At 67.7% G+C, this 57,671-nt stretch carries 51 protein-coding genes (1 of these 51 running past the window's edge); 26 read left to right on the top strand and 25 right to left on the bottom strand.

What is annotated here, in order from left to right; translation table 11 throughout:
• The 6 genes in view from E1263_RS09985 to E1263_RS09960 are tightly spaced (at most 42 nt apart) and all read right to left on the bottom strand, a layout consistent with a single transcriptional unit that may run on beyond the window.
• Positions 1-281, bottom strand: the beginning of a protein-coding gene (locus tag E1263_RS09985) for an ABC transporter ATP-binding protein (RefSeq protein ID WP_132166927.1). The gene continues 1,330 nt to the left of window position 1, outside the view; only the first 281 of its 1,611 coding nucleotides appear in the window; the start codon lies at positions 279-281; its stop codon lies beyond the left edge, outside the window.
• Complete coding sequence (locus E1263_RS09980; RefSeq protein WP_132166926.1) at positions 278-1,366, bottom strand: CbiQ family ECF transporter T component; 1,089 nt, start codon at positions 1,364-1,366, stop codon at positions 278-280. The genes E1263_RS09985 and E1263_RS09980 overlap by 4 nt, the downstream gene beginning before the upstream one ends.
• Complete coding sequence (locus E1263_RS09975; RefSeq protein WP_132166925.1) at positions 1,366-2,052, bottom strand: SCO2322 family protein; 687 nt, start codon at positions 2,050-2,052, stop codon at positions 1,366-1,368. Before E1263_RS09975 ends, E1263_RS09980 begins: the two co-directional genes overlap by 1 nt.
• 30 nt (positions 2,053-2,082) lie before the next feature.
• Positions 2,083-2,292, bottom strand: coding sequence for a hypothetical protein (locus E1263_RS09970; protein WP_132166924.1), 210 nt, complete (start codon positions 2,290-2,292; stop codon positions 2,083-2,085).
• A complete protein-coding gene (locus E1263_RS09965; protein WP_132166923.1) occupies positions 2,289-3,299 on the bottom strand; it encodes an aldo/keto reductase family protein in 1,011 nt (336 codons plus the stop codon). Before E1263_RS09965 ends, E1263_RS09970 begins: the two co-directional genes overlap by 4 nt.
• A 42-nt stretch (positions 3,300-3,341) precedes the next feature.
• Positions 3,342-3,932 carry a DUF3043 domain-containing protein gene (locus E1263_RS09960; protein WP_132166922.1) on the bottom strand — a complete coding sequence of 197 codons (591 nt, stop codon included), beginning with the start codon at positions 3,930-3,932 and terminating at the stop codon, positions 3,342-3,344.
• 181 nt (positions 3,933-4,113) lie between these two features.
• Here E1263_RS09960 and E1263_RS09955 point away from each other — a divergent pair, with 181 nt between their 5' ends.
• From E1263_RS09955 to E1263_RS09940, 4 genes are all read left to right on the top strand, one after another.
• Positions 4,114-4,929, top strand: a complete 816-nt coding sequence (locus tag E1263_RS09955) for a PspA/IM30 family protein (protein WP_132166921.1) — start codon at positions 4,114-4,116, stop codon at positions 4,927-4,929.
• Positions 4,926-5,201, top strand: coding sequence for a PspA-associated protein PspAA (gene pspAA / locus E1263_RS09950; protein ID WP_132166920.1), 276 nt, complete (start codon positions 4,926-4,928; stop codon positions 5,199-5,201). Before E1263_RS09955 ends, pspAA begins: the two co-directional genes overlap by 4 nt.
• Before the next feature lie 243 nt (positions 5,202-5,444).
• Positions 5,445-6,971, top strand: a complete 1,527-nt coding sequence (locus E1263_RS09945) for a sugar transferase (protein ID WP_238161151.1) — start codon at positions 5,445-5,447, stop codon at positions 6,969-6,971.
• 75 nt (positions 6,972-7,046) lie between these two features.
• On the top strand, positions 7,047-7,637 hold the full coding sequence (locus E1263_RS09940; protein WP_132166919.1) for an RNA polymerase sigma factor: 591 nt from the start codon (positions 7,047-7,049) through the stop codon (positions 7,635-7,637).
• Between the two features lie 58 nt (positions 7,638-7,695).
• Here the strand turns inward: E1263_RS09940 and E1263_RS09935 are convergent, their stop codons facing one another.
• From E1263_RS09935 to E1263_RS09880, 12 genes are all read right to left on the bottom strand, one after another.
• Entirely contained in the window at positions 7,696-8,061 is a 366-nt protein-coding gene (locus tag E1263_RS09935) for a hypothetical protein (RefSeq protein ID WP_132166918.1), read from the bottom strand.
• A gap of 6 nt (positions 8,062-8,067) precedes the next feature.
• Positions 8,068-9,684 carry a right-handed parallel beta-helix repeat-containing protein gene (locus E1263_RS09930; protein ID WP_132166917.1) on the bottom strand — a complete coding sequence of 539 codons (1,617 nt, stop codon included), beginning with the start codon at positions 9,682-9,684 and terminating at the stop codon, positions 8,068-8,070.
• A 36-nt stretch (positions 9,685-9,720) separates the two neighbouring features.
• A complete protein-coding gene (locus E1263_RS09925; RefSeq protein WP_132166916.1) occupies positions 9,721-10,917 on the bottom strand; it encodes a glycosyltransferase in 1,197 nt (398 codons plus the stop codon).
• A complete protein-coding gene (locus E1263_RS09920) occupies positions 10,917-12,149 on the bottom strand; it encodes an O-antigen ligase domain-containing protein (protein WP_132166915.1) in 1,233 nt (410 codons plus the stop codon). Before E1263_RS09920 ends, E1263_RS09925 begins: the two co-directional genes overlap by 1 nt.
• Positions 12,146-13,771 (bottom strand): YveK family protein, encoded by a 1,626-nt coding sequence (locus E1263_RS09915; protein ID WP_132166914.1) that lies wholly within the window; start codon positions 13,769-13,771, stop codon positions 12,146-12,148. Before E1263_RS09915 ends, E1263_RS09920 begins: the two co-directional genes overlap by 4 nt.
• Positions 13,768-14,982: a Wzz/FepE/Etk N-terminal domain-containing protein gene (locus tag E1263_RS09910; RefSeq protein WP_165956561.1), complete on the bottom strand. Its 1,215-nt coding sequence runs from the start codon at positions 14,980-14,982 to the stop codon at positions 13,768-13,770. The genes E1263_RS09915 and E1263_RS09910 overlap by 4 nt, the downstream gene beginning before the upstream one ends.
• 73 nt (positions 14,983-15,055) lie before the next feature.
• A complete protein-coding gene (locus E1263_RS09905; RefSeq protein ID WP_132166912.1) occupies positions 15,056-17,008 on the bottom strand; it encodes a heparinase II/III family protein in 1,953 nt (650 codons plus the stop codon).
• Positions 17,005-19,194, bottom strand: coding sequence for a bi-domain-containing oxidoreductase (locus E1263_RS09900; RefSeq protein ID WP_132166911.1), 2,190 nt, complete (start codon positions 19,192-19,194; stop codon positions 17,005-17,007). The genes E1263_RS09905 and E1263_RS09900 overlap by 4 nt, the downstream gene beginning before the upstream one ends.
• A gap of 14 nt (positions 19,195-19,208) precedes the next feature.
• On the bottom strand, positions 19,209-21,125 hold the full coding sequence (gene asnB / locus E1263_RS09895; RefSeq protein ID WP_132166910.1) for an asparagine synthase (glutamine-hydrolyzing): 1,917 nt from the start codon (positions 21,123-21,125) through the stop codon (positions 19,209-19,211).
• 1 nt (position 21,126) lies between these two features.
• Entirely contained in the window at positions 21,127-22,353 is a 1,227-nt protein-coding gene (locus tag E1263_RS09890) for a glycosyltransferase family 4 protein (RefSeq protein ID WP_132166909.1), read from the bottom strand.
• Positions 22,350-23,687 (bottom strand): nucleotide sugar dehydrogenase, encoded by a 1,338-nt coding sequence (locus tag E1263_RS09885; protein ID WP_132166908.1) that lies wholly within the window; start codon positions 23,685-23,687, stop codon positions 22,350-22,352. The genes E1263_RS09890 and E1263_RS09885 overlap by 4 nt, the downstream gene beginning before the upstream one ends.
• A gap of 99 nt (positions 23,688-23,786) precedes the next feature.
• Complete coding sequence (locus tag E1263_RS09880; RefSeq protein ID WP_132166907.1) at positions 23,787-24,254, bottom strand: Lrp/AsnC family transcriptional regulator; 468 nt, start codon at positions 24,252-24,254, stop codon at positions 23,787-23,789.
• A gap of 71 nt (positions 24,255-24,325) precedes the next feature.
• Here E1263_RS09880 and E1263_RS09875 point away from each other — a divergent pair, with 71 nt between their 5' ends.
• The 13 genes from E1263_RS09875 to E1263_RS09815 all read left to right on the top strand — a co-directional run bounded on the left by E1263_RS09875 (position 24,326) and on the right by E1263_RS09815 (position 37,071).
• The gene (locus E1263_RS09875) at positions 24,326-24,880 is read left to right on the top strand and encodes an RBBP9/YdeN family alpha/beta hydrolase (RefSeq protein ID WP_132166906.1); all 555 of its coding nucleotides are present in this window, start codon (positions 24,326-24,328) and stop codon (positions 24,878-24,880) included.
• A gap of 101 nt (positions 24,881-24,981) precedes the next feature.
• The gene (locus tag E1263_RS09870) at positions 24,982-26,058 is read left to right on the top strand and encodes an NAD-dependent epimerase/dehydratase family protein (RefSeq protein ID WP_132166905.1); all 1,077 of its coding nucleotides are present in this window, start codon (positions 24,982-24,984) and stop codon (positions 26,056-26,058) included.
• A 2-nt stretch (positions 26,059-26,060) separates the two neighbouring features.
• Positions 26,061-27,293, top strand: coding sequence for a class I SAM-dependent methyltransferase (locus tag E1263_RS09865; RefSeq protein ID WP_132166904.1), 1,233 nt, complete (start codon positions 26,061-26,063; stop codon positions 27,291-27,293).
• Positions 27,294-27,322: 29 nt separating this feature from the next.
• Positions 27,323-28,159 carry a glycosyltransferase family protein gene (locus E1263_RS09860; RefSeq protein ID WP_202868806.1) on the top strand — a complete coding sequence of 279 codons (837 nt, stop codon included), beginning with the start codon at positions 27,323-27,325 and terminating at the stop codon, positions 28,157-28,159.
• Positions 28,159-28,812: a PIG-L deacetylase family protein gene (locus E1263_RS09855; RefSeq protein WP_132166903.1), complete on the top strand. Its 654-nt coding sequence runs from the start codon at positions 28,159-28,161 to the stop codon at positions 28,810-28,812. Before E1263_RS09860 ends, E1263_RS09855 begins: the two co-directional genes overlap by 1 nt.
• Before the next feature lie 14 nt (positions 28,813-28,826).
• On the top strand, positions 28,827-29,963 hold the full coding sequence (locus E1263_RS09850) for a class I SAM-dependent methyltransferase (protein ID WP_165956560.1): 1,137 nt from the start codon (positions 28,827-28,829) through the stop codon (positions 29,961-29,963).
• Positions 29,964-29,967: 4 nt separating this feature from the next.
• On the top strand, positions 29,968-30,516 hold the full coding sequence (locus E1263_RS09845) for a dTDP-4-dehydrorhamnose 3,5-epimerase family protein (RefSeq protein WP_132166901.1): 549 nt from the start codon (positions 29,968-29,970) through the stop codon (positions 30,514-30,516).
• Entirely contained in the window at positions 30,513-31,829 is a 1,317-nt protein-coding gene (locus E1263_RS09840) for a glutamate-1-semialdehyde 2,1-aminomutase (protein WP_132166900.1), read from the top strand. Before E1263_RS09845 ends, E1263_RS09840 begins: the two co-directional genes overlap by 4 nt.
• 9 nt (positions 31,830-31,838) lie before the next feature.
• Complete coding sequence (locus E1263_RS09835; protein WP_132166899.1) at positions 31,839-32,489, top strand: phosphatase PAP2 family protein; 651 nt, start codon at positions 31,839-31,841, stop codon at positions 32,487-32,489.
• Entirely contained in the window at positions 32,486-33,448 is a 963-nt protein-coding gene (locus tag E1263_RS09830) for a glycosyltransferase family 2 protein (RefSeq protein ID WP_132166898.1), read from the top strand. Before E1263_RS09835 ends, E1263_RS09830 begins: the two co-directional genes overlap by 4 nt.
• A 1-nt stretch (position 33,449) precedes the next feature.
• Positions 33,450-34,634, top strand: coding sequence for a polysaccharide pyruvyl transferase family protein (locus E1263_RS09825; protein ID WP_165956559.1), 1,185 nt, complete (start codon positions 33,450-33,452; stop codon positions 34,632-34,634).
• Positions 34,631-35,926 (top strand): MATE family efflux transporter, encoded by a 1,296-nt coding sequence (locus tag E1263_RS09820; RefSeq protein ID WP_132166896.1) that lies wholly within the window; start codon positions 34,631-34,633, stop codon positions 35,924-35,926. The genes E1263_RS09825 and E1263_RS09820 overlap by 4 nt, the downstream gene beginning before the upstream one ends.
• Positions 35,923-37,071 carry a glycosyltransferase family 4 protein gene (locus tag E1263_RS09815; protein ID WP_132166895.1) on the top strand — a complete coding sequence of 383 codons (1,149 nt, stop codon included), beginning with the start codon at positions 35,923-35,925 and terminating at the stop codon, positions 37,069-37,071. Before E1263_RS09820 ends, E1263_RS09815 begins: the two co-directional genes overlap by 4 nt.
• Here the strand turns inward: E1263_RS09815 and E1263_RS09810 are convergent.
• Positions 37,068-37,397: an IucA/IucC family protein gene (locus E1263_RS09810; RefSeq protein WP_132166894.1), complete on the bottom strand. Its 330-nt coding sequence runs from the start codon at positions 37,395-37,397 to the stop codon at positions 37,068-37,070. The genes E1263_RS09815 and E1263_RS09810 overlap by 4 nt on opposite strands.
• Before the next feature lie 273 nt (positions 37,398-37,670).
• Here E1263_RS09810 and E1263_RS09805 point away from each other — a divergent pair, with 273 nt between their 5' ends.
• From E1263_RS09805 to E1263_RS09785, 5 genes are read left to right on the top strand one after another with little or no spacing between them, the layout of a single operon-like run.
• Positions 37,671-39,161, top strand: coding sequence for a sugar transferase (locus E1263_RS09805; protein ID WP_132166893.1), 1,491 nt, complete (start codon positions 37,671-37,673; stop codon positions 39,159-39,161).
• Position 39,162: 1 nt separating this feature from the next.
• Complete coding sequence (locus E1263_RS09800; RefSeq protein ID WP_132166892.1) at positions 39,163-40,107, top strand: GDP-L-fucose synthase family protein; 945 nt, start codon at positions 39,163-39,165, stop codon at positions 40,105-40,107.
• Complete coding sequence (gene gmd, locus E1263_RS09795; RefSeq protein ID WP_132166891.1) at positions 40,104-41,093, top strand: GDP-mannose 4,6-dehydratase; 990 nt, start codon at positions 40,104-40,106, stop codon at positions 41,091-41,093. Before E1263_RS09800 ends, gmd begins: the two co-directional genes overlap by 4 nt.
• Positions 41,090-41,866: a WecB/TagA/CpsF family glycosyltransferase gene (locus E1263_RS09790; RefSeq protein ID WP_132166890.1), complete on the top strand. Its 777-nt coding sequence runs from the start codon at positions 41,090-41,092 to the stop codon at positions 41,864-41,866. The genes gmd and E1263_RS09790 overlap by 4 nt, the downstream gene beginning before the upstream one ends.
• A gap of 9 nt (positions 41,867-41,875) precedes the next feature.
• The gene (locus E1263_RS09785; protein WP_238161150.1) at positions 41,876-43,159 is read left to right on the top strand and encodes an MATE family efflux transporter; all 1,284 of its coding nucleotides are present in this window, start codon (positions 41,876-41,878) and stop codon (positions 43,157-43,159) included.
• Here E1263_RS09785 and E1263_RS09780 read toward each other — a convergent pair.
• The 4 genes from E1263_RS09780 to E1263_RS09765 all read right to left on the bottom strand — a co-directional run bounded on the left by E1263_RS09780 (position 43,113) and on the right by E1263_RS09765 (position 48,922).
• Entirely contained in the window at positions 43,113-43,325 is a 213-nt protein-coding gene (locus E1263_RS09780; protein ID WP_132166889.1) for a hypothetical protein, read from the bottom strand. The two genes, E1263_RS09785 and E1263_RS09780, sit on opposite strands and share 47 nt — an antisense overlap.
• Before the next feature lie 140 nt (positions 43,326-43,465).
• Positions 43,466-44,989 (bottom strand): fibronectin type III domain-containing protein, encoded by a 1,524-nt coding sequence (locus tag E1263_RS09775; RefSeq protein WP_238161149.1) that lies wholly within the window; start codon positions 44,987-44,989, stop codon positions 43,466-43,468.
• Between the two features lie 137 nt (positions 44,990-45,126).
• Positions 45,127-46,647: a WD40 repeat domain-containing protein gene (locus E1263_RS09770; RefSeq protein WP_132166888.1), complete on the bottom strand. Its 1,521-nt coding sequence runs from the start codon at positions 46,645-46,647 to the stop codon at positions 45,127-45,129.
• A gap of 76 nt (positions 46,648-46,723) precedes the next feature.
• Complete coding sequence (locus E1263_RS09765) at positions 46,724-48,922, bottom strand: LamG domain-containing protein (RefSeq protein ID WP_132166887.1); 2,199 nt, start codon at positions 48,920-48,922, stop codon at positions 46,724-46,726.
• 157 nt (positions 48,923-49,079) lie between these two features.
• On the opposite strand from E1263_RS09765, the gene E1263_RS09760 reads away from it, so the two are divergent.
• Together E1263_RS09760 and E1263_RS09755 are read left to right on the top strand one after the other, a co-directional pair.
• Positions 49,080-50,705: a Wzz/FepE/Etk N-terminal domain-containing protein gene (locus E1263_RS09760; protein ID WP_132166886.1), complete on the top strand. Its 1,626-nt coding sequence runs from the start codon at positions 49,080-49,082 to the stop codon at positions 50,703-50,705.
• 2 nt (positions 50,706-50,707) lie between these two features.
• The gene (locus E1263_RS09755) at positions 50,708-52,051 is read left to right on the top strand and encodes an O-antigen ligase family protein (protein WP_238161148.1); all 1,344 of its coding nucleotides are present in this window, start codon (positions 50,708-50,710) and stop codon (positions 52,049-52,051) included.
• A gap of 19 nt (positions 52,052-52,070) precedes the next feature.
• Here E1263_RS09755 and E1263_RS09750 read toward each other — a convergent pair whose 3' ends face one another.
• Both E1263_RS09750 and uxaC read right to left on the bottom strand, forming a co-directional pair.
• Positions 52,071-53,687 (bottom strand): right-handed parallel beta-helix repeat-containing protein, encoded by a 1,617-nt coding sequence (locus E1263_RS09750; protein WP_132166885.1) that lies wholly within the window; start codon positions 53,685-53,687, stop codon positions 52,071-52,073.
• Positions 53,688-53,728: 41 nt separating this feature from the next.
• Entirely contained in the window at positions 53,729-55,135 is a 1,407-nt protein-coding gene (uxaC, locus tag E1263_RS09745) for a glucuronate isomerase (protein WP_132166884.1), read from the bottom strand.
• A 150-nt stretch (positions 55,136-55,285) separates the two neighbouring features.
• Here uxaC and E1263_RS09740 point away from each other — a divergent pair, with 150 nt between their 5' ends.
• A complete protein-coding gene (locus tag E1263_RS09740) occupies positions 55,286-56,287 on the top strand; it encodes a LacI family DNA-binding transcriptional regulator (RefSeq protein ID WP_132166883.1) in 1,002 nt (333 codons plus the stop codon).
• A 61-nt stretch (positions 56,288-56,348) separates the two neighbouring features.
• A partial coding sequence (locus E1263_RS09735; RefSeq protein WP_132166882.1) for a mannitol dehydrogenase family protein occupies positions 56,349-57,671 on the top strand: 1,323 nt, incomplete at its 3' end.

Raw genomic sequence — 57,671 nt, 5'->3', positions numbered from 1 at the left:
CCGGTCATCGGGTCCTGCCCGACGAACCCGACCACGTCGGCCAGATCACGCGGCCGATACTCGCGCGTGTCCCGCCCGTTCACCAGCACCCGTCCGGCCAGCGTCCCGCCGGTGAAGTGGGGCACCAGACCGTTGATCGCCCGCAACAAGGTGGACTTGCCGGAGCCGGTCCGCCCAATCACGAGCGCCAGCTCACCTTCCGGCACCGTGAAGCTCACATCCCGTACGGCGGGCGCCACCGCGCGGTCGTACGTGATCGTCACCCGGTCGAATTCGATCACGCTGCAGCCCCCACTCTGACCGGCGGTGCGACCAGTGCTGGCGCCAGTCCGATCAGTACGCCGACCACCGGCAGCAGTGGAATCGGCGGTACGACGAGTGGGCCGTCCAGCAGTAGTCCGTGCACCCCTCGCACCGCAGCGACCACCATGACCGCGGCTGCGACCGCACCGGCCGCAGTCACCAGCCACTCGGGCAGCGCCCACGGATCGGGCCGATAGCGCGTCCGCGTCACCCGCTGCCGGCCAATGCCGAGTGCGCTGACCGCCAGCAGGAGTCCGATCGCCAGTGCGGTCAGGGCGAACGGGAAGGCGAGTGAGTCCGTCAGCAGCGCGTAAACGCCGAGCAGAATGCCCAGCAACCCCAGAAGTACGCACAACCCGGTGAGCTGCCGCTGCCGGCGCGGGACCTGAGCAGTCCGGCCGTAGCCACGCGAATCCATCGCTGCGGCCAGCTCCACCGACCTGTCCAACGCGCCCTCCAGCACCGGCATTGCCGTGGTCCGGAACGAACCGCGTGTCCGCCCGCGCAACCGCCGGGCGGCCCGGATGCGGCGCGCGTCGGTCACCAACTGCGGTGCGAAGGTCAGAGCGACCACGCAGGCCACACCCATCTCATAGAGGGCCCCAGGCAACGACTTGAGCAGCCGCTTGGGACTGGCCAGTGCGTTGGCCGCACCGATACAACACAACATGACGGCCAGCTGCCCGCCGTCGTACAGGGCGGTGAGGACCGCCTCCAAAGTGACCTGTCCGCCGAGCTTGACCCCAGCAGCCCAGCCTGGCAAGGGGATCTGCGGCAGCGTGAACAGCACGATGTTGCCCTGCGAGCGCGTCGACAGCAGCGCCTGCAGGACGATCCGGATCCCGATCACCGCCAGACCGAGCTTGAGGAACGCAGTGAAGCTGTGCGCCCACGGAGCATCGGTACGGCGGGCTGCCACCACGAACCCGGTCACCACCAGGATCAGGACGAGCAGCACGGGATTCCGGGTCCGGCTGGCGGCGACCGCCATCCCGAGTGCCCACAACCACCAAGCCCCGGGATGCAGCGCCCGGGGGAGCGTCAAGCGGTCGACAGCACGCACTACGTGCGCCGGCGGCGCACGAGAGTCACACCGCCCGCGATCAAACCGCCGACAAGCAGCACCACCAACGCCAGCGGCCACCACATGGCACTGCCCTGGACGTCGTTCTCCAGCGATCCGGTCGGCCGCGACGAGCCGCTCGGGGCCGTGATCTGTAGCGTCACCGGAGTGTCGGTGGCCGGCACCTGGATGCTCTTCACCGGCTCACCGCAGCCCTTGACCGGGTAGCCCTTGATCCCGCAGGTCAGGCCCTTCTCGAGCCGGGTCGGCCCGACTGCGGACAGCACCTGCGCGCCGTTCGACTTGGGGTCCGTCACCACACAGGTCCCGGTGGCCTCGCCGGCGCGATCCCCGGTCGGCTCGTCGTCCGCCGTACCGGGGTCGACCACGACGGCCACCCGCTTCTTACCTGCCTCGGCCGGCACATCGCGGCAGATCGCCTCGAAGTCACCCTTGGCCCGAGGCACTCGCGGCTTCGCGCCACCGACGGCGTACCGCCAGCCTTCGACGGACCCGTCCGCCGGTACGACGCCGTCCGGGCCCTTCTGCGCGAACGCCCAACTGGGCGACGTCCACTGGTAGTAACCCCAGAAACGGAAGCCGTCCTCGGCATGCGCCTGGGTGGCGGCGGTCCCGGCGAGCAGCAGGCCCGCCACCAGACTAAGAAGCAGTCGCTTAGCAATCACCCAAGCAGCGTAATGCCTAGCAGGTGTCTGCTACTCCTGCGCCTCCAGCGACATCGGGCCGTAGACCTCGCGCTCGTCCTCGAGCAGGAAGACCTGCCCGACACCCTTCTCGACGAGCTCGCGCCAGATCTCGCCCAGCCAGCTCTCGGCGTCACCCTGAGCGGTGAACTCGGTGCCACCGACCTCGCTCGGGTCGACGACGGCGCCGGTCGGGGTCTCGAACCGCCACACCCAGCTCATGAGCCGGGCCGGGTCTGCGGGGAGTTCTGCGCGGTCTTGGCCGGATCGCGCTCGATGATGCTACCGAGCGCCTCGTCGATCCGCTTCAGCTGCGTCTCCTCGAGCTTCACCCCGGAGGCCTTCACGTTCTCGACGACCTGCTCGGGCCGGGAGGCGCCGACGATCGCGGAGGCGACGTTAGGGTTCTGCAGCACCCAGGCGACGGCCAGCTGGCCGAGCGAGAGGCCGGCCTCGTCGGCGATCGGCTTCAGTTCCTGGACGCGGGTCAGGACGTCGTCGTTCAGGAACCGCTTGATCATGTTCGCGCCGTTGGCGTCGGTGGCCCGCGAGCCCTCCGGCGCGGGCTGACCCGGCAGGTACTTGCCGGTCAGCACACCCTGCGCGATCGGGGAGAAGACGATCTGGCTGATGCCGAGCTCCTCCGAGGCCGGGACGATCTCGGCCTCGATTGTGCGCCAGAGCATGCTGTACTGCGGCTGGTTCGAGACGAACGGGATGCGCAGCTCGCGGGCCAGCCGGTGGCCCTCCTGCAGCTGCTCGGCCGTCCACTCCGAGACCCCGATGTAGAGCGCCTTGCCCTGGCGGACCACGTCGGCGAAGGCCTCCATGGTCTCCTCGAGCGGCGTCTCGGTGTCGAACCGGTGTGCCTGGTACAGGTCGACGTAGTCGGTCTGCAGGCGCTTCAGCGAGGCGTTGATCGACTCGTGGATGTGCTTGCGGGACAGGCCGGTGTCGTTCGGGCCGCCGGGGCCGGTCGGCCAGTAGACCTTGGTGAAGATCTCCAGCGACTCGCGCCGCGCACCCGCCAGCGCCTCACCGAGGACCGATTCGGCCTTGGTGTTCGCGTAGGTGTCGGCGGTGTCGAACGTGGTGATACCGGCGTCCAGAGCCGCCTGCACACACGCCTTCGCCTGATCGTTCTCCACCTGGGAACCGTGGGTCAGCCAGTTCCCGTACGAGATCTCGCTGACCTTCAAACCACTGTTGCCGAGATAGCGGAAGTCCATACCCCGACCCTACCCGGTTCCGATCAGCTCAGTTGGCCTCTCTCAATTGGGCCGTTCGCCGCGCTTCACCATCGGCTTGGGCAGCCGCCAGCGGCGCATCTGCATGGTCCGCCGGACCGCGTAGAACCCGATCCCCTTGGTCGGCTCGCCGGGGTGCCGCTTCGCGACCGCCTTCTTCAGCCCGCCCGACAGCAGGAACCAGTCGCCGAAGATGAACAGCACCATGATCAGGAAGAAGATGTTCACCAGCCCGGCCAGCCACGGGTACTGCCGCGAGAACACGACGCCGACCAGCGACACCACGAGCAGGATCGGCAGCGCGAACTCCATCACCGAGAAGCGCGCGTCCACGTAGTCGCGGGCGAAGCGCCGTACCGGGCCCTTGTCGGCGGCCGGGAGGTAACGATCGTCACCGGTCTGCAGGGCCGACTGCATCTTGGCCCGCTCGGCGGCCATCTTCTCGCGGCGCAGCGCCGAGGCCTCCTTGCGGTTGCGCGGTTTCTTGTACGCCGCCTTGCGGGCCGCCTCGGCTTCCTTGCGCGACGGCGTCGGCCGGCCCTTGCCGCCGGCCTTGGCCTGGGGTTCGGCAGGTACGGTGGCACTAGTTGTATCTGACTTGGTACGACGGAACACGGGCTCTGGACCTCATTCGGCAAGAAAGTCGCGACTCGGGGTGGTCCCCGGATACTTCCACCCCTAGCTTATCGGGGTCGGTATCCGGGCCGGTCCTGATGGTGTGGTGACCCGTAGGGACATAGGGTGGTTGACACGCACGCCGGGTCGACGCTCCGGCACAGAAGGGGTACGGATATCGATGAGCATCTTCAAGCGGATGTCGACGATCTTCAAGGCCAAGGCGAACACCGCCCTGGACAAGGCTGAGGATCCTCGCGAGACCCTTGACTACTCGTACCAGAAGCAGCTTGAGCTGCTTCAGAAGGTACGCCGCGGTGTGGCCGATGTGGCCACCAGCCGGAAGCGGGTGGAGCTGCAGGCATCGCAGCTGCAGGCGCAGTCGGCCAAGCTGCAGGAACAGGCACAGAAGGCGCTCTCGATGGGCCGCGAGGATCTGGCCCGCGAAGCCCTGACCCGCAAGTCCGGGCTGCAGGGGCAGATCGACGATCTGACCACTCAGCACGCCCAGCTGCAGGGTGAGGAGGAGAAGCTCACGCTCGCTTCGCAGCGGCTGCAGGCCAAGGTCGAGTCCTTCCGGACCAAGAAGGAGACCATCAAGGCCACCTACACCGCGGCCGAGGCGCAGACCCGGATCAACGAGGCCTTCTCGGGCATCTCCGAGGAGATGAGCGACGTCGGTCTGGCCGTGCAGCGCGCCGAGGACAAGACCCTGCAGATGCAGGCCCGGGCCGGTGCGATCGACGAGCTGCTGGCTTCCGGCGCGCTCGACGACGCCAGCGGTTCGCAGAAGGACAGCATCACCCTGGAGCTGGAGCGCCTGTCGTCCACCTCCGGTGTCGACGACGAGCTGGCCGCCATGAAGGCCCAGCTGTCCGGTGGCAGCGCGCCGAAGGAGCTGTCGGGTGATCCCGCAGCCCCGGCTGCCGCGAGTCAGCAGCCGGCAACTGCGCCTGTTTCAGAGCCGGCACGACCCCAGGACGGAGACGTTCGATGATCGTTCGCATCATGGGTGAGGGCCAGTGGGAGCTCGCCGACGAGAGCCTCGACCAGCTGAACGCGGTCGACGGCGATCTGGAGAAGGCCGTCGCGGCCGGCGACGAGGCCGGTTTCCGGACCGCCTTCGCCGCGCTGCTGGACTTCGTCCGCTCCGGCGCGAAGGTGCCGGACGGTGACCTGCACGATTCCGACGCGATCCTGCCGCCGAGCGACAGCTCGCTGGCCGAGATGCGTGAACTGATCAGCGGCGACGGTCTCATCGCCGGCTGACACCCCGACCCCCGCGTCGGTGAACCCCTGGAGCCGGAACCGGTTCCGGGGGTTTCTCTTTGTCAGTAACAAGTCTCACGCTCGGTAGCGCACGGGTAAACACTCGTGGGAATGCTGTTCGACGCTCGTTCGACGTAGTACTCTCTTGCTCACGCCGTTGTGGGGGCGGTGTTGGACGACTGTCCGTGACGGGGAGTGGGTTGGTCACGGCTGTCGCTGTTCACCTGTGGGGGGTGACTGTGCGTGACTGAAATTGTCATGTCCGAAGGTCTGGCCGAACCGGCCGATCTTCGGCCGACGGCTTCGGGGGAACGTCGTCGGCCGGTCTGGGTAGTTCCGGACGAGGTGCAGGCGACCGTGCCGCGATCGGCACGTTTCACCGAGGCACGCTGGGTGGCCAGGTATCGGCGAGCTGCGCTCGCCGGGGACCTGACCGCGGCGCTGATCGGGGTTTCGCTGGCGCTGCTCGGCCGGTTCGGGGCCCAGATCAATATCGGCTATCTGGTGATCGGGGCCCTGACTCCGATCGCCTGGCTGGTCTGCGTGGCGCTGGCTCGTGGGTACGAGAGCCGGTACTTCGGGACCGGGCCGGAAGAGTTCCGGTCCGTCATCCGGGCCGCCGTGGCGTTGACCGCCGCGGTCGCCATTACGTCGTACGCGACCAAGAGTGAAGTTGCTCGTGGTTTCGTCCTGCTCGCGGTGCCGATGACGTGTCTGGCGGCCATGATCGGCCGCTGGGTGCTGCACCGGCAGATCTCTTGGCGCCGGTTCGCCGGCCGGTGCATGCGCCGGGTGCTGGTGGTCGGCCGCAACGACCAGGTGACCACGCTGCATCGGCACCTGGAGGAGCGGCCCGCCGACGGATACGTCGTCGTGGCCAGCTGTCTGCCACGCGGTGACGTGTTCGAGGAACCGGTTTCGGACCGCCTCGGCCGCACCGAGATGGACGTCCTGGCAGCAGTCGACCAGTACGACGTCGACGTGGTCGCCGTCGCCGCCGATCCGGAGCTGACCGGGCACTCACTGCGCAAGCTGTCGTGGGCGCTCGAGCAGCGGGGCGTCGATCTGATCGTCTCGCCGGGCATCGTCGAGGTGGCCGGGCCGCGGATCTCGATCCGGCCGGTGGCCGGTCTGTCGCTCCTGCACCTGGAGCGGCCGTCAGTCAGCGGTGGTCCGCACCTGATGAAGGCGGTCTTCGACCGTGTCGTCGGGGTGCTGATGCTGCTTGCGGTGTCACCGGTGCTGCTCGTCGCTGCCACGCTGGTCAAGCTGACCAGCAAGGGTCCGGTGCTGTTCAAGCAGACCCGGGTCGGCCGTGGCGGGGAGCAGTTCGCGATGTTCAAGTTCCGCACGATGGTCGTCGACGCGGAAGAGCGCAAGGCCGACCTGGTCGCCCTGAACGAGGGCAACGGCATTCTGTTCAAGATGCGGGACGACCCGCGCATCACCAAGGTCGGCAAGTACCTGCGCCGTTTCTCGATCGACGAACTGCCGCAGCTGATGAACGTTCTCCGGGGAGAGATGTCATTGGTCGGCCCGCGGCCGCCGTTGCAGTCCGAGGTCGCGCTGTACGCGATCGACGACTCCCGCCGGATGCTCGTCAAGCCGGGCCTCACCGGACTGTGGCAAGTGAGTGGACGCAGCGATCTGACCTGGGAAGAGTCCATGCGGCTCGACCTGCGGTATGCCGACAACTGGTCGATCGCACTTGATCTGCTGATTCTCTGGAAGACCGCCCGCGCCGTACTGGGGAGTGCCGGCGCCTACTGACCGAAACGGGCCCGCGGGGGACAGAACACGCGGGCCACGACACAAAAGAGCGGTGCATTCCCGAGGGGGGAATTCATGGTGCAGCAACTCAGTGCCGAATCCGGTACTGATTCCGAAATGACCGCGGTCCGGTCCGAGGCAGCGACCTTGGTGATCGAGGCCGCGTCCGGCGACCAGGATTCCTGGAGCCGGCTGGTCGACCACTACGCACGGCTCGTCTGGGCCGTCACCCGCAGTTTCCGGCTCAGTGACAGCGATGCCGCAGATGTTTCTCAGATGGTGTGGCTGCGGTTGCTCGAGCACATTCACCGCGTCGACCCCGAGCGGGTCGGCGCCTGGCTGGTCGTCACGACCCGCCGCGAATGCCTGCGGGTGCTGGCGTTTCGCAAGCGCGTGCTGCTGACGTACGAGTCGACGGCCTTCGAGGAGCAGCCGGGGGACCAGCCGGAGCTGGACGCCGACATGATCGCTCTCGAGCGGGCCGCCGATGTGCGGGAGGCGCTGGAGACACTGCCGGACCGCTGGCAGGAGATGCTCGGCATGCTGATGGCCGACCCGCCCGCGCCGTACGCGGAGATCTCGGCGAAGATCGGGATTCCGATCGGCAGTATCGGCCCGATTCGAGGCCGGTGTTTGGACAAACTCAGACTGCTGCTTGCCTCCTGAAACAGCAGTGAGTTGGCCCAAATAATAGGCACAGCGCCCGGTTCCGCAATCGCCAGGATCAGAGCATGACCCACGCGGTGCGGACCGGGCGCTGAGTGCTGTTCGGCCACTGCAGCAGGAAGCTGACCAGTCGTGTCTCGCCGGGACCGTCGGCCCCGCGGGACTCGACCTGCACCGGCCCGGCCGGCGTGACCCGGAGCTCGACCGTCAGCTCGGTCTGCCCGTGGACGTCGACGTCCAGGCTGATCCCGTGCCCGGTGAACCGCAGCTGCCGGGATCCTTCGTTGCCTGGCGCATCAACAAGGCTGTCGAAGATCACATCCAGTACGTCGAGATCCCGCTCATGCCGCCCGAACGCGGCATAGCCGACAGAGCGCACGAGGGCGATCTGCGTGCAGGCACGCTCGGGGGGCGGAGAGGTCATCAGGCGTCAGCGCTCCCCGGAGACCTTGATGACGGAGTCCTCGTCCTGCCCGTACGGCGCGCCCTGCCAGGCCGCCCAGTTCACCGAGTTGCCCTGTTCGTGGACGATGAAGTTCCACGGGCCGCTGTAGGTGTTGGCGTAGAACTTGTTGGCCTGCTTGAAGGTGATGGCGTCCTCGATCGTCCGGGCCTGGTACGGCGACCAGTCGGGGAAGGTGCCCCAGTTCGAGAAGATGCCGTTGTAGCCGCAGCCGGCGTTCGACGCGCACTTGACGCCGAGCTTGTCCGGGTTGAGGTTGAACGTGTTGTCGTGCACCCGCACGTTCTGGGTCTTCCAGCGGCAGTCGCTCAGGTAGGGCTGCTTGGTGATGTTCTGGGCGTTGCAGGTCTTGATCGTGGCGACCTTCGGGTTCACCAGCGTCCCGGACCCGGTGCTGGTGTTGGCCGGCGAGCCCGCGAACCGATCGGCGTTCTCCCACAAGATGACGCCGGACCAGTTGTCGGTGAAGACGTTGTCGGTCACCTCGAGGGTCTGCCCGTACTGCCCGGGGACCCGCTTGTCCGCGCCGGACTCGGACAGGTACAGCGCCGGTGCCGGGAAGCCCTCGTTCTCCGGGCCCTTGCCCAGGCCGTTGCGGATGAAGTTGTTGCGCCGGATCAGCGCGTTGTAGCTGGTCTCGTAGATCAGGCCCTCGGCGTAGTTGCCCGAGATGTAGTTGTCCTCGATCGTGAAGTCCGCGTTGTTCGTGTCGGCCCACAGCCCCGGCCCGTGGTTGTCGTGGATCCAGTTGCCGCGCACCGCCGCCCGGGTGACCGTCCAGAACTTGCCGCCACCGGTGCACCCGCAGGCCGGCCGCAGGTTCTCCCAATCGTCGACGTTGTTCCCGGTGATCTCGTTGCGCTCGACGGTGATGTCGGCGACCGCGTTCGGGTTGTAGGCGTTGAAGCCGTACTGGCCGTTGTCGCGCAGGCAGTTGCCGCGGACGACGTTCTTGCTGCCGATCATCAGGCCCGCGCCCGCGTTGTCCTTGATGGTGCTGGCCTCGATCGTCCAGCCGGTGGCGGAGTTGTGGTTGACGACGCCTTCGTCGTTGTTGGCCTTGCGGGCGCCGAAGTTCTGGATGGTGAGGTGACTGATCAGCACGTTCTCCGCGTAGCCGGTGAAGGCGTACCGGTTCTGCTTGCCGCCGTCCAGGATCGCCCCGGGCGCGCCGATGTAGCGGTTGCCCTTCTTCGGGATCACCTGCAGGAACTCGCCACCGTCGAGCCGATGCGTGCCCGCGGCAAGGTAGAACGTCGTACCGGCGGGACGCTGGGCGGTGAGGTCCTGGAGGTTCTGGGTGGTGCTGACCGAAACTGCTCCCTTCGGCGCAGTGGCCGGACCGTTGAGAACCTGGGCGTTCCCGCAGATGGCAACCGGCGGTTTGCCCGGCGCGGTCAGGGACTTGACGGGTGCGGTGGCAGCGCCGTTACCGCCGCCGATCGGGTTGTTCCCGGTCAGCAGGACGGCAGCTGAGACCAGCCCGACCAGCGCGACAGCGCTGCCGGCAACGATGAGCCGCCGCGAGCTGTACCACCTGGTTCCGCGGCCGGGGGCCGGCGGGGACGGTGTGCGCTGTTCCATGGTTCTTCCTTCGGGGCCTGGCGGGCTGCTGGGTGGCTAACTGGGAACCGGGTTCGCCATCGCGAACCGGTACACGTCGAGCAGTTGCTCGAGATTGCGTTCGGGATCGTGAGTCGTCTCGTACGTCGTCCGGGCGTTGCGGCCCAGGTCGAGGTACTTGTCGGGACAGGCGTCCACATCGAGCAGGAGCTTGGCCAGCTCGTCCGGACGGCCCGGATCGAACAACGCTCCGTCGACACCGTCGGTTACGAGTTCGCGGAAGGAACCGTGCGCCGACGCCAGCAGCGGGACCCCGACAGCCATCGCCTCGACCACCACCAGGCCGAAGGTCTCCTCCCATTCCGAGGGCAGCACGACCGCCCGCGATTCGCCGATCAGGCCGAAGATGTCGGACTTGGTGAGCATTCCGCGGAGCTGGACCGAGGGCCGATCTGCTGCCCAAGCAGTCACTTCGTCGAGCATCGGACCGCCGCCGGCAATGGCCAGCTGCAACGCGTCGTCACCCGCGACCGCGCGATACGCGTCCCAGCCCTTCATCAGCAGCGGTGCGCCCTTGGCCGCGTCCAGCCGGCCGACATACGTGACCTGACGCTGCGGAGTGCTGGCCTGCGGGCCGTCGTACGGGACGTAGTTGTAGCGGACGAAACTGCGGTCGGCGTCGAAGTCCATCCCGGCGAGCAAGGTGCGCTGTGAGTCGGAGATGAACAGGTACGCCGAGACCAGGTTCTGCCAGGTACGCCGATGCGAACGCGTGTTGAGAACCGTCGTTGCGGTCGCGAGCTTCGATCCGCGGTAGCAGCTGTTCCGGATGGCCGGGAGTGGATTGCCGCCGGCGCAGTCGTGGCAGACCGAACCCTCGCGGTAGAAGTCACCGCTTGCGCAGAGCAACTTGTAGTTGTGCAAGGTGATCACCACCGGCACACCAGCAGCACGGCAGGCATAGAGCACCGACGGGCTGAGCACCGGGAACGTGTTGTGCACATGGACGACGTCCGGCTGGAACTCCCGCAGCTCCGCAGCCAGGTCGCGCTTGCTGGTCGGGTTCCAGATCACGCGCGCAGGCAGGGTGGCCTTCTTCCAGGCCGGCCATTCTTCGATCTCGTCGCTCAGCCGCTCGAAGAGCCGGACGTCGTGGCCGAGACCGGCGAGGGCCTCGCGCTCCTGATCGACGACCCGGTTCTCACCGCTCGGCGCGGTCGACCGGTACCTGTTGTGGACCAGCAGAATCTTCATCAGGCGCCGCCTTCCCGGGAGGGTCTCGGATACACGAGTGATGCGGCCAGCGTCAGCTCCAGCAGGTATGGCGACGCCTCGCTCAGCCCGGTCTCGGTGAACGACGCCACGACGCAGTACGCGACGATGAACAACGCGATCGCCCGCCGCGGGCCCTGCGGGGTGAACCAGGCGCCGACGAACACGAACAGCACCATGGCGATGCAGAACGCGACACCGAGGACACCGACGTCGAAGTACGTGCCGAACCAGTTGCTGTCGATCGGCAGTCCGGTGAACGACTTGTTGGACAGCCCGAAGCCGAAGAGGGTCTCGAACGTCGAGCGCGGTTGCGCCAGGATTCCGTCCCACACCACCTTCCGGCCGGTCAGCGCACCGAGCTCCTCGGTGTCCTGGCCACGAGCCAGCCAGGTCGTTACCACTGAGCCAATGGTCAGTGCTCCGGCCGAGAAGACCCCGATGGCGATCGCGAACAGACGCCGTGCCCGGGCTCGCGCCGTGAACAGGCTGAGCCCAGCGATCACGCCGCCGACCAGCAGAGCGATCAAGGCAGTGCGAGTGTGGGTGAGCAGCAGAATCGGGACAGTGACCAGGACAGCCAGTACGGCGACCTCGCGGCGCAGCAGACCTGCCATCCAGAGCACAGCGGTGAGTCCGGTCGCCATCGCCGCATAGTGGCCGACCTGCGTCGCCGGGATCGGCCACAGCACGCCGCTCAGGCGGTCGTCGACCATCGCGCCGCCGGGAGAGATCAGCACGCCGGCGAGGACTGTCCCGATGATTGCCCAAAGCATCATCAGGTGGGTCCGCACGAGCAGGAGGTCGCGCCGCGTCCACCACGGTGACAGCAGCCAGAGCACCAGGACGAACAGCGTCAACCGGGTCGACCGGTACAGCGCTCCGACCAGGAACTCGGCTCGCAGACTCGAGATGACCGCCTCGGTGACCAGGAGGCTACCGAGGAACATGTAGACGCTGGGGCGGACCCGCAGCGGCCGGTTCACCGTCAGGACCAGCAGCAGCGCCAGCGGCAATGAGCCCTGCGCGATCAGCCGGCCGAGCGCGCTCGGGATCGGAATCAGCAAGCGCGAGTCCGGGAAGAACGTCAGCACGTTCATCACCAGCAGCGCCCAGACCAGCTGCACGCGACGGCGACGCCGCCGTTCCGGTGGAACCGGGCGGAAACCCGGCTTCGGGACCAGCCGCGCGCTAAGCGCAGCGATCGGGCTCATCGCGAAAACATTCCGAGATCAACAGCTGTCGGGGACGCCTCGGCCTCGGTGGCACCGACGCCTTCGTCGGTCTTGTCCGCGTTGAGCACGATGGCCGAGTCGATCTCGAGCCCGGCCAGGCGCAACATCTCGCCGGTGGCCTTGACCTTGGCCGCGGTCGACCGGCCGGCCGTCACGACGACCTCCGCGCGCGATGCCCAGCTGCCCAGGTGGTCGGCGCCCAAGGCCGGTTCCAGCGTGGCCAGGCTGATAACCAGGTCGGCAGCTTCCCACGCAGTATCCAGCTGTACGTCGCCGGAGCCGGCCGGACGGTTGCTGTCGCCGATCCGCAGATAGCAGCCCTCGGGCGGGAGCGCGGTCGGAGCGGGCAGGTGCACGGTGATCCGGCGGTCTTGCCCGGCCAAGCTGGAATCCCGCGTGCCGGGCTCGGTGACACCGAGCTTCGCAGCCAGTGCCTTGCTTCTGGTCAGGTCGGCGACAAGGACGTTCTTGCCTTCGTCAGCCAGCGAAACCGCGAGCGACGCCACCGCCAGGGCACCGGCCTGTACGTCGTCGACGCTGACCACGACCATCGCCGGTACCGGGTGCTCGGCCCAGCTGATCCGCCGGCCGAGATGCTGCGATAGCAGCTGGATCCCCCGGTGCTTGGACTGCTTGGCGCGCAGCAACCGGCCGAACGGCAGCCACTGCCGCGGAGCGCGGCCGGTGCTGAGGCGGATGCGAGCGCCCAACGCGTTCGAGATGTCCTGCCGCTTCCACAGCCGGTCCGAGATCAGCGCCCGGATGATGACGAAGCCGAGGCCGAGGAACAGACCGGCGATGAGACCGGTGATTGCCTTGAGGGCCAGCATCTTCTTCCACGAGCTGGGCACCGCGGCCGGTGCGTCGAGCAGCCGGCTGCTGTTCATCTTGGACGCGGACGACGTCGAGTCGATCAGTTCCTGCTGGACGAACTTGACCTTGTCCTGCGCGTTGTTCAGCCGGGTCATCTCCGCGCTGTTCGGGCGCTTGGGGTCGGCCGGGTCGTCGCCGCCGGCGGTCACGGCTGAGCGAGCCAGTGCCGCTTCGTTCTGTGCGGTCGCCAGGTCACGCTTGAGTGGCACGTCCTGCAGGGCGATCTGCTCGCGCCGGAACTTCAGGTAGGCCTGCGCGATCCCGGTGGCCAGTTGGGTGGCCGCCTCGTCGGTCGGCGCGGTCGCCTTGATCTCCAGCACCCGGCTCGTGACCGCGGTGACGGTGTACCGCGCGAGCAGGTCGTCGGTGGTGTCGGGCAGTTGCAGCGACGTGATCACGCGGCTGGCGACAGTCCGCGTCGTGGCCAGGCTGACCTCGGTCGCCATGGCCTTCGGCGGGTCGTCGCCCTCCCGCGTGGTCATCAGCAGCCGGGCCGCCGCGTTGTGCGGAGCCGGCAGCACGAAGTGCACTGTCACTCCGCCCAGGAACCCGATGATGGCCAGGACGAGCCACAGCCGCAGGTGCCGGACGATCGCGTCGCGCAGGAAGCGGAAAGTGACCAGGCTGTCCGGCGGATGGGCAGCCGAGCGCTCGGTGTCGAACAGGCCGTCTTCGTCGTCCCAGCGGTTGCTGGGACGAGCTGCCTCCGAGTACTGCTGGTTCGTCATCGGTTCCGCCTTGCCGTGCCGGTGAGAAGCGTGGGTAGCCGCGAGCCCGAACGGCGCTGCGACTGCGAGACCCGGCCGATGGTCCGGTCGAACGGGTCCGGATCGGTCACCACAATGCCGTCGATGGTGCGATCGTCCGCGGTGGTGGCGACGGCCAGCCGGGCCAGCTCCTCGGCCGTGACAGTGCCGGCCGACAGCGCGATCACGGTGCGCGTCGTGCGGTCACCGGCCAGCTGCGGGTCTTCGCGGTCAACCACCGTGAGGTAGATGTCCAGCGTGGCGTCTTCGTCCTGGCCGGTGTGGTGCTGGTCGATCACCAGCGTGCTGGTGATACCGAACGTCGACGCGAACGCAGCCAGCTGCGGGCCGAGGGAGCGGGCCTTGTCGTCGTCGGCGAACGAGATGACGGTCAGCGAGGATGGCGGGCCACCCTTCACATCCAGGCCTAGATGGTGCAGCGTCTTGCGCAGACTCCACGCGTCGACCGCGGTCGGTGCGTAGTGCTCGAGCAGGTCGGCCCAGTCGGACGGATCCTGCGCCGGGTACGACGAGACCGACGCCAGGACCGGGAGTCCGACCGCGTCCGAGATCTCGTCGCGCAGCCGCAGTCTGCGGTCACCGCGGGCACGAGCCACAGCGATGATCGCTCCGACGATGGCACCGATCAGTGCGCCGAGCCCGCCGTACATGCCGAGGTGCATGAGCATGTTGCCGCCGTGCGCGTCAGTCGCGCTCTCCAGCGTCCGGGCGCCGGTGCGCTTGCCCAGGTCACCCGGGAGCTGCTTGTCGGTCGTGACGAAGACCAGGTAGACCTGCGCGACCGCATTGGCGAGCTGGACGGACTGCTTGGCCGTGGTGCCCTTGGCCTCGATCCGGATCACATCGTCGGTCACAGCGGTCGCTTTGACCCGCTCCCGCACCACCTCAGTGGTCAGTGCGGGTGCGAGGTTCTGGCCGGCGCTGTGCAGCACCGGACCGCTCTCGGCGATGTAGACCTGCGTTTCGATGCTCTGCGAGCCGGCCGTCGTCGATCCGGAGGCCGCGGGCGGTGGCGGAAGCACCACCAGTGCCGCCGCCGTGTAGAACGGCGGCCGCACAAAGGCATAGGCCACACCGAGCAGAAGCCCAACCACGGCCACCACGATAACCAGCAGCCGCTGGCGCCGAATGGCTTGCCAGGACTTTTTGACGTCGAGCTGTTGCGCGCTCACAGGCCCCCTCCAAGCGAACGAACTACTTCGTGTTCGCAGTAATAGAGGCGCAGGAACGACTGCTGATACACCGTTAGCTGAAACGGAAGATGCTTACTGCCGGTGTTTCGGCGCTGACTCGTCCCGCGCCAACCAGCGTTGTGATGGGGACCTTACGGCCGAATCGCGGTGAGTACCAACCCAGTAGCGGATCGTCACCACCGTGGTGTGCCGTCCAAGTCAATCCCGCCGGCAGCTCCGCAACCGCCGTACCGGTTTCCCACGTCAACCGTGCGGTCGCACCGTCCAGCTCTGCGGTCACATCCGGTCCGAGATGCCAAGCGATCCGTACGTCGGCCGCCGTGTCGAGGTGGTCGTCGACTCGTAGCGTGCGCCCCTCCAGTACGGCGTTGCGCCGGTGCGTGACCGGAGAGTCGCCGACTCGGTACCCGTCGTGCTCCGCATCCCATGTGCCGGTGGAGGCGTCGTACTGGCGGACCTGTCCGGTTGCACCGCGCAGCCAGAGGAACGCACCGCCCCAGATGGACTGCTCGGCGCCGTTCACCTCGACCGTGTTGTGGCCGATCGTGGAGCGAAAGTAGTTCCGCCACTCCTCTTCACCGTGGTAGCAGTACGTGCCTGGGTCGGCGAGGACGTCGACACCGCCAACGCGGACCTCAAGCGACAGTGCGTCACAGTGTGCGTGCGCAGCGATCGAGAGGAAGCCGTGCGGACCTGCGTCACCGCGGGCCCAGATCTCCGGGCCGTCGTCGGTGCTGCGCAGGATGGTCAGACCGGCGTCGTTGAAGTGGCCTGGTCGTTCGGCTGGACGATCGCCTTGTGCACCTTGGAGCAGTGCGGCAACCAGAGTGGACGTAGCGGTCGCCGGGACCTCCGGCCACCACTCCGCCGGGCCTACCGCGGCTGCACCGAGCGCCACGTAGGCAGACCAGCTGTGGATGTTCGGTGGGTCGAGCACCAGCACCATGCCCTCGTCGTCGTCACCCTGGCGGGGCGGACGGAGCGTGCTGTCGACTATGGCTGCCGAGACATCGGCAGTGCGGGTCAGCAGCGCCCAGGTGGACGGGCTGAGCGGATGTCCGGCCAAGTTCGCTTCCAGAGCGGCGTAGAGGCCTAGCTCTGAGACAAAGCGGTGGTAGTCGCTGGCCAGCTCGCGGTTGACGCCGGACGGGAACGTGTTCGCGTCCAGCTCGCGCTCCAGCAGTGCGGCCGCGTCAGTTCGCCACTTGTTGCTCTCGCGGAACCAGGGGAACGCACTGGCGCCGACAAGCTGTCCGGCGGCCTCTGCGATCACATGGTTGTTGGCTGACGAGCCTCTGCTCTGGAAGGCGGCCAGATAGCGCTGGTGCCAGTAGAGCTGGTTCAGTGCGAGCTCGTTGTGCTCGAACAGGTCAGTGATGTCCGGCCAGTCGTTCAGGAGCCGGCGAATCCAGGTCCAGCTGATCAGGCGGATGCCGACCTCGATCCCACTGGCCCAGTGCACACCGGACAGGAACGGGTTCGTGCGCCACCAGTCGGTGAGCTGCTCCGCGACGCGGTCGGCGTACTTGTCGTCGTGGGTCAGGTACCAAGCGGCAGCGAGCTGAGTCAGGTGGTGGTGCCGTGACAGCTCCCACACCTGCTTGATGTTGCCGACCAAGTCCTCGTTGCGGTGGTTCAGCTTGAATGTGTACTGCGCCGGGTCCGAGCGTCGGCCGGTGATCGGGTCGCGGAACCAGTCCGGGTTCACGAGGTCCGTGCGGTCGGTGCCGAGCACCTCGAGGTTGCCGGCCATGATCGCGTCGGCGGTCTCGATGACGGCCTGCCGGGCCGCCTCCGGTACGGCGTCGGCCGCGTGCGGCGGGAGCGTCGTACCGAAGGTGAGGTCCTTGCGCAGGGTCGACGGCGCACTCGGGTCCTGCCCGGGCTTCACCTGCTGGTAAGCCCAGGCCGTCTGCCGTGCGTGGTCGGTGGTGCGCCAGATCAGTTCGGTGGGGGACATCCGGCGGAGCCGCCGGACGTACCACCCAAGGGGCTGACGACTCATACCTTTTCCGGGGCGCCTGACGCCATGCTGCGGTCCACAGCGATGGTGGCGCGAGTGGTGGCGATGAGTGAGTCGAAGCTGATCGGCATCTTGGTGCCGTTCTTGACGGCCTGCACGAAGGCTTCGAGCTCGGCGCGCTGGCCCTTGTCGGTACCGCGGGCCTTCTTGGTCGACGGCTTACGGCCGGTCCACACCGACGCGCTGGCGAAGTTGTCGAGGCGAGCGTTGCGGCCGCCACCGGTGATGTCCAGCGTCTCCTTCGGGAAGCGGGTGTTGCCGCCGGCAACGTAGTTGATGCTTCCGACGGACCCGTTCGCGAACCGGAGCGTGATGACGACATCACCGTGGTCCGGGCCCGGTACGGCGTACACCTCGGTCGGGGTGCTGTCGAGCCACCAGGCGAGGGTGTCGATGAAGTGCCCGCCCTCACCGGCGAACCGGCTGCCTTCCTTGCCCTGGTCGAGGTACCAGCTGGACGGATCCAGCTTGCCGGCGTTGACCAGGTAGCGCAGCGAGTAGTTGCCGCCCGGGTCGCCGAAGCGCGTCTTCAGGTCGGTCAGCAGCGGCGAGAACCGGCGGTTGAACCCGACCATCAGGCGGTCGTTGCCGGTCGCTTCGACGGTCGCCACGATCTGGTCGACCTCGTCGTACGTGAGAGCCAGCGGCTTCTCGACGAAGACTGCCTTGCCGGTCTCGAGCGCCTTGCAGGTGAGGTCGGCGTGCGAGCTGTGCCGGGTCACCACGAAGATCGCGTCGAGGCTGTCGTCGGTCAGCACCTCGTTGGCGTCGGTCGAGATCTGCTCGAAGCCGAACTTCTTCTGCGCGTTCGCGGCCGACAGGCTCTTGTTCGTGGCTACCCGGGCGAGTGTCGCGTTGTCGTTGGTCTGCAGGTGCGGCAGCAGCATGCTGGACGCATAGTTGCCCGCACCGATGAACCCGAGCCGAGCTGCACCACTCGTCGGCCCGCCGGCCGGCTCGCGGCGCTTCGTGGCAATGCCGGAGGCAGCCGCCCCTGAGGTGGGGGAGGTGGTGACGGCTGCCTCGTCGGTGGCGACCTCGGGGTACTCGAAGAGGAAGCCGACGCCCGGCAGCGATCCGCTGCTCAGCTTGGCGTAGGCGTCCGTCGCATCCGCGATGGGGAAGGTACCGGCGATGAGGGACTGGATGTCGATCTGTTCGCGGGCGATCAGGTCGACGAAGCATTCGAGGTTGCGGCGTTCGGTCCAGCGGACGTAGCCGGCGGGGTAGTCGATGCCCTGGAGCTCGTAGCGGTCGTCGTACCGGCCGGGGCCGTAGGAACGGGAGAAGCGGACGTCGAGCTCTTTGTCGTAGTAGGCGTTCCACGGCAGGTCCAGCTTGGTCTTGCCGATGTCTACGACGCGGGCGCGGTCGCGGGCCAACCGGGCAGCCGTTTCGACGGGGCCGTTGGAGGTGCCGCCGGCGGCGAGCAGGATGTGGTCGGCGCCGAGACCATTGGATGCCTCTAGCAACGAACGCTCGAGCGAGGCAACGCCGGCCTCGTCGGGGGAGGAGCAGGCGAGCGCGCCGGCCTTCTCTGCCATCCGGCAGCGATCTTCGACGGTGTCGATACCGAAGACGCGGACACCGGCGGCAACGAGCAGTCGCACGCAGAGCTGGCCGACGAGTCCGAGGCCGATGACGACCGCGGTCTCACCGAGCTGGACCTCCGCCTGGCGCACACCCTGCATGGCGATCGCACCGACCGTGGAGAACGCCGCCTGCTCAGCAGGGACGCCGTCCGGCACCGGCACGCACAGGTTGATCGGCACCCAGTTGTACTCCGCGTGCAGCGCAAACTCGCTGCCTGCGGCAGCGACCAGCTGGCCGACGCTGAACTCTTCGGCACCCGCACCGACCTCAACCACGACCCCACACAGCGAGTAGCCGAGCGGCGTGTAGGAGTCGAGCTTGTTCATCACCTTCTGGTAGGTGCTCTTCAGCCCCTGCTGGGCAACGGTGTCGAGCACCTTCTTGACCTGGTCGGGCCGCGCCTTCGCCTTGCCGACCAGCGAGAGCTTGGCCTCGCCGACCTTCATCAGCTCGGTCCCGGTCGAGATCAGCGAGTACAGCGAGCGCACCAGTACGCCGCCGGGCTGGCACCCGGGCGCCGGTACGTCGAGCACCGCCAGCTCACCGGACTTGTAGTTCTGCGCGACCTGCTTCATATGTCTGTTGTCCTTTAAGAGGTGATGGTCACGCCGAGCGAACGCATGTTGCGCGTCCAGGTCTCCAGCGTCAGCAACTGCCAGATCTGCTTCGAGTAGTCCTCACGCCCGGCCCGCTCGTCGTCGACAAGACGCTGTACGGCGGCCTGTTGCAGGAAGCCACTGCCGACGAGCTCACCACGGAGCAGCGTGTCGTCGACCAGCTCGCGCAGGTCGTTGCGGATCCAGGCCCGCAGCGGAGCGCTGAACGATGCCTTCGGGCGGTAGATGATCTCCTTCGGCAACCAGGCCTCGGCCGCCTTCTTCAGCGCCAGCTTGCTGACCCGGCGGTGGATCTTCTGGCTACCCGGGATCGAGAACGCGGCCCGCGCGACGATCGGGTCCACGAACGGCGTCCGCACCTCGGTGGAGGCCGCCATACTGGCGCGGTCGGTGTAGGTGAGGTTCAGCCCCGGCAGGAACATCCGCGAGTCGGCCAGGCACATCCGGTTCACGTGATCGTCGAGCGAGTTGTCGTTGTAGATGTCGCTGTGCTCGCCGAGCAGCTTCCCGACGTACGGCTCCAGATCCGGGCTCAAGAGTCCGGTCAGCTGATCCCCGTCGTACATGGTGTAGCTGCGCCGGAACGCCTCTTCCTCGGGCAGGTTCGAGAACGTCTCGAACCGCTTGGCCCATCGCGCGTAGCGCAGTCCGCGGCCGCGCACGGTGACCGGCAGACGCCGTACGGCCGGGCCGATCAGGCCGTTGCGCACCACGCCGGGAAGCGACTGGTACTGCGCTCCCATCACACACGCGAGGTGTTTGCGGTAACCACCGAACAGCTCGTCGGCGCCCATCCCGGAGAGCAGGACCTTGACCCCGGCATCGCGCGCGGTGTCGCACATCAGCAGCGTGTTGATCGCGGCCGGGTCGCCGATCGGCTCGTCCAGGATGTCGACGATCCGCGGCAGCAGGTCGACCACGTCCGGGGCGATCTCGATCTCGTGCAGGTCGATGCCGAACTGCTTGGCCACCTTGCGCGCGTAGATCGCGTCGTCCGGCATTGCTTCGAGCTTCTGATCCTCGGACCGGAAGGTGATCGTGTACGAGTCGACGGACGAGTCCATCTGCTTGGCCAGCACTGTCACCAAGCTGGAGTCCAGCCCACCACTGAGGAAGGTCGACACCGGTACGTCGGCCACCATGTGGGCGGCGACCGACTCCTCGATCACCTGTCGCAGATCGGCCGGTGGACCCGCCGCAGCCTCGGTGGCGACGTCGGTGACGCGCCAGTACGTGTCGTGCCGGCTGCTGCCGTCTGGCCGGAACTCGGCCCACGACCCCGCCGGCAACTTCTCGACACCGTCGATGGCACAGCGCTGCTCAGGCAGCCAGTAATAGAGCATCGACGAGATCAGGGCACCGGGCTCGGTCCGCAGTTCGGGCCCAAGAACCGTGACCAGCGCCTTCAGCTCGGACGCGAAGACCACACCGCCCTGGCGGCGCAGGTAGAACAGCGGCTTGATGCCCAGCGGGTCGCGGGCCAAGAACAGGCTGCCGCTCTCCTCGTCGAGCATCGCGAACGCAAACATGCCACGGAATCGCTTGAGCGCATCCGGACCCCAGCGGCGCCACGCCTCCAGCACCACCTCGGTGTCCGAGTTGGTCCGAAACGTCACACCGGTCTTGGCCAGCTCGCTGCGCAGTTCTTTGTAGTTGTAGAGCTCGCCGTTGTAGCAAAGCGTCAGTCCGCGCTTGCTGAACGGCTGGTCCGCACCGGACGTCAGATCGATGATGGACAGCCGCCGGTGCGCCAGTACGGCGAGGACGTCGTCCTCCTGGAACCGGTACACCGCAGTAGCGTCCGGACCGCGGTGTGCGATCCGGTCGCTCATTGCCTCGGCCAGTGCCAGCCCGTCGCGCTGCTGGTAGCAGCCGGCGATCCCGCACACGTCAGGAACCCGTGGCCCGGACGACGCTGATCGGCGTCACGTGGCCGGTCAGCTCCTCGAACACGCCCAGGTATGCCTTCTGCTGGTGCTTCCAGGCGAGCACCTGCTCGACCCGCTCGCGGCCGAACCGGCCCATCCGGCGCCGCGCGACCTCGTCGTCGAGCAGGTCGACGATCGCCTGCCCGTACTTCGTGACGTCGTTCGGCTCGACGTAGACGGCGGCCTCGGCGGCCGAGACCTTGGTCTCGATCAGGTCGAAGGCGACGACCGGCAGCTCGAACGCCATGTACTCCATCGTCTTGTTCATCGTGGAGACGTCGTTCAGCGGGTTCTTCGGGTCCGGCGACAGGCCGAGGTCGGCGGTCGACATCACCGCGCGGACGGTCTCGTCCGGCACCCGGCCGGTGAACTCGATGTGCTGCTGCAGCCCGAGCTCGTCGCGCAGGGCGACCACCTCGTCGTACGAGTCGCCGGCGCCCATCAGGGTGAACTTGATGTCGGTGCGGCCGAGCTGGTTGACGATGTGGTCGGCCGCGCGGACGACGATGTCGACACCGTCCTGCGGGCCCATCACACCGATGTAGGTGACGAGGTACTTGTGCCCGTCACGCAGCGAGTCGTCAGCCTGCACCCGCTGCAGCTTCTCCGGGTCCGGACCGGTCCGTACGACGGTCACGTCGTGGTTGGCCTTGCCGCTGCGCGTGATCGCGATCCGCCGGTACGAGTCGTTGGTCGACGTCACGTGGTCGGCGGTCCGGTGCGTCATCCGCTCGAGGAACCGCAGGCCCTTGTACGGAAGAGACGTCGTACCGCCGAAGCGGGACTGGAACAGCTCGGGGCACAGGTCGTGGTGGTCGAAGACGAACTTCGTCCGGTCCAGCTTGCGCAGCAGGATCGCGATCGGCCAGAAGATGTCCGGCGGGTTGCAGGCCTGCATGACCTGGAAGCGGCCTGCTTTGCGGGCGCGCAGCACCAGCAGCAGCGTCATCAGGAACGAGTACGCGTACTCGACGATGAAGCCGGCCTTGCTGCCACCCGGCGCGTAGGCCTTGTACTGGTGGACGGCGACACCGTCGATCACCTGGTACGCCGGGTCACCCGGACCCTTCGGGCAGACGACAGTCACGTCGTACCCGGCGCCCTTGAGCGCCTTGCACTCCTCCCAGACCCGGCGGTCGAACGGAACCCACAGGTTCTGGATGATGATCAGAACGCGGGTTGCGCTCACCAGCCCACTCCTTCGTATCCGGGCAACGCCTCGACGCTGTCGCCGAGGCGGCCGCTGAGGTCGATGGTTCGAGCCGGCGGAGCCGCCAGCAGGGCGTCGACCGCCGCCTTGTCGGTGGCGCTCACCAGCGCGACGTCGGCACCGCGGAGCGCGGCGGCCGGGTCGTCGGTGAGCACGCGCTGCAGGTGCGGCAGCTTCGACTCGACGTGCCGCAGGTTCGCGCCGACCAGGCGGCTCGGGTTCACGATCGCGTCGTAGATGCGCAGGTTGTAGCCCTTGCCGATCAGCCGCTCGGCGAGCTCGACGTTCGGGCTCTCGCGCAGGTCGTCGGTGGAGACCTTGAAGCTCAGACCGAGCAGTGCGACCTCGCGGCCGGGACCGGCGATGACCCGGTCGACGATGTCGGAGATCGAACGCTCGTTGGTGGCCAGCGTGCCGGCCAGCAGCGGCAGCTCGGTGTCGTTGACCCGGGCCAGGTGCAGCACCGACCGCAGGTCCTTCGGCAGGCACGAGCCACCGAACGCGAACCCGGGCTTCAGGTAGTACGGCGAGATGTTCAGGCTGGTGTCCTGGACGAACAGCCGCATCACCTCGCGGGAGTCCACCTCGTAGTTGCGGAAGATCCGGCCCATCTCGTTCGCGAACGCGACCTTCGTGGCGTGGAACGCGTTGCAGGCGTACTTGAGCGCCTCCGCGGTCCGCACCTCGACGACCTGAACCTCTTGACCAAGACTGCTATTCATCAGGAAGGCGAACAGCTCACTCAGCTGAACGCCGACGGTCGGGAACTCGGTCCCGACCACCACGAACGGCGGGTCGTAGAAGTCGGCCAGTCCGGATCCCTCCCGCAGGAACTCCGGGCACATCGCCGTACCGAACGTCAGTCCAGCCGGCGGCGGCACGTCAGCCAGCACCTTCGCGACCACCTCGTCGACCGTGCCCGGAGGCACCGTCGACCGGATCACGATGCTGTGGAACCCCGACTCCGGCGGTACGACGACGTGCGCGGCCTCCGCGATATCGCGGACCGCGCGCTTGATGTACGTCAGATCGGTACTGCCCGCCGGTGTCGACGGCGTCCCTACACAGATCAGTGACACATCGGCACGATCCAGCGCGAGCCGAGGATCCGTGGTCGCATGCAGCCGACCAGCAGTCACCCCGTCCGCAACCAGCTCGTCCAGGCCGGGCTCGACCACTGGACTGTGGCCTTCAGTGATAGGACCGACCTTCGCGGTGTCGACATCAACACCCCACACGTCATGCCCGGCCGCAGCCAGACATGCCGCAGTCACCGACCCCACATACCCAAGACCGAATACGGCAACCTTCATAACGCCCCCCACAGGCTCAGAACACGGCAGCGCACAAAAGAGCAGCCACCAGCCCCCGCTGATACACCCGAACCAAAATTTCGCCGAAAGTATCCTGGGTCACAGGGGGAGCGGCTTGGGTGGGTAGGTGTCTAGGACTAGGGAAGTGCTGGCGGGGCCGAGGCGGCCTACGGTGTCGACTACGCGTTGGAGGGTGGCGGTGTCGGGGGTGTGGACGTCGAGGAGGAAGCAGTCTTCGCCGGTGAGGCGGTAGGCGGCGGTTACCTCGGGGATGTCCTGGAAGAGGGCCAGGGCTTGCGGGATTTTGGCGTGGGTGGTGCGGAGCCTGATCACGGCGTGGATGGTCAGGCCGACCTGGTGGGGGTCGACGACTGCTGTGTAGCCCTTGATGACGCCTTGGCGCTCGAGCCGCTGGATCCGGGCGGAGACTGCGGGCTGGGAGAGGTTCACCTGGCGTCCGATGTCGGCTCCGCTGAGCCGGCCGTCGTACTGAAGGATGGTCAGGATCTTCCGGTCGATGTCGTCCAATGAATCCGTCCTGTCCGGCGCCGGGTGCTTCGGAATCATCGGGACGGCGGTGTCGCGATGCGCGGATCCGTCACGATGGCAGCTCGACCGACCGACGAGGGGACTCGCGCATGCATTACATCATCGTCCCGGGCTGGAACGGCTCGGATTCCGCGCACTGGCAGTCGATCTGGGAGGCAGGCTGGTTGCCTGGTGCAACCCGGATCGCACCGGCGTCGTGGACCCACCCGGAGCGGGACGACTGGGTCGACGCCATCGAGCGGTCTGTCCGCAAGTGCGATGGCGACGAGGTGGTGTTCGTCGCGCACAGCCTCGGCTGTTACGCCGTCGCACACTGGCTCGCCGCGACTGCGAGCAGTGATCCGGTCCGCGGCGCCTTCCTGGTCGCCCCACCTGACCAGCACGCCGAGACGTTCCCCGGCGAGCTCCTGTCGACCTTCCTGGACTCGGAGCCGATGGCGGCCAGTGTTCCCGCCGTACTGGTCGCGAGCGACAACGACCCCTACTGCTCGATCGATGCCGCTGCGCGCATAGCTGATGACTGGCAGCTACCTCTCGTCGCCACCGGCGAGCTCGGCCACATCAACTCCGAGAGCAACCTGGCGGACTGGCCCCTCGGCCAGCGTCTCCTCACCAGCTTCGTCGCCGGCCTCGGACGCCGCTGACACGCCTGCCGGTAAAACCCGATCCCGATCGGCTGTATCAGGACGGCTCGAAGCTGATCTGTAGAGGCGACAGGGGAGTGTCGGGGTGAGGGAGCGTACGGATGAGAGTGCTGGTCACCGGCGATCGGGGTTATATCGGGGCCGTCATGGTGCCGTTCCTCCGGGATGCGGGACATGTGGTCGACGGGTTGGACACCGGGCTGTACGAGGGGTGTGACCTGCTGGGTGGGCCGGAGCCGATCGGCGACCGGAAGCCGCGGGACATGCGGGACGTCACGGCGAAGGAGCTCGAGGGGTACGACGCAGTGGTCTGTCTGGCCGCTTTGTCGAACGACCCGCTGGGCAACCTCGACAAGGAGGCGACGTACTCGGTCAACCTTCGGGGCACGCTGAATGTCGCGCAGGCGGCCAAGGACGCCGGTGTCGAGCGGTTCCTGTTCGCGTCGAGCTGCAGCCTGTACGGCGCGGCCGGGTCCGAGGCGGTCGGCGAGGACGCCGAGATGTTCCCGGTGACGGCGTACGGCGAGACCAAGGCGCTGGCCGAGCAGGAGCTGGCGAAGCTCGCTGACGACAACTTCAGCCCGACGTACCTGCGCAACGCCACCGCGTACGGCGCCTCCAAGCGCCTGCGGCTGGACATCGTTGTGAACAACCTGACCGCGATCGCACTGACCACCGGCCAGGTTCGGTTGGAGAGCGACGGCACCCCGTGGCGGCCGCTCGTCCACATCGAGGACATCAGCCGCGCGTTCGCCGAGGTGCTCGAGTCGCCGCGGGACCTGATTCACGACGAGGCGTTCAACGTCGGTCGGTCCGAGGACGTCGTCCAGGTCCGCGACATCGCCGAGATGGTCCGGGAGGTCGTCCCGAACTCGACGCTGTCGATCGCTGACGGCGCCGGCCCGGACCTGCGCAATTACAAGGTCGACTTCAGCAAGCTGAACAACACGTTCCCGGGCCTCAAGCTCGAGTGGACGGTCCGCAAGGGCGTCGAGGAGATGTACGCCGCCTACCAGCAGCACGGCCTGACGTACGACGACTTCACGTCGGCGCAGTTCGTTCGCCTGCGCCGCATCGAGCAGCTGCTCGGCGCCGGTCTGGTCGACAGCCAACTGGTTCGGCAGACCGAGGACCAGTTCCCCGGCCCGCTGGCTGACATCTACAAGAAGGGCAACTGACCATGGCTCAGACCGTTGCCTGCCGCCTCTGCGGCGAAGACCTGAACCGCACCTTCGTCGACCTCGGTATGTCGCCGCCGTGCGAGAGCTTCCTGAGCGCCGACCAAATCGACGCGGGGGAGACCTTCTACCCGCTCAACGTGCGGATCTGCGACAACTGCCTGCTCGTCCAGCTTCCGGCGTACGTCGCGGCTGACGATGTCTTCTCCGACTACCTGTACTTCTCGTCGTACTCGACCAGCTGGGTGGAGCACGCCCGCAGGTTCGTCGTCGACATGCAGGAGCGCCTCAACCTCGGCGCGGACAGCCTGATCGTCGAGGCTGCCAGCAACGACGGCTACCTGCTGCAGCACGCGGTCGCTCTCGGCATCCCGGTGCTCGGCATCGAGCCGGCCGGCAACATCGCCGAGATCGCGAACGAGAAGGGCATCCGGACCGAGAGCTACTTCCTCGGCGAGGCGACCGGCACCGACGCGGCGGCCCGGCACGGCAAGGCCGACCTGGTTGCCGGGAACAACGTGTTCGCGCATGTCCCGGACATCATCGACTTCGCCAAGGGCCTGCGCGCGCTGGTGAAGGACGACGGCCTGGTGTCGCTGGAGTTCCCGCACCTGCTGCGGCTGATCGAGCGTCGTCAGTACGACACGATCTACCACGAGCACTATTCCTACCTGAGCCTCAAGACCGCCTCGCTCGCCCTGGAGAAGGCCGGCCTCAAGGTCGTCGACGTCCAGGAGCTGGCCAGCCACGGCGGCTCGATTCGCGTCTTCAGCACGCCCATCGAGACGGCGGGCGAGCCGACGGAGCTCGTCGGCAAGGTTCTCCAGGACGAAGCCGACGCCGGCCTGCACACGGTCGAGGGTCACGCGGGCTTCGCCAGCGAGGTCTTCACGATCAAGGCCGAGCTCGTCGAGTTCCTGATCCAGGCGCAGCGCGACGGCAAGACAGTCGCCGGGTACGGCGCTCCTGGCAAGGGCAACACGTTGCTCAACCACTGCGGGATCCGCGAGGACCTGTTGCCGTACACGGTGGATCGCAGCCCGCACAAGCACGGGCTGTTCCTGCCCGGGACGCACATCCCGATCCACGCGCCGGAGCACCTGGCCGAGACGCGGCCCGACTACATCCTGATCCTGCCGTGGAACCTGCGCGACGAGATCGTTCACCAGCTCGGCTATGCACGGGAGTGGGGCGCGAAGTTCGTCGTACCCATCCCGCGTCTTGAAGTCATCTAAAGAAACGCAGTGGGGGGAAGGAACCAAAGATGAAGGTCGTGATCTTCTGCGGGGGCTTCGGGCTGCGGATGCGCAGCGGCGTGGACTCCGCACCGAAACCGATGATGACGATCGGCGATCGGCCGGTCCTGTGGCATGTGATGCGGTACTACGCACACTTCGGCCACACCGAGTTCATCCTGGCGCTGGGCTTCGGGGGCTCTGCTGTCAAGGAGTACTTCCTGCGCTACGAGGAGACGGTCTCCAACGACTTCGTGATGACGAAGGGCGGGCAGCGGATCGAGCTGCTCGACTCCGACATCAGCGAATGGAAGATCACCTTCGTCGACACGGGGATCGACACCAGCATCGGTGAGCGCTTGCGCCGGGTCCGCCCGTATCTGGAGGACGACGACGTCTTCCTGGCCAACTACGGTGACGTGCTGACCGACGCGCCGATGGACAAGATCGTCGACCACGTGCTGGCCAGTGACGTGACGGCGAGTCTGCTCGCGGTCCCGCCGCAGGCGTCCTTCCACGTGGTCGAGTTCGGGACGGACTCGCGGGTCACCGGGCTGCGGTCGGCGGCCGATCTGAACGTCTGGATCAACGGCGGCTACTTCGTGATCAAGAAGGAGATCTTCGACGTCCTGCACGAGGGCGAGGATCTGGTCGGCGACGCGTTCCCGCGGCTGTCCGCGGTCGGCAAGCTCGAGGCGATCCCGCACCACGGGTTTTGGGCGCCGATGGACACCCTCAAGGAGCGCAGCCAGCTCGAGGACCTCTACCGTTCCGGCAAGAAGCCGTGGGCGCTGTGGGCGCACGAGAACCGTGAGCAGCAGCACCAGGTGCTCGACGCTGGCGACCCGGTCGTGGTGGCGCTCTGATGCTTCCGTTCCAGCTCGGCCTGATCGACGGGCCGGTCCACATTGTTGCCCTCGGCGCCCATCCGGACGACATCGAGATCGGCTGCGGCGGCACGCTGCTCAAGCTGGCCGAATCGGTCCCGGAGCTGACCGCCGAGTTCGTGATCGCGACCGGTACGCCGCTTCGTCTCGAGGAGGCCCGCCGTGGCGCGGAGCTGTTCCTGCCCGAGTGCGAGGTGACCGTCACGTCGGCCGAGCTACCGGACGGGCGCCTGCCCGCGCACTGGAACGAGACCAAAGACTTGCTGGAGGCAACCGCTCGCGGCGCCTCCCGCCAGCCGAGTCTCGTGCTGGCACCGAGCAAGCACGACGCACATCAGGACCACCGGCTGATCGCCGACCTGGCTCCGACGGTGTGGCGCAACCACCTTGTTCTGCACTACGAGATCCCGAAGTGGGACGGCGACCTCGGCCGGCCCTCGCTGTACGTCGACCTGACCGAGGAGCAGATGCACGAGAAGGTCGTGCGCCTGCACAAGGCGTACCCCTCGCAGGTTCCGCACGACTGGTTCGACGAAGAGACGTTCACCGGACTCGCCCGGCTGCGCGGGATGGAATGCCGGGCCCGGTACGCCGAGGCCTTCACGACCGGCAAGGCGATGCTGACATGGTGACTGGGGGAGACGCAGTGACCAAGAAGACCAGCACAGTTAGCTGCCGCGGCTGCGCGAGCGCGAACGTCGTACAGGTTGTTGATGTTGGCGACCAGCCGACCGCCGACCTCTTCCCGACCGTTGACACGCCTGGTCCGGATCCGCGTCACCCGCTGTCGTTGTGGCTGTGCCGCGACTGCACGCTGGTCCAGCTCGGCCCGGTCGAAGCGCAGATCGCCGAGGAGCCGCTGGCGGTCGAGTCGGCGACGAGCCTCGCGCACGCCGAGTCGTCGGTGAAAGAGATCCTGCGCGACTTCCCGGAGCTTGCCGGTGGTGTGGTCTTCGAGTTCGGCAGCCCGCACGGCGGCTCCTGGCTCGACCACCTGTACGCCGCTGGGTCGCGCCTGGCCGGTGCCGGCGAGAAGGCCGACCTGGTCGTCGACGTCCACGGCATCGTGCACTCCGAGCACTTCGGCGAATCGTTCAAGCTGCGGGCTGAACGACTCGCGCCCGGCGGTCTGCTGGTGATGGAGTTCCACCACCTGCTGCCGCTGTTCGTCGGCAACCAGTTCGACACGATCCGGCACGGCCACTGGTCGTACCAGTCGTTGCGCGCGGTCGGGAACATCGCCAAGCTGAACGGCCTGACGGTCGAATCGGTCAGGCAGGTGGACATGTACGGCGGCAGCCTGATGGTGATGCTGCGGCACACCGCCGACGCCAAGCCGGATGCCTCCGTCGACGTTGTCCTGGCCGACGAAGAAGCCGCCGGCATCGCGGACGAGATCCAGCTGGCCAGTCTGCAAGAGGCTGCGTGGCACGCAGCCGGTGCGCTGCACGCAGAGCTGACCCGGCACAAGGCCGCCGGTCGCAAGGTCCTCGGGTACGGCGCTCCTTCCAAGGCGCCGGTGCTGCTGGATCTGAGCAAGGTCGGCACCGACCTGCTGGAGTTCACCGTCGACAAGGCGCCGGGTAAGCACGGCCGCCGGATCCCCGGTGCCTGCATGGTTCCGATCCGCCCGGTGGCGGAACTGAAGGCTGCCCGGCCGGACGTCGTACTGGTGCTGACGTGGGATATCGCCGAAGAGGTGATCGCGCAGCTCGAGGCCGACGGTGGCTGGGGTGCGACGTACCTGGTCCCGCTTCCCGAGCCGCACGAGCTGAGGCGATGAGCTGATGCAGGTAGAACAAGTTGCCGGTATTGCGGGTGCGTTGATCTTCCGGCCGACACCGCATGTGGACGAGCGTGGGTTCTTCTCGCGGACGTTCGATCGCGACGTTCTGAAGAACGCCGGGCTCGACCCGGATGCGTTCGTGCAGGACAGCATCTCTCGCTCTCGCCGTGGCGTCGTCCGGGGAATGCATATCCGTGCGGGGCTCGGCGAGGCCAAGCTGGTTCGCTGCTCGTACGGCGCGGTGCTGGACGTGGTCGTCGACCTGCGCCCGGACTCACCGACGTACCGGCAGCGCGAGACGTTCGACCTGACCGGCGAGAACCAGGTGACGGTCTACGTGCCGGCCGGGTGCGCGCATGGGTTCCAGGCGCTGACCGAGCCGGCCGACGTGTCGTACCGGATCGACCGCGCGCACGACCCGTCCGAGGACATCTCGATCCGTTGGGACGACGCGGATCTGGATATCCCGTGGCCGCTGCCGGTGACCCTCATGTCCGAGCGGGACCTGGCAGCACCGTCTTTGGCGGCAGCGATTGCGAGGCTGAAATGACCAGATCTTTCGAGAAATCCATCGCAGCCAACGCGCGGCTGCACAAGGCGATCCCGGGTGGCGCGCACACCTACGCCAAGGGTGACGACCAGTACCCCGAGGACATGGCGCCGGTGATCGAGCGCGGTGCCGGCGCGCACGTCTGGGATGTCGACGGCAACGAATACATCGAGTACGGCTCCGGCCTGCGCGCAGTCAGCCTCGGCCACGCGCACCCGCGCGTCATCGAGGCAGTGCGCGGTCAGCTGGAGCGCGGCAGCAACTTCGTCCGCCCGAGCATCCTCGAAGCCGAGGCCGCCGAGCGGTTCCTGGCCTCGGTGCCCACGGCAGACATGGTGAAGTTCGCCAAGAACGGTTCCGACGCGACGACCGCCGCGGTCAAGCTGTCCCGCGCGATCACCGGCCGGGCCCGGGTCGCGATCTGCTCCGACCACGCGTTCTTCTCCACCGACGACTGGTTCATCACCCGGACCCCGATGGCGGCCGGCATCCCGGACGCGATCGGCGACCTCACGGTGGGCTTCCCGTACGGCGACCTGGCCGCGACCGAGGAACTGCTCCGCCGGTACGACGGTGAGATCGCGTGCGTGATCCTGGAAGCGGCGACCGCTGAGGAGCCCCCGGCCGGGTATCTCGAAGGTCTGCGAGACCTTGTGCACTCGTACGGCGCGCTGCTGGTCTTCGACGAGATGATCACCGGATTCCGCTTCTCCGAAGCCGGAGCACAGGGCGTGTACGGCGTAACGCCGGACCTGTCCACCTTCGGCAAAGCACTCGGCAACGGGTTCGCCGTATCGGCGCTGGCGGGTAAGCGCGAGTTCATGGAGCGCGGCGGTCTGCGCGACAACCACGAGCGCGTCTTCCTGCTGTCGACCACGCATGGCGCCGAAACGCATTCACTCGCCGCTGCGATGGCGGTCATGGACGTGTACGCCGAAGAGGGCATCGCAGCGCGGTTGTACGAGCGCGGTGAGAAGCTCGCGGCCGGCGTGCGTGAGGTGGCGCTGGCAGCCGGGGTCGAGGACCACGTGCTGGTCCGCGGCCGGGCGAGCAACCTGGTCTTCGCGACGCTGGACGAGAACTTCGCTCCGTCGCAGCCGTACCGGACGCTCTTCCTACGCGAGCTCATCCTCGGTGGGGTCATCGGCCCGTCGTTCGTGGTGAGCAGCGCGCTGACCGACGCGGACATCGAGAAGACCGTCGAGGTGGTCGCGCAAGCCTGCACGGTTTACCGCAAGGCCCTCGAGGCCCAGGACGTCTCAGCCTTCCTGCCCGGCCGTCCGGTGCAGCCCGTCTTCCGCAAGTTCGCCTAGAGGAGCAGCGTGAGTTCGAAGTTGTCAGCGGTCCACCGGTGGGCACTCATTTGCCTGGCGGGGTTCCTGGCATTGGCGGTGTTCGTCACCGTCGAACCGACCGACAGCTTCGACCGCATGTTGCGGGAAGTATTCCGGCCCGATGACGTCTGGGGACCGTGGCAGTGGGTCTTCGGCAACGTCGTCGACGGTGCAGGCCCACCGGTCGCCCTCGCCGCGCTCGCGGTGGCCGGTGTGGTCGCATCGGTACGCCGGAAGTCCTGGTGGCCGGTGTTCTACGTCGGCCGGCTCGCTGTGGTGACCGTGGTGATCACGCAGGTCACCAAGGCCCTCTTCGGCCGACCGGATCCACACAACGACGTTGGCATGTTCAACGGGTCCTACCCGTCGGGTCACATGGTCATCCTGCTCAGCTGTCTGGGCGGGATTCTGCTCGTTTGGCGGCAGCGTCCGCCGCTGTGGTCCTGGTGGCTGGTGCTCGTGGCCGAGCTGACCATGGGCTTCTCGCTGCTGCTGCTCTCCATGCACTGGTTCACCGACGTGATCGGCGGCGGACTCCTCGCCGTACCGATCATCGTCGTCGCGGCCTCGCCGCGGTTTCTCCGTCCGGTCCACCGGACATCGTCTACGGCCGTCGACTCGGTTGGGAGCCACTCATGACACAGCCCAGACTCAGCATCGGCCTACCGGTCTACAACGGCGAGGAGTACCTCGTGCAGTCACTGGACGCGGTGCTCGGCCAGACGTACACCGACTTCGAGCTGATCCTGTCCAGCAACGCGTCCACCGACGGCACTGACGACATCTGCCGGGACTACGCGGCCCGCGACGAGCGGATCACGTTCTACCGCCAGGACCACAACGTCGGGGCCGCACCGCACCATGACTTCGTTTTCCAGAAGAGCCACGGTGAGCTGTTCAAGTGGGCTTCCGGTGACGACCTGTGGGGCCGGGACTTGGTTGCCAAGTGCATCGAGCTGCTGGATGCGAACCCGGACGCCGTCCTGACGCACACCTACACCGCTGCGATCGACGGCGAGGACAACGTCATCCAGGCGCTGAAGTACCCACTGCACACCGACGCACCGGATGCGCCGGAGCGGCTGCGCAGCCAGTTGCGCGACGCCGACCTGCCCGGTGCGATCCAGGCCGACGACTTCTACGGTGTGATCCGGTCCGACGTGCTGCGCAAGGTGAAGCCGCACGGCAGCTTCTACCACGCGGACCAGGTGTTCATGGCCGAGCTGGTGCTGCACGGTCGCTTCCTGCAGGTGCCGGAGTGGCTGTACTTCCGCCGCCACCACGACGGCCGCGCGCTGCAGGCGAACCCGACGATCAGCAGCTGGTCGCGCAACCTGGACCCGAAGCGCTCCAACAAGCTGGTGCACCCGCCGGCCCGGTTGGTCGCCGAATACATCCTCGGCTACTACGCCGCCGTACGGCGGGCTCCGCTGAGCGCAGCGGACAAGCGCGCGTGCCGGCGGCACATCCGCGACTGGCTGACCAGCCGCGTGACCCGTCGGCTCCCCGGCGCTGAGCGGCCGGAGCCGATCCAGCACTTCGGTGCCATCGACAGCTTGTCGGTCCAGGCGGTCGTCGCCGGATCTGAAGGGCGCTGACGTGCGCATCGGACTATTCGGTCGTCTCGGCTCAGGGAACATCGGCAACGACGCAACCCTCGAAGCCGTGCTGGCCTACCTGAAAGCCGAGCGGCCGGACGCAGTGCTCGACAGCCTGTGCTCCGGACCGAAGCGCGTCACCGACCGGTACGGCGTACCGGCCGCGCAGCTGGGGTGGTTGGACGGCAAGCAGCCGCCGACCGGTCCGAAGCCGGTCCGGCTGGCGCTGACACTCGGCCGACTCGTCCTGGGCTCGCTGATCGACACCTGGCAGATCACCTCCTGGGTACGCCGCCACGACGTCGTCATCGTGCCGGGCATGGGCGTACTGGAGTCAACGCTGCCGCAGCGGCCGTGGGAGCTGCCCTGGGGCCAGTTCGTGATGTCGCTGGCCGGCAAGGTGTTCGGCGTCAAGGTCGCGTTCGTCAGTGTCGGTGCGAACGTGGTGCGGCAACGCGCCACCGGCTGGTTGCTGGCCAAGTCCGCCAAGCTGGCTTACTACCGGTCGTTCCGCGACGAGCAGTCGCTCGGTGCTGCGCAGAAGATGCGGATGGCCGGACCGTCCGATCACGTCTACCCGGACCTCGTCTTCGCACTGCCGTCGCTACCGGCGACACAGGGCGACTCCATCGGTGTGGGCGTGATGGCCTACTCGGGCGGCACGGAAGACCGGGCGGATGCCGAGCGCATCCAAGAGACCTACACGGCTGCGATGACGCTGTTCGTCGAGCGCCTGCTGGCGGACGGCCGGAGAGTTCGGCTGCTGATCGGTGACGAGGCCGACGAGCCCGTCGCTCTGGACGTGTTGTCCCGAGTCCAGTCATCGCGTGTGGTCTACGAATCGTTCACGTCCGCCGACGAGTTGATGAACCAGCTCGGCACGGTCGACTCCGTCATCGGCACCCGGTTCCACACCGTTCTGTTCGGGCTGAAGCTCGGCAAGCCCACCATCGCGATCGGCTACGGCCGTAAGCACCTGGCGCTGATGGAGCATTTCGGTGTCGAGGAGTGGTTCCAGGAGATTCGGGATCTCGACGCCGACCGCTTGTACACGCAGTTCGTGGCCTTGCAGGGTGAGCGGGCGCAGGTGGTCCGCACGATCGACGAGCACCTGCAGCTGGTTCGCGAGCAGCTGGACGCGCAGTTCGCCGAACTGAGCGCCGTACTGTTCGGGGGTCGTTCATGAGCCGGGTGAACGTGGTGCGTCGGCAGGTCCTCGGGCGGCTGAGCTGGGGGATCGCCGACCAGGCGGTGTCGAGCCTCGGCAACTTCCTGCTCGGTGTGTTCGTGGCTCGCCTGATGGGCGCCGCGAGTCTCGGTGCGCTCGGGCTGGCGTTCGTTGCCTACGCGATCGCGCTGAACTGCTCGCGCGCACTGTCCACCGATGCGGTGATGGTTCGCTTCAGCGCGGCCGGTAAAGAGGGCTGGCGGGAGGCGGTCGCCGCCGCAACCGGTGTCGCCCTCTTCGTCGGCCTAGTCACCGGTGTGATCTGCGTAGGTCTCGGGGTGGCGCTGAGAATGCACACGCCAGGCTCGGAGGCCGGCGCGGCGTTCATTGCCCTGGGCATCGTCATGCCCGGCCTGATGTTCCAGGACAGCTGGCGCTCGGCGTTCTTCGCTGCGGGCGAAGGCGTCAAGACCTTCACCAATGACACGGTCTGGAGCGTGCTGATGGTCGGTGTGCTCGCAGCCGGCTACGCCGCGAACATGCGCGGCATCACCTTCGCCCTGCTCGTCTTCGGCGGTACGGCGTGGGTCGCGGGACTGTTCGGTGTCTGGCAGTCGCGGATCGTGCCGCGCCCGGCGCTCGCGATCGGCTGGCTGCGCAAGCACCGCGACCTGGGTATGCGGTTCCTGGTGGAGAACGTCGTACTGGGTGCTGGTGGTCAGATCCGGGCGCTTGTCGTTGCGGCGACGGGTGGGCTGGCCGCGGCCGGTGCGATCCGTGGCGCGGAGATGGTGATCGGTCCGGTCGCGGCGCTGTTGATGGGTGTCGGTCAGGTCGCAGTGCCGGAGGCTGCGCGGGCCCTGACCCGTGGCCGCCGGGCGCTGCTCCGCCTGGGTGCGGCACTGAGTGCCGGTCTGGCTGCTGTCGCCCTGGCCTGGGGAGCCACCGTGCTGGTGACCTTCCCGCTCGGGATCGGCCGCCTGGTGCTCGGGGATGTCTGGGCGGATGCGCGTGGTCTGGTGCTGGGCGTTGTCATCAGCTGCGCGGCTGGCTGTACCCAGGTGGGTCCGTCCGCTGCGCTGCGGGCACTCGGCCGGGCGGACCTGACCATGCAATGCCAGATTCTGGTGACCACTCTCTTTGTCGGCATGGCCACGGCCGGTGCCTTGATCTGGGGTGCGCAGGGAGCGGTGTGGGGTACGGCGATCTCCTCGATCCTCGGCGCCTTCATTTGGTGGAGCCGCCTGCAGAAGGCGCAGCGCGAGCACTTCGCGGCTGCGGACCTGGAGCCTGAGGGAGCGCCTGCATGAGTGAGGTGGTCATTGCGACGTTGATGCGGCTGGAGGGACCGTCTGGGCTGCAGAGTCACGTGCGGACCTTCGACACGTACCTGCGCGAGCAGTCCGAAGCGGTGAGTGTCGTCAGCCCGTTCTCGGCGCGCTCACCGTTGGTGCTGCCAATTTTCGCGGCCCGGATCGGCGTCCGGAAGCTCAGTCGGCCGGCGGCGATTCGATGGCACGAGTACTGGCACGCGCGGTATCTCGCGATCGCCCTGCGGCGGCACCTGGCGACGCGACCCGATGCGGTGATTTACGCGCAGTGCCCGATCAGCGCCGGGGTCGCGCTCCGGGTCCGGACCACACAGCCGGTCGTGATGGTCGCTCACCTGAACATCTCCCAGGCCGACGAATGGGCCGACAAGGGCGAGATTCCGCGCGACGGCACGCTGTTCCGGTCGATCCGGGACCACGAGACCGACGTACTGAGCCGGCTGGACGGGATCGTCTACGTCTCCGGCTTCAACAAGTCACAGCTGGAGAGCCGGATTCCGGCCCTGCAGCAGGTGCCGAGTGCGGTCATCCCCAACCCGGTTCCGGACAGTCCGCGCGCGGCCGCCACGACGGTCGATGCAGACCTCGTCACCGTTGGCGGCCTCGAGCCGCGAAAGAACCACAGCCACCTGCTGCGGATCCTCGCCGCAGCCGCCCATCGCGGACACCGGTACACGCTGTCCATCGTGGGCGACGGGCCTGAGCGCGGTGCGCTGCAGAAGCAGGCGGCCGACCTGGGGATCGCGGACCTGGTCCGGTTCCTCGGCTACCAGTCCGATCCGCGGCCGATCCTGCGGCAGCACCGCGTCTACTGCCACACCGCGACGATGGAGAGCTTCGGCATCGTGCTCGTCGAAGCCATGGCCGAGGGCCTGCCGGTCCTGACAGCTCCTGTCGGTGGCATCCCGGACGTCGTACAGCCTGGGGCCGAGGGTCTGTTCTGGCCCCTCGACGACGCCGATGCGGCCGCGGACGTCCTGATCGGGCTGCTGGAAGATCCCGCCACCAGGTCCCGCATGGCCGTCGCGGCGCGGTCCCGCTTCGAGCAGGACTTCGCCGCGGCTGTCGTCGGCCGCCGGCTGCTCACGTTCCTGCAGCAGCAGACGGCGCGTACTGAGGCTTAGGCGCTGGCGCCGAGCAGGACCAGATTGCGCCGGGCGCGTTCGGAGGCGAGGGTCCGGGCGAGCCGGTTGGCCCACTGCCAGGGGTGGACCGCGATCAGCTGGAACTCAGTGGCGTCCAGGCCGCGCTCGGCCAGGGTCGCAGCGAACTCCGCGCGGCTCTCCGGAGCGAGCTCCGCGGCCGGGAGGCTCTCGTCGTCGAGACCGGCACAACTGGTGAAGGTCGCCCGATCCCGCCGGGTGGCCAGCCACACCGGCGCATCCGGTTCCGGTGCGTACCCGCGGTACGCGTCGAGACCGAATCCGATCAGGTCGTCGATCGTGGTCATGCCGCTCCTTCACTGGTGGTTACTCAAGGTGCCGACAATCAGGTTAGGGTGACCTAACTTCAGTCGTCCAGTGAGTGTCGTGCGCCTCACTGTGCAAGTTCTCTGCAACGGTTCCGCGTTATTGGTCGCAGTACATCGCGGCGCGTAGTAGCCTGCCGTGACTCGCCGTAGGCCAGCGGGTGAATTTTGAGAGTTAGGAAACCAGGGTTTCACCGTCACTTCGTGCGGTGACGGCCGTTTGACAGGTATGACGCGCAGACACGAGGAAGCGGAGTGAGCGGAGCTGAGGCGCCGGACGCGGTGGATGGCCGTCGTCCGTTCTGGGTCGTTCCGCATGAGGTCCCCGCGATCGTCCCGCGCTCATCGCGCTCTACCGAGCCCCGCTGGGTCGGTGTGTACCGCTGGGCCGCTGTCGGTGGCGACTTCCTGGCCGCGATGCTCGGTGTCTTCGTCGCGCTCCTGGCCCGCTTCGGTTCGGGCGTCGGGAGCGGCTACCTGATCGTGAGTGCGCTGCTCCCGCTGGCCTGGGTGGCCGCGGTTGCGCTGTCCAAGGGCTACGACCCCCGGTACTTCGGGACCGGGCCGGACGAGTTCCGGTCGTTGCTGCGATCCGGGGTCGGCCTCACCGCGGCCGTCGCGATGGCGTCGTACGTGACGAAGACCGAGATTGCGCGCGGCTTCGTCGTACTGGCGATTCCGGTGATGTGTGCGGCCGCGCTTTTCCTGCGGTATGCGTTGCGAAAGGACCTGCACCGGCACCGCGTTCGAGGGCGTTGTATGCATCGGGTTCTCGTGGTCGGGCACAGTGGCCCGGCCGCAACCTTGTGTGAGCACCTTGAGAGCCGCCCGACCGACGGATTCCGGGTCGTGGCGACCTGCCGGCCGCGCGATGACGACGCCCCCGACGGCCCGTTGCAGGCCGATGAGCTGGATGAGGCAGACATCGTGGCGGCCGCCGACCGGCATACCGTCGATGTCGTTGCCATCTCCACCGATCCGGAGCTGGTCGGCCACTCGCTGCGCCGGTTGTCCTGGGCGCTGGAGCAGCGCGGTATCGAGCTGATCGTCTCGCCGGGCATCATCGAGGTCGCCGGTCCGCGGATCTCGGTCCGCCCGGTCGCCGGCCTGTCGCTGCTGCACCTGGAGCGGCCCTCGGTCAGCGGGGGACCGCACCTGATCAAGGCCGTCTTCGACCGCCTTCTCGCGCTCGGCATGATCGTCCTGCTGTCGCCGCTGCTGATCGGCCTGGCGCTGGCCGTCTGGCTGTCCAGCCCGGGCTCGGTCCTGTTCCGGCAGCAGCGGGTCGGCCGGGCGGGCGCCGAGTTCACCATGCTCAAGTTCCGCAGCATGTACTCCGATGCGGAGCAGCGCCTCGGAGATCTTTATGCGTTGAGCGACGGCAACGGCGTGATCTTCAAGATGCGCGACGACCCCCGGATGACTCCGCTGGGCCGCTGGATCCGGCGCTTCTCGCTGGACGAGCTGCCGCAGCTGTTCAACGTCCTCCGCGGCGACATGTCGATGGTCGGTCCGCGCCCACCGCTGTCCGAGGAGGTCGCGCTGTACGCCGCCGACGACTCCCGCCGGATGCTGGTCAAGCCCGGCATCACCGGCCTGTGGCAGGTCAGCGGCCGCAGCGACCTGTCCTGGGACGAGTCGGTCCGCCTCGACCTGCGGTACGTCGACAACTGGTCGATGACGCTTGATCTGCTGATTCTCTGGAAGACCGTGCGTGCGGTGATCTACGGCGCGGGAGCGTATTGAGATGGCCAAATTAATTGAGGCTAGTGACGCGACCGTCTATGTTGCAGGCCATCGAGGTCTGGTTGGTTCGGCCATCTGGCGGCGGCTCGAGGCGGCCGGGTTCACCCGGCTGATCGGTGCCTCGTCGTCCGAGCTGGATCTGCGGGATCGTGCTGCCACCTTCGCCTTCCTGGCCGAGCACAAGCCGGACGTGGTGATCGATGCCGCGGCCCGGGTCGGTGGCATTCTCGCCAACCGCGATCACCCGACCGAGTTCCTCAGCGACAACCTGCGGATCCAGGTCAACCTCATGGACGCGGCGCTCGCCGTACGGACGCCGCGGTTGTTGTTCCTCGGATCGTCGTGCATCTATCCGAAGTACGCCGAGCAGCCGATTCGTGAGTCGAGTCTGCTGACCGGTGAGCTCGAGCCGACCAACGATGCTTATGCGATCGCGAAGATCGCCGGGATCATGCAGGTTCAGGCAGTCCGGCGGCAGTACGGGTTGCGCTGGATCTCGGCGATGCCGACCAACCTGTACGGGCCCAATGACAACTTCGACCTGACGTCGTCGCATGTGTTGCCGGCGCTGATCCGGCGCTTCCACGACGCCAAGGTGTCGGGGGCGCCGGAGGTTGTTCTGTGGGGGACCGGGACGCCGCGCCGCGAGTTCTTGCACGTGGACGACCTGGCCGATGCGTGCCTGCATTTGCTGGACACGTACGACGAGCCGGGGCCGATCAATGTCGGTGTCGGTGAGGACGTGACGATCCAGGAGCTGGCCCAGCTGGTGGCTCGGGTCGTCGGGTATGAAGGTGCTGTGAGCAACGATCTTTCCAAGCCGGACGGGACGCCGCGCAAGCTGCTCGATGTGAGCAGGTTGCAGGCGCTGGGGTGGAAGCCGACCATCGACCTTTCTGACGGTGTGGCCGCCACCTACGCCTGGTATCTGGAGCACACTGTATGAAGAAGGCTTTTGTCACGGGCATCACCGGCCAGGACGGGTCGTATCTCGCGGAGCTGTTGCTTGCCAAGGGCTACGAAGTCCACGGTCTGATCCGGCGCGCGTCGACGTTCAACACCAAGCGGATCGACCACCTGTATGAGGATCCGCATCAGAGCGACAAGCGGTTGTTCCTGCATTACGGAGATCTGACCGACGGGTCGCGGTTGGTGACGTTGCTGGCGTCGATCCAGCCGGCCGAGGTGTATCACCTGGCAGCGCAGTCGCATGTGCGGGTGTCGTTCGACGAGCCCGAGTACACCGGTGACACGACCGGCATGGGGACGACGCGGTTGCTCGAGGCGATCCGGATGATCGGCTTGGACTGCCGGTTCTACCAGGCGTCCTCGTCGGAGATGTTCGGTGCCACGCCACCGCCTCAGAACGAGCTGACGCCGTTCTACCCGCGGTCGCCGTACGGGGCTGCGAAGCTTTACGGCTACTGGATGACGCGGAACTACCGCGAGGCGTACGAGATGTTCGCGGTGAACGGGATCCTGTTCAACCACGAGTCGCCGCGGCGCGGCGAGACGTTCGTGACGCGGAAGATCACCCGCGCGGTGGCGGCGATCAAGCTGGGCAAGCAGGATCGGCTGTATCTGGGCAATCTGGAGGCCTGCCGGGACTGGGGTTACGCGCCGGAGTACGTCGAGGGCATGTGGCGGATGCTGCAGGCCGACACTCCCGCGGATTACGTGATCGCGACTGGTTCGTCGTACTCGGTGCGAGACTTTGTCTCCTTGGCGTTCGACCACGTCGGGCTGGACTGGGAGAAGTACGTCGACTACGACTCCCGGTACGAGCGGCCGACCGAGGTCGATTCGCTGATCGGTGACGCGTCCAAGGCGAACACCGAGCTGGGCTGGAAGGCGCAGACGCATGTACCCGAGCTGGTCCGCATCATGGTCGACGCGGACGTGGCCCTGCTGAACCCGGAGGATGGCCGATGACCGACTTGCACGCCCCTGCAACCGCGGCGGACCGTGTCGATGTGCTCGGCATCCAGGTCAGCGTCACCAATCTCGAGGACACGGTCGGCGTTTTCGAGCGTTGGATCGACAACGGCGAGCGGCAGCTCGTCTGCGTCACCGACATGAACGCGCTGCTGCACGCGCGGGCTGATCAGCAGCTGAAGACGGTTTACAACACGGCTGGTCTCGTCGTACCGGACGGGATGCCGTTGGTCTGGGCCGGCAAGAAGGCCGGCTTCGAGCAGATGGGCCGCGTCGCCGGGCCGGACCTGCTGGAGCGGATCATGGCCGAGGCTGCAGACCGGGGTTGGACGCAGTACTTCTACGGCGGCGCCGAGGGCGTTGCCGACGAGCTGCGGATGACGTTCCAGGACAAGCACCCGGCGCTCAAGGTGGTCGGGGTGGAATGCCCGCCGTACCGGGCGTTGACTCTGCAAGAAGACGCCGAGACGGTCGAGCGGATGAACTCGGCCCACCCGGACATCATCTGGGTTGGGCTTGGCGCGCCGAAGCAGGAGCGCTGGATGGCCGAGCACCGCGAGCGGCTGAACGCAGCGATCTTGATCGGTGTCGGCGCGGCCTTCGACTTCCACACCGGCCGGCTGGATCGTGCGCCGGAGTGGATGCAGAAGGCCGGTCTGGAGTGGAGCTATCGGCTCTACAAGGAACCGCGGCGGCTGTGGAAGCGCTATCTGATCGGGATCCCGCGTTTCGCGTTCGGCGTGCTGCGCCGCCCGCCGCGCGCTGTGTAACGTGCGGGAGTGAGATTTCGGCCGCCCAAACTGAGTCGACTGGCCGGACCGGCTGGTCGTGCTGGTTGGGGACTGGCTGATCAGGCTCTGTCCAGCCTGAGCAATCTGGCGGTCGGTCTGGTCGTCGCACGCTCGAGCTCGGTCGCCGACTTCGGTATCTACGCGCTGGCCTTCGGCGGCTACACAATCGCGCTCAACGTGTCCCGGGCGGTCGCCACCGAACCACTCTCGGTCCGGCACTCCGGCGACCGCACGCCGGAGTGGGAACGCGCCGTCCGAGCCAGTACGGCGACCGCGCTGCTGATCGGGTTTATCGGGCTTGTGGTGGCGCTCGCGATCGCACTGTTCCCGGGGGTGCCGTCCAAGGGCGTGCTGATCGCCTTCGCCGTCACCATGCCCGGGCTGCTGCTGCAGGATGCGTGGCGCTGGGCGTTCTTCGTGATCGGGGAGGGCCAGAAAGCCTTCCTGAACGACCTCATCTGGCTTGTTGCCATGCTCGCGATCTTCGGCGGGCTCTACCTGACCGACACTGCGTCCGCGTTCTCGCTCACCCTCGCGTGGGGCCTGGGCGCCGTTGTCGCGGCCGTGGCCGGCCGCTTCCAGGCCGGGATCGCCCCGCGCCGCCAGCTGATCCGCGAATGGGTGCACCGGAACTGGGACCTGACCCCGAAGTACGTCGGTGAGCTGCTCGCGGTCTCCGGCACGATTCAGGTCTACATGCTCGGGATCACCGCTGCGGCCGGTCTCGTCGCGACCGCGGGGATCCGGGGCGCTCAGGTTCTGCTTGGGCCCGTGAACGTGCTCAACCAAGGCATCCGGATGATCTCTGTCCCCGAGGCCACCCGCGCACTGGCGCACTCGTACCGGCGGCTGTGGCTGGTCGGACTGGCGATCTCACTCGGGGTGGGGGCGGGAGCTTTCGCCTGGGGAGCCGTCTTCCTGCTGCTGCCGCCGGCGGTCGGCCGGGAGCTTCTTGGCCCCGGCGTCTGGGCCCAGGCGCACGCCGTCCTGGTCCCGGTCATCCTGCTGCAGGCCCTCGGCGCTTCGAACGCCGGTGCCTTCGCCATCCTTCGGGCGCTGGCGGCCGCCTCGCGCGGTCTCGGGGTCCGGCTCGTGTCTTCGGTGGTTCTGATCGTCTGCGGCGTCGGAGGCGCCTACCTGGGCGGTCCCGAGGGGGCCGCGTGGGGGCTGGCCGGTGCTTCGTTCTGCACCCTGCTGCTCTGGTGGTCGCAGGCCCGCAGGGCGATCAACGCGCATCGCCGGGCAGCAGATCGGCAACCGCCCCCGGTGTGATCGACTTGCCGCGGATCTTCTCGGCCAGCGTGACAGTGACCGAGGCAGCGGTCTTCCAGATCCGCGACTCCGGTTCGTGATGACCGATGAACAGGACGGCGACGAACGCCGTACCGGCGAGGATGGTTCCGGCCACCTGGAGGACTCGGCGCGAGCTGCGTTTCATACTCACAGCATCCCGAAACGGGGACCGGTTCGGCATCCATCGTCGGACTCAACTTCCGCGCCGAAAGTAGTCCCACGGTATGACAACGCAACGAGCCCCTGGTCGCGCTGACCAGGGGCTCGAACGGTGCTGGGAACTAGCTAGCTGACCGTGATGGTCGAGTAGCCGCCGCGGACGGTGTTCTTCCCGTCGTAGACCTCGATGCGGTACTGCTGTGAACCGACCGGTGCGTTGGTGTCGGTGAGCGTGATGCTCGGCCGGCTCCAGAAGGTGGAGTTCGCGGTCGTGGTGGCCACGACCGTGTTCGTCGCCCCGCGCAGCAGCCGGTAGGTGAGCGTGACGTCGTCGTTGTCGAGTGACGTCTGCACGGTCGCCTTGACCTGCTTGGTGACCGTGTTGGACAGTGCCGGCAGCGCCGGGCCGAGCGGTACGGCGCCGTTGCCGAGACCGGTGAAGCGGGTCAGGCCCTGCTGGCCGGCCCCGTTCACGGTGGTGAAGTCGCCGCCGACCCACAGGTCCGAGCCACCGGTGGCTGAGACGAGCGGGCCGACCTGGGTCGGTGCCGCGGCGTTCGTGTTCGGGAACCAGGGCCCGATCTTGCCGTCGGCCGGGTTCTGCAGCAGCAGGTAGTGGTTGCCGTAGCCCTCCGGGAACGCCGGACCGGCCGTGGCAGCACCGCAGTCGTGGGCGTGCGAGCCCTTGAACAGCCAGCCCTGCACCATCGTGATGGCCTCGGTGGCGCCCAGGCAGGTGTTCTTCCACTTCAGGTTGCCGGTGGCAACATCTGCGGACCAGGTGCCGTCGAAGCAGCCGCCGCCGTCACCGGCGTTGGCGAAGTAGACCGTCGTACCGACCGTCTCGATGTCCTTGACCCGGCTCTTGCAGCTTGAGGTCGGATTCGGGACCGCGGAAGCGGCGGAGAACGGCAGGATCGCGCCGGTGGAGTTGTTCACGCTGGCCACGGCCCACCGGCTGGTGGTTCCGACCTTCGTGAACGTGCCGCCCAGGTAGACCTTGGAGTTGTCGTCGGCCGCGTCGATCGCGTAGACGTCGGCGTCCAGGTTCGGGTTCCAGGCCTGCAGCGTGCCGTCGACCGTGCTGATCGCGGCGGCGCGGTTACGGGCGATGCCGTTCACCAGGCCGAACGAACCACCGAAGTACAGGCTGTTGCCGCCGACGGCGAGCGTCTTGACCCGGTAGGACACGCTGGGCTTGATGTTCGCGATCAGCGCGCCGGTGGTGGCGTCGAAGGCGGCCAGCCGATTCCGGGTGACGCCGTCGACCTTGGTGAAATCACCGCCGATATAGATCTTCGAGCCGTCCGCCGAGGCGACGATCGACCAGACGATGCCGTTCAGTACATGGTTGAAAGTGGTGTCGAGCGCACCGGTGGTCTGGTTGAACGCGGCCAGATAGGTCCGGCCGGTCTGACTGGCGCCCGGTGCGGCGCCCGGCGGACGGACGTTCAGGAAGCGGCCACCGACGAACGCCTTGTTCTTGGCGACGGCGAGGCCGAGCACACTCGCGTCGGTCTGCCAGGCCGTGGCCGGCAGCGCGGTGAGCGGACCTGCGGTGGTGACGGCGGTTTGCGCCGGCTGCAGAGCGACCAGGAGCCCGGCAACGCCGAGACCTGCCGCGCTGAGCGCAGCAATCAGTTTCCTCACTGTATGAACCCCCCTTGGGTTCAATGTAAATCGGGCCGCCCCGTGCGGCTAGGTGTACTTCGGGCAGAAGTGCGGGGTACCGGCGGGCGGCCGGGCGAGCGACTATAGGGCCTGCATGGGCGGGCAGGCCCCTAGTTCTAGTGCACCTTGACGGAAGCTGTCGAGGACTTGACGGTATTGCGGTCGTCGGTGACGTCAATTCGATATCCGACCGTCTGGCCGGACTTCACTCCGGTGTCGGTCACCGTGTAGGTCTTCCGCTTGTCCCAGTAGTACGAGTTGTACTTGTAGGAACCGATCTTGGTGGTCCCGCGGTAGACGCTGTAGGTCAGAGTGATGTTGTCGACGTCGTACACGTCGGTGAACTTGAGCGTCACCTTGGCGGCACCCGCCGTCAGCGCCGGCGCCTTCGGTACGGCGGGGACCGCACCACCTGGCGCACTGCTGAACCGGGTGAGCCCCTGCTGGCCCTTACCGGCGACCTTCAGGAAGTCACCGCCGGCCCACAGACCGGTGCTGTCCCCGGCGAACGCCAGCGGGCCGACCTGGGTGGTGCTGTTCGGGTCGGCGTCCGTGTTCGGGAACCAGGGGCCGATCTTGCCGTTGGCGATGCTCTGGACCAGCAGGAAGTGCGTGCCGGTGCCGTCGCCGAACGAGCCGTCCTGGCTGCAGTCGTGGGCGTGCGAGCCCTTGTACAGCCAGCCGTCGATCGCCTTCAGCGCCTCGTTCGCGCCCAGGCAGTTGCTCTGCCACAGCGCCTTGCCGGTGGTGGCGTCGGCGGCGATGATGCCGTCGTAGCAGCCCGCGCCGTCACCGCCGTTGCCGGCGAAGACCTTGTTCCCCTGGGTCTCGATCACCTTGACCCGGGTGGTGCAGCCCCAGGTCGGCTTCGGGATCAGGCTCGCGGCCGGCATCGCGAGCGCGGTGCCGTTGGTGCTGTTGACCATCGCCAGCGAGTAGTGGTCCTTGCCGTTGATCGTCTCGAACGGGCCGCCGACGAACACCCGGGTTCCATTGCCGGAGGCCCGGACCGCGTAGACGTCGTCGTCCGCGTTCGGGTTCCAGGGCAGCAGCGTGCCGTCCGTCAGCTTGACTGCGGCCAGGCGATTACTGACTCTGCTGTCGACCTTGGTGAATGCGCCACCGAAGAAGACGCTGTTGCCGTAGATGTCGATGCTCTTCACCCGGGCCGAGACGACCGGGTCCCAGCCGGCCACCAGTTGGCCGGTCGCTACGCTGAACTTCGCGATCTTGCTGCGCTTGACGCCGTTCACGGTGGTGAAGTCACCACCGAGCACCACCCACTTGCCGTCCGGGCTGGTGGCGATGCCGCGGACGGCGCCGTTCAGCTTCGGGGCGAAGGTGGTCGGGGCGCCGGTGGTTTTGTTGAAGGCGGCAACATAAGTGCGCACCGACTCCTGAACCCCTTTGGCGGCACCCGGCGGGCGGATCCTGGTGAAGAGGCCACCGGCGTAGACGGTATTGCCGGCCACCGCCAGCGCGGTCACGCTGGCGTTGGTCTGCCAGGTCGTCTGTTTGACGGCGGAAACCGCCGAGCCGAAGCCTTTGGAGGCGGCCTGAACCGGTGGGCCGGAAGGGATCAGCGCCGCGGCCACAACGGCCGCGGCGGTGACGACAACCAGAACTAGCTTCTTCATCAAGTTCCTTTGACTGGGCGGGGAGGCATCAGTCAAGCGCATGATGACTTTGAGCTACAACTCCCCGACAGATTGCTCACCGTGCATCGTAGTGGCTCTGTACCTGGGACGGGCTCAGGGCATACGGGTAGACCGCTGCTTCGTCGATCGCCAGCCCGGTTTGGGTGGCGCCGCCGCCGGTCCACGCGCTGGTGTTGTCGTACCCGATCCGCCACCAGCCGTAGTACAGGGACGCTGTGCCGGTGCTGGTGCTGCCGACCAGGACGCCGTCGACGAACAGCTTGAGCAGGCCGTTGTCGAAGGTCCCGGCGACGTGGTGCCACTGGTTGTCGTTCTTGCCCGAGGGGCTGGTCACGGTCCGCTGGGCGCCGTCGTTGACGCCGAACAGGATCGCGCCGGTCGACCGCATGTAGAGCATCCGGTCGCCGCCCCCGGCGCTGTTGCCGGTCTTGGAGCTGCCGAAGCCGAGGATGCGCCCGCCACGGCTAGAGCTCTGCTTCACCCAGGCCTCGACCGTGAACTGCTGCGGCATGCTGAACGCCTTCTCGCCGACCATCCGGCCACTGCTCGAGCTGGTGGTCGCAGCGGTGTTCCCCGCGATCGCACCGCTCGCGCCGAGCGTCATACCGGTGAAAGCACCGTTGTTGCTCTGCCCGGACGCGTCGACCGAGGTCGTCGTACCGGAGGGCTCACCGAGGCGCCAGTACGCCTGTGGGCCGTCGGAGCTGATGATCTGGTCGTACGCCGACGACTTCGAACTGGCCACTGTCACCGGGTCGGAGTAGTTGCCGCGCAGCGTCGTACTGCCGTCGGTGACCTCGACGCGGTAGTTGGTCGACTCACCTGGTGTCACTGCCGTGTCGGTGTAGTGCAGCCAGGGTCGGTCCCACGGCGTCGACTTGGCGGTCCAGGTCGCGATGGTGGTGTTGCTGAAGCCCTTGAGCAAGCGGTAGGTCAGCGTGCTGTCGTCATTGTCCACAACGGTCGGGAAGTGAATCTGTACGGCGCCTGGCTCGACGCTGTATGGCGTGAGTTTCGCCGGCTTGGCGGGTGCCGCACCGGGCCCCGCGTTGGTGAAGCGGGTCAGGCCCTGCTGGGTGACGCCGTTCGTCGTGGTGAAGTCGCCACCGACCCACAGGTCACTGCCGCCGGTCGCAAACGCCAGCGGGCCGACCTCGGTGGGCGGACCTGCGTTGGTGTTCGGGAACCAGGGCCCGAGCGAGCCGTCGGTGAGCTTCTGGCTCAGCAGGAAGCGGTAGCCGAAGCCCTGCGGGAAGCCGCCGGCGCCCTGGTTCGCGCAGTCGTGGGCGTGCGAGCCCTTGTAGAGCCAGCCGTTGATGACCTTGACGGCCTCGGTCGCGCCCAGGCACTGGTTCTTCCACTTCAGCGCGTTGGTGGCGGTGTCGACGGCCCAGGTCCCGTCGAAGCAACCGCCGCCGTCACCACCGTTCCCGAAGTAGACGGTGTCCCCGCTGGCGTCGATCGACTTGACGCGGGTCGTGCAGGACCCGTTCGGCGGCGGTACGGCGGACGCACCGGGGAAGGGAAGTACGGCGCCCGTCGCCGGGTCCAGGCTGGCCACGGTGTTCTGGCTGGTGCCATTGACCTGGCTGAACTGGCCGCCGGCGTACACCTTCGAACCGTCGTCGGTGGCGTCCACGGCGTACACGTCGCCGTTGACGTTGGGTGCGAAGGGCAACAGAGTGCCGGTGTCGGCGGTCACCGCGGCGAGGCGGGGCCGGTCCTGGCCGTTCACGAGGCCGAACGAGCCACCGAAGTACACGGTGTTCCCGGAGACGGCGATCGTCTTGACCCGGTAGGAAACGCTCGGCTTCCAGCTCGCGACCAGTGTGCCGGTGGCGGTGTCGAAGGCGGCGATCCGATTCCGCGTGACGCCGTTGACAGTGGTGAAGTCACCGCCGACGAAGATGCGCGATCCGTCCGCGGACGCGGCAACGGCGTACACCTGATCGTTCAGGACCGGCGTGAACGCGGCGGCCAGATCGCCGGTGCTCTGGTCGAAGGCTGCCAGGTAGGCCTGTGCGACCTCACTGGTTCCGGCGGCGGCGCCCGGCGGGCGGACGCTGGTGAACCGGCCCCCGGCATATGCCTTGCCGGCCGCGACGGCCAAACCCTGAACGCTGGCGTTGGTCTGCCAGACCGGACTGTCAGTCGCCGAGAGTGACGCCTCAATACTCTGTGCAGCCGGTGCGTAGGCCAGCGATCCGGCGATCAGCGCCGCGGCGGTGGCAGACGTGACTAACCATCTCTTCATGCTGTGATGTCCCCCCTAGGACATTGACGGTCTCTCCGTGCCCCCGAGACCTTGGGAAGAGAGTAACGCCCCCGCGTCGGGGCACGGAGCGAGACCGACTCGCCACACCTTGCCGTCGTGGCTATCCTGAGGCGCTGATCGACGGAATGAGGTTGGGATGGAACCGGGCACTGTGGTCTGGCGGGAAACCGCTCAGTCACTGCTACGGCAGAAGTGGCTGATCTTGGCCTGTGTCGTGCTCGGCCTGGTCGGTGCGTCGGTCTTCGCGCTGGCCCAGACCCAGCGCTGGACGGCGTCCAGCCAGCTCGTCATCGGCCCGGCGGTGCCGCCTGCTCTGGTCGGGAAGCTGCCCAGCAGCACCGACAAGACCGGCCCGCTCGGCATGGATCTGCCGGCCGAGACCCAGGCGCGGGTGATGGCCAGTCCGCGGCTGCTGCGCGGAGTCGCGCAGACCCTCGGGCTGCCGACGACCGACGAAACCATCCGGGACCTCGCCGCGGTGACGCGGGTGAAGGCGGTCACCGACAACGCCTACCTGGTGACGACCGACGGTCCGACGGCGTCCGAGGCAGTGCAGCGGGCGAACGCGATCGCGACTGTCTATCTGAAGCAGCGCAACGACGCGGCCAAGGCCTTGCTGACAACGCTGGCCGGCCAGGCGCAAGACCGGGCCAAGACCGCGAACCTGCAGTCCCGGTCGCTGGTCAGCCAGATCGACGAGGCGGTCGCGCGGGGCGATACGCAGACCGCGAGCCAGTTGCGAGACCAGCGGGTCGGGCTGGCCACCGAAGCCCGGCAGGCCGCCGACGACGCGTCCGCGATGCGCAAGGCGCTGACCGGTGTCGGCGCCGGGAGCGAGCTGGTCACACCGGCCACGACCGACACTGCCTCCTCGTCGCCGATGGTTGCGCGGGACATCCTGGTCGGCGGCATCCTCGGGCTGGTGCTCGGGTTTGGTCTGGCGCTCCTGCGGTCCCACCTGACGCCGTACATCCTGACCCGGGACCAGGCTGCGCGGGCTTCCAGTTCGCCGGTCATCGCGGCCTCCGAGGGGAACCGGCGGCGGATGTGGCACCGGTCCGCGCCGGAGCTTCCGCCGTACGAGATCACTGCGCTGGGCGCCGAGGCGAGTGGCGCGCTGGCGCGCCGCGAGCTGAGCGCGCGCGCCTTCGCCAGTGGTGGACCGGGCGCGTTGCTGGTCGTCTCGGCGTCGCCGAGCCCGAACGCAGCCGGTATCGCGCTGGCCATGGCCGAGGCGAATGCCCGCGACGGTCGCGAGACCCTGCTGGTCCTCGCCGACGTGGAGGGTACGCCGGTCCTGCCGCACGTCACCGGCCACGAGGGCCTGACCGACCTGGTCATGGAGCCCGCGGCAACCCGGGCGATCCGGGCCCGCAAACTCTTCCGTCCCGGCCCGGTGTCCGACCTCTATGTGCTTCCGCCGGGGATGAACCACGAGGAGACCGCGTCGGCGGTCGGTCCGTCCCTCGTCCCGGGCATCGTCGCCGACCTGCCGCCGGGCTACTCGGTCGTCATCCACGGTCCCGCCGCGGTCGGCCGGCACGGCATCTCGCCGTTGGCCGCCGCCGTGGATGCGTCGGTCCTCGTGGTGCAGATCGGCCACGACAAGGAGATGGACGTCGCCCGGCTCACCGCCGCGCTGCACTATGCCGGCGCTCCCGTGCTCGGCGTCGTCCTGATCGGCGCCTCCGACCACGACGAGACCCTCGGCATTCCGCTCAACTACACGCCTGCGGAGTCCGCCACCCCGCACGTTCGCTGATCTTGGCCAGGCAGCCAGCGGCCGAGCTGTTCCGGACCGGTGCGGAGTACCGGGTCGGACGCGGCTGGGTGCCGCGCCGGGACCGGTTGGCCCAGGCGGTCCCGGGCACGGTCGAGACTCCCTCGGAGAAGCCGGCGTGGTTCTGGCTGGCGCTGTGGTGTCTGTTCGTGCTCGGTGTCCAGCCGTGGTCGTCCCGGGTCGCCGCACCGCAGGGCACGACCGGCTCCACCAACAGCGTGATGAAGGGCCTGCTACTCGGCGCGATCTTCTTGATCGCCTTGGCCGCGACCAAGCCCGGGTTCCGGACGCGAGTCAATCCGACCGGCAGCCTGTACGTCGGGTATGTCTTGTTCGCGACCGCCACGGCCTTCCTGCTCGCCGAGCCGATGGGCCCGCTGACCCGGCTGGTCCGCTTCCTGATCGGCCTGGTGCTGGTCTTCCTGCTCTGGCGGCCGCTCGTGCAGGTGCCGGAGCGGTTGGTCCGGGCCCATCTGTGGGCGCACATCCTGCTGGCGATCACCGTCGTACTCAGCCTTGCGTACGCACCCAGCCTGGCCTGGCGGCCGCTCAGTTCGCTCGGCACTGGCTCCCGGCTCCAGGGCGTCATCATCCCGATGTTGCCGCCGCGCGTGGGCGAGGTCGGCGCGATCCTGCTCGGGCTGGCGATCATCGGCTATCTCTGCAAGAAACTGTCGCTGCTGTCGGCGGCGACTCTGGTCGGCCTCGGCGGAATCCTGGTCGCGGCCAGCCGAACCCGTACGTCGGCCGCGGCCGTCGCGTTCGGGCTGGTCCTGGCCTTGCTGCTGACCCGGAAGACCTGGTTCGGCCGGCTGGCGACGCTCGGCGTACCGGCGTTGCTCGGTATCGCCTTCCTGACCATCGGCTCGCTGCACAACTGGCTTCTGCGCGGCCAGGGCACTCGGCAGATCAGCTCGCTCAGCGGCCGCACCACCAGTTGGCAGGCGGTGCTCGACGAGAAGGTGTCGTTCCAGACCGCGCTGCTCGGCCACGGACTCGGCAACAAGCGGATTCTGCTCCGCCGTGGCGAGGGCGATATCGACGTGATGGCGATCGACAACAGCTGGCTCGGCCTGTACTGGGAGACCGGCGTGCTGGCTGTCCTGATCGTTGGCCTGGCCCTGATCCTGGCCTGGATCTCGGTCCTGCGGGCCCCGACGCTGTACATCCGGGCCTGCGGCGCGCTGCTGCTCGGCTACGTGTCGGCCGCCTCGCTGAACGAGAGCGGCCTGTCGGATCTGTCCTCGATGACTGTCCATCTCCTGGTGGCGGCGGCGATCTGCGATGCCGACCGCATCCGACATCGAAGACTCGCCGTCAGCTCCTGACCGACTAGCTCCTGACCGACTAGCTCTTGACCGAATCCTGGTCGAAGCCGGCTTCCTGCCACTGCGGCCAGCTGAGCTCCTTGCCGCGGTAGCCGAAGCGGGTGCTGGTGGGCAGTTGGTAGCTGTTGCGGCGGAAGGTGACCGCGCCGGACTGCGTGGGGGAGCCCTTGTTCTCGACCACGCCGGTGCTGGCCGCCGGGCCACCGAGAACGATCAGGTTGCCTTCGACGACCACGTTGCTGAGGACGTACCGGCCCCGCGGCCCCTCACCCCGGGTCCGGGACTGGATCGAGATGCCGTTGCGGTTGTCCTTGACCAGGTTGCCGCGGACCTGGACGTCGGATGAGGTGTTGACGTTGATCCCGCCGCCGTCCCACAGGCTGCCGCCGGAACCCCGGCCGGTCCCGAAGCCGTTGCCTTCGACAACGTTCTTCTCGATCACCCCGGCGTAGCTGATCTCGTAGCGGATCCCGTCGGCCGCGTTGTCGCGGATCCGGTTCGCGCTGATCCGCCGGTCGTACTCGGCGATGTCGCTCCAGATCCCGACCCCGCGGTTGGCGACCACATCGTTCCCGGAGATCTCACCGGACGAGCGGGTCGACTTGATCCCGCCGGACTCCCAGTCGGCGATCCAGAACCCGTCGGTGTTGTTCCGGGTGACCAGGTTCGCGGTGACCCGGACATCGGCCGACTTGTACTGCCCGAGGCCGAGCTGTCCGTTGTCGGCGATCGTGTTCCGGACGGCCTCGGCACCGTCGGCCTCGATCAGCATGACGCCGACGCCGTGGTTCCAGCGAACCTCGTTGCCGGTCACCCGCCAGCCGGGGCCGGCCTCCAGCGCACCGCCTTGCGGGCGGGAGGCGAAGTGCTCGATCGTCAGCCCGGTTACGGTCACTCGTTGGGCCCCGCGGGCGAAGGCCGTCGTGGTCCGTGACAGCTCGGCTGGTTTGCCGACTGGGTTGGCGGCTGGGGTGGCGTCGGCCTTGCCTGCTGGGTTGCCTGCTGGGTTGCCGGTCGGGTTGCCGGTCGGGTCGTCGGCGACGTAGAGCGCGTTGGTGGCGTAGTCGCCGAAGAAGGTTCCCGGTTTCAGCTCGTCCAGGCTCATGACCCGGTTGAGGTGGACGCCGCCGAGGAAGAGTTGTTCGCCAAGCTGGCAGGGGTTCGTGCGGTTGTCCTCGCACTGGCCCTTGAGCGGGTAGGCCGCCGGCAGCACACCACGCGCAGCCCAGGTGGAACCCTCCCGCGACCACTCGGTCACTGGCACCGATCCGGTCAGCACTGCACCGGCTCCACCACCGAAGGTGTCACCGTCGCGTGGCTCGATCGGCCGGGCGATCCGATGCACGCCGGGCGCGAAGCAGTACGTCGTACCGGCCGGCCTGCTGTCGATGACGCGCTGCGGGTCGGCTCCGACCGCGATCGAGGTCCCTCGGCAAGGCGCCGCCGTACTGGGGCCGGTCGGACCGAGCGCCGCCGCTGCAGCAGCCGGCGGACCGGTCGGCACGGTCACTGTTGGGGGAGCAGGCTTTGGTCCGGCGTCGCCGCTGTCGGTGCTGCCGCCACTGTCGGTGCAGCCGGCCAGCAACAACGCGACTGCCAGGGCAGCACCTGTGATCCGAACCCCGCGCCGCCTCATCCACGTCCCTCCCAGCCAACAAGATCTGGTGGAGACTACAGCTACCCCAGATACGTGTCCCGCGCGAGGTTGTAGGCCAGGTCTTTGGCGACCTCGAAGGCGTCGTCCTCGTCGAGCCGGTGCTGCGCGACGAGGTCGGCCAGGTAGCCGGCGTCGATGCGGCGCGCGAGGTCGTGCCGGGCCGGAATCGACAGGTACGCACGGGTGTCGTCGACGAAACCGGTCGTGTTGTAGAAGCCGGCCGTCTCGGTCACCAGCTCCCGGAAGCGCCGCATCCCACCCGGGCTGTCGAGGAACCACCAGGGCGCCCCCAGCCGCACGGCCGGATACACGCCGGCCAGTGGCGCGAGCTCACGCGAGTACGTCGTCTCGTCGACGGTGAACAGCACGATCCGGAAGCCCTCCGCATGCCCGAACTGCTCGAGCAGCGGCCGCAGCGACCTGGTGAACTCGGTCGTCACCGGAATGTCGTGCCCCTGATCAGCCCCGTACGTCCCGTGGATCGCGGGATGGTGGTCGCGCAGCACGCCAGGATGCAGCTGCATCACCAGCCCGTCCTCAGCCGACATGACGGCCGACTGGAACAGCATGTGCCCGGCGAACGCGGCCGCGTCCTCCGTCGACACCTGCCCCTTCAATGCATCGGCGTAGATCCGCTCCGCCTCGGTGTCCGGCAGCGGGGTCGTCGCCGCACTGAAGTGCCCGTGGTCGGTCGCCCGGGCCCCGGCCTGGACGAAGACCTGGCGTCGCTGCCGGATCGCCGCGAGATAGCCGCCGTACGTCGAGGTGTCGACATCGGCGAGTTGACCGAGCTGCTCAGCGAGCTGCGACCAGCCGGGCCGGTCGAGGTGGACCACTGCATCGGGCCGGAAGGTCGGGATCACGCGACCGGGCAGCTCGGCATCGAGCTGTTTGTGCAGGGCCAGGTCATCGGTCGCGGCATCGGTGGTCGAGAGCAGCTCGATGTTGAACCGGTCGAGCAGGGCCCGTGGCCGGAAGTCGGGCTCGGCGATCCGCGCGGAGATCTGGTCGTAGAGCTCGTCGGCGGTCTCGGCTGACGGGTGCACGGTCAGGCCGAGCACCTCGGCGAACTCGTGCTCCAGCCAATACCGGCTCGGGGTCCCCCGGAAGAGGTGCCAGTGCGCGCAGAACTCGCGCCAGACCTCGCGGGGGTCGGCCGTCTGCGCGCCGCTGCGGCGGGGGAGGCCCAGCTTGTCCGGGGAGACGCCCTGGGAGACGAGCATCCGGGTGACGTAGTGGTCAGGGATGACCAGCAGCTCGGCCGGGTTGCCGAACGGCGCATCGGCCGCGAACAGCCCGATGTCGACGTGCCCGTGGAGACAAAGCAGTGGCAGATCTTTCGTCGACGCGTGGATCCGGCGGGCGAGATCGCGTGCCGCTCCGGCGGGCAGGGCGCGATCGGGATGAGGCTGCAGGGCCTTGGGCATGAGGACCTCCGAGGATGCTCGGGTGCGACGGCTGCTACAAACGATTGCAGTCCTTGATTCACGATGCAAATCGGTGTCTGCGAGGTCCCATTTGACATCGTGTTGCAACGGATTGCAAACTGGTCCGACCCAGCCCCGGAGGAGGTGACCATGCCCGCGACACTTCGTGACGTGGCCCGGCTTGCCGGGGTGTCACCGTCGACTGTGTCCCGTGCGCTTTCGCTGCCGGACATGGTGGGCGAGACCACTCGTGCTCGCGTAAAGATCGCCGTCGAGCAGCTTCACTACCAGCCGAATCGGGCGGCCCGCGGCCTGATCACCGGCCGGACCGGCAATGTCGGCCTGGTCATTCCCGATCTCGCCAACCCGTTCTTCGCCAGCGTCGCCAAGGGTGTTCAGGCCCGGGCCCGGCGTGATGACGTCGCGGTCTTCGTTGCGGACACCGATGAGGAGCCCGCGGTCGAGGCCGGCCTGTTCCGTGCGCTGGCCAAGCAGGTCGACGGACTGATCCTGTGCTCACCGCGGTCCAGCGCCGAGGAGCTCGCGGCGATCGCCGAGGACACCAACGTCGTGCTGATCAACCGCGGTGTCCCAGGACTCACCGGCGTGATCTTCGACGACGAGGACGCGATGCGGCAGGCGATGGCGCATCTGGCCGCGCTCGGGCATCGCCGGGTCGCCTGGGTGGGTGGTCCGGAGGCGTCCTGGTCGAGCCAGCATCGCGAGGCCGGTCTGCGAGTTGCCGCCGAGTCGCGGGGAGTCGAGCTGGTCACGGTGGGGAGCTTCGCGCCGACCTACGAGGGCGGCGTCGCCGCAGCGGACCAGGCGGTCGCGACGGAAGCGACAGCAGTGGTTGCCTACAACGACCTGGTCGCGATCGGACTGCTGACCCGGCTGCATGCGCGCGGGATCTCGGTGCCGGACGACCTCAGCGTCATCGGCGTCGACGACATCGAGATGTCCCGGATGGCGATCCCGTCCCTCAGCACGATCCGGATGCCGAAGCAGCGGTCCGGTCAGATCGCGGTCGAGATCCTGCTCGACCTGATCGCCATGCCGGAAATGCTGCCGCCGATCGGGCGGCAGAGCGTGCTCGCCGGTGAGCTGATCGTTCGCAACTCCACCGGCCCTGCGCCGTCCACCAGAGCTTGACCGTTCATCAGAGTTGACCGTGCATCAAGTTGACCGTGCATCAAGTTGAAAGGGGATCCCCGTGAACAGGTTGAGTCTCGCCCACCTGCCCGTTGCACCCGCCGTCGATCCGCGCTCGCTGTCGGTCGGTGTTGTCCACCTTGGTCTCGGCGCGTTCCACCGCGCCCACCAAGCTGTGATCACCGAGCGCGCCGCCGCGCTGACCGGTGACACCCGCTGGGGGATCAGTGGTGTCAGCCAGCGCTCAGCCACTGTCCGCGAGCAGCTAGCGCCGCAGGACGGCCTGTATGGCGTTCTCGAGCGTGGCAACGGCGATCCGACGGTCCAGGTGATCGGGAGTATCCGTGAGGTGTTGACCGCGCCGGAGGACCCGGAAGCGGTCGTTGCGCGGATCGCCGATCCGGCGGTCTCGGTGGTGACGCTGACGGTGACCGAGAAGGGCTACCGCGCCAAGAACGGCGGACTGGACCTCGACGACCCCGAGATCCAGGCCGACCTGGCCGGCCGCCCACCCCGCACCGTCGTCGGCCAACTGGCCGCCGCGCTGGCTCGCCGCGAGTCGCCGCTGACGATCGTCTCCTGCGACAACTTGGTTGCTAACGGCCCCTTCCTGCGCCGATTGGTCGCGGAGTACTTCGACGCTCTCGGCACAGTGCCCGACGTGTTCGAGGCATCCCGCTTCCCGGCCAGCATGGTCGACCGCATCGTGCCCGCAACCACCGACGCCGATCGCGACGAGGCTGCCCGGCTCCTCGGCGTACGGGATGAAGCAGTTGTGGTTGCCGAGCCGTTCCTGCAGTGGGTGATCGAGGATGACTTCGCCGGCCCGCGTCCGGCCTGGGAGCAGGGCGGTGCAGTCCTCACCGCCGACGTCGCGCCCTGGGAGCAAGCCAAACTCCGCATCCTGAACGCGACGCACTCGATGCTCGCCTACCTCGGTGCCTTGCGCGGCTACGAGACCATCGCCGAGGCAGTCCGCGACCAGGAACTCGCCGCACTGGCCCACACCCTGATCACCGACGACGTCATCCCCACCCTCACCCCGCCGGACGGCCTCGACCTGGCGGCGTACGGCGCCACCGTCCTCGACCGCTTCGCCAACCCGGCCCTCAAACACCGCACCACCCAGGTCGCCATGGACGGCTCGGTGAAACTCCCCGTCCGCCTCCTAGGCACCGTCGAAGACCGCCTGGCCGCCGGCGCCGAACCCACCACCCTCGCCCTCGCCGTCGCCGCCTGGATGGTCTACGTAGACACCGCCCCCACCCTCGACGACCCCCAAGCCGCAGTCCTCACCGCAGCCCTCAACCGCGCCGACACCCCCACCGCCATCGTCGACAGCCTCCTCGCCGTTGACACCGTCTTCACCCCCACCCTCCAAAAC

Source organism: Kribbella antibiotica, assembly GCF_004349055.1.
GTDB classification, from domain to species: Bacteria; Actinomycetota; Actinomycetes; order Propionibacteriales; family Kribbellaceae; genus Kribbella; species Kribbella antibiotica.
The sequence above is the reverse complement of the archived record's forward strand: the minus strand, read 5'-3'. Positions and strand labels throughout refer to the sequence as shown.

What these genes read in the sequence shown, in the direction of transcription:
- E1263_RS09935 (WP_132166918.1), bottom strand. Translation starts at nt 8,061, where the DNA reads ATGACCTCTCCGCCCCCCGAGCGTGCCTGCACGCAGATCGCCCTCGTG.
- E1263_RS09830 (WP_132166898.1), top strand. Translation starts at nt 32,486, where the DNA reads ATGACACAGCCCAGACTCAGCATCGGCCTACCGGTCTACAACGGCGAG.
- E1263_RS09765 (WP_132166887.1), bottom strand. Translation starts at nt 48,922, where the DNA reads ATGAAGAGATGGTTAGTCACGTCTGCCACCGCCGCGGCGCTGATCGCC.
- E1263_RS09875 (WP_132166906.1), top strand. Translation starts at nt 24,326, where the DNA reads ATGCATTACATCATCGTCCCGGGCTGGAACGGCTCGGATTCCGCGCAC.
- E1263_RS09915 (WP_132166914.1), bottom strand. Translation starts at nt 13,771, where the DNA reads ATGACGAACCAGCAGTACTCGGAGGCAGCTCGTCCCAGCAACCGCTGG.
- E1263_RS09865 (WP_132166904.1), top strand. Translation starts at nt 26,061, where the DNA reads ATGGCTCAGACCGTTGCCTGCCGCCTCTGCGGCGAAGACCTGAACCGC.
- E1263_RS09855 (WP_132166903.1), top strand. Translation starts at nt 28,159, where the DNA reads ATGCTTCCGTTCCAGCTCGGCCTGATCGACGGGCCGGTCCACATTGTT.
- E1263_RS09940 (WP_132166919.1), top strand. Translation starts at nt 7,047, where the DNA reads ATGGTGCAGCAACTCAGTGCCGAATCCGGTACTGATTCCGAAATGACC.
- E1263_RS09800 (WP_132166892.1), top strand. Translation starts at nt 39,163, where the DNA reads ATGGCCAAATTAATTGAGGCTAGTGACGCGACCGTCTATGTTGCAGGC.
- E1263_RS09965 (WP_132166923.1), bottom strand. Translation starts at nt 3,299, where the DNA reads ATGGACTTCCGCTATCTCGGCAACAGTGGTTTGAAGGTCAGCGAGATC.
- E1263_RS09870 (WP_132166905.1), top strand. Translation starts at nt 24,982, where the DNA reads ATGAGAGTGCTGGTCACCGGCGATCGGGGTTATATCGGGGCCGTCATG.
- E1263_RS09740 (WP_132166883.1), top strand. Translation starts at nt 55,286, where the DNA reads ATGCCCGCGACACTTCGTGACGTGGCCCGGCTTGCCGGGGTGTCACCG.
- E1263_RS09810 (WP_132166894.1), bottom strand. Translation starts at nt 37,397, where the DNA reads ATGACCACGATCGACGACCTGATCGGATTCGGTCTCGACGCGTACCGC.
- uxaC (WP_132166884.1), bottom strand. Translation starts at nt 55,135, where the DNA reads ATGCCCAAGGCCCTGCAGCCTCATCCCGATCGCGCCCTGCCCGCCGGA.
- gmd (WP_132166891.1), top strand. Translation starts at nt 40,104, where the DNA reads ATGAAGAAGGCTTTTGTCACGGGCATCACCGGCCAGGACGGGTCGTAT.
- E1263_RS09820 (WP_132166896.1), top strand. Translation starts at nt 34,631, where the DNA reads ATGAGCCGGGTGAACGTGGTGCGTCGGCAGGTCCTCGGGCGGCTGAGC.
- E1263_RS09750 (WP_132166885.1), bottom strand. Translation starts at nt 53,687, where the DNA reads ATGAGGCGGCGCGGGGTTCGGATCACAGGTGCTGCCCTGGCAGTCGCG.
- E1263_RS09880 (WP_132166907.1), bottom strand. Translation starts at nt 24,254, where the DNA reads ATGATTCCGAAGCACCCGGCGCCGGACAGGACGGATTCATTGGACGAC.
- E1263_RS09860 (WP_202868806.1), top strand. Translation starts at nt 27,323, where the DNA reads ATGAAGGTCGTGATCTTCTGCGGGGGCTTCGGGCTGCGGATGCGCAGC.
- E1263_RS09925 (WP_132166916.1), bottom strand. Translation starts at nt 10,917, where the DNA reads ATGAAGATTCTGCTGGTCCACAACAGGTACCGGTCGACCGCGCCGAGC.
- E1263_RS09930 (WP_132166917.1), bottom strand. Translation starts at nt 9,684, where the DNA reads ATGGAACAGCGCACACCGTCCCCGCCGGCCCCCGGCCGCGGAACCAGG.
- E1263_RS09905 (WP_132166912.1), bottom strand. Translation starts at nt 17,008, where the DNA reads ATGAGTCGTCAGCCCCTTGGGTGGTACGTCCGGCGGCTCCGCCGGATG.
- E1263_RS09970 (WP_132166924.1), bottom strand. Translation starts at nt 2,292, where the DNA reads ATGAGCTGGGTGTGGCGGTTCGAGACCCCGACCGGCGCCGTCGTCGAC.
- E1263_RS09920 (WP_132166915.1), bottom strand. Translation starts at nt 12,149, where the DNA reads ATGAGCCCGATCGCTGCGCTTAGCGCGCGGCTGGTCCCGAAGCCGGGT.
- E1263_RS09900 (WP_132166911.1), bottom strand. Translation starts at nt 19,194, where the DNA reads ATGAAGCAGGTCGCGCAGAACTACAAGTCCGGTGAGCTGGCGGTGCTC.
- E1263_RS09815 (WP_132166895.1), top strand. Translation starts at nt 35,923, where the DNA reads ATGAGTGAGGTGGTCATTGCGACGTTGATGCGGCTGGAGGGACCGTCT.
- E1263_RS09955 (WP_132166921.1), top strand. Translation starts at nt 4,114, where the DNA reads ATGAGCATCTTCAAGCGGATGTCGACGATCTTCAAGGCCAAGGCGAAC.
- E1263_RS09760 (WP_132166886.1), top strand. Translation starts at nt 49,080, where the DNA reads ATGGAACCGGGCACTGTGGTCTGGCGGGAAACCGCTCAGTCACTGCTA.
- E1263_RS09770 (WP_132166888.1), bottom strand. Translation starts at nt 46,647, where the DNA reads ATGAAGAAGCTAGTTCTGGTTGTCGTCACCGCCGCGGCCGTTGTGGCC.
- pspAA (WP_132166920.1), top strand. Translation starts at nt 4,926, where the DNA reads ATGATCGTTCGCATCATGGGTGAGGGCCAGTGGGAGCTCGCCGACGAG.
- E1263_RS09845 (WP_132166901.1), top strand. Translation starts at nt 29,968, where the DNA reads ATGCAGGTAGAACAAGTTGCCGGTATTGCGGGTGCGTTGATCTTCCGG.
- E1263_RS09780 (WP_132166889.1), bottom strand. Translation starts at nt 43,325, where the DNA reads ATGAAACGCAGCTCGCGCCGAGTCCTCCAGGTGGCCGGAACCATCCTC.
- E1263_RS09885 (WP_132166908.1), bottom strand. Translation starts at nt 23,687, where the DNA reads ATGAAGGTTGCCGTATTCGGTCTTGGGTATGTGGGGTCGGTGACTGCG.
- E1263_RS09790 (WP_132166890.1), top strand. Translation starts at nt 41,090, where the DNA reads ATGACCGACTTGCACGCCCCTGCAACCGCGGCGGACCGTGTCGATGTG.
- E1263_RS09840 (WP_132166900.1), top strand. Translation starts at nt 30,513, where the DNA reads ATGACCAGATCTTTCGAGAAATCCATCGCAGCCAACGCGCGGCTGCAC.